Origin of the sequence: Aromatoleum sp., assembly GCF_032027225.1 — a bacterium.
Classification (GTDB): domain Bacteria; phylum Pseudomonadota; class Gammaproteobacteria; order Burkholderiales; family Rhodocyclaceae; genus Aromatoleum.
Genome location: NZ_JAVSMM010000020.1, coordinates 1 through 56355 on the forward strand (window position 1 = coordinate 1; position 56355 = coordinate 56355).

General features: G+C 68.0%; 52 protein-coding genes (1 of these 52 only partly in view). 12 read left to right on the forward strand and 40 right to left on the reverse strand.

Annotated features, from left to right (window positions below; translation table 11 throughout):
- Nucleotides 1–118 precede the first annotated feature (118 nt).
- Complete coding sequence (locus ROZ37_RS18220) at nt 119–331, forward strand: cupin domain-containing protein (protein WP_312661614.1); 213 nt, start codon at nt 119–121, stop codon at nt 329–331.
- A gap of 312 nt (nt 332–643) precedes the next feature.
- On the opposite strand, the gene glmS is transcribed toward ROZ37_RS18220, so the two are convergent.
- Both glmS and glmU read right to left on the reverse strand, forming a co-directional pair.
- A complete protein-coding gene (glmS, locus tag ROZ37_RS18225; RefSeq protein WP_312661476.1) occupies nt 644–2470 on the reverse strand; it encodes a glutamine--fructose-6-phosphate transaminase (isomerizing) in 1827 nt (608 codons plus the stop codon).
- 15 nt (nt 2471–2485) lie between these two features.
- Entirely contained in the window at nt 2486–3841 is a 1356-nt protein-coding gene (glmU, locus tag ROZ37_RS18230) for a bifunctional UDP-N-acetylglucosamine diphosphorylase/glucosamine-1-phosphate N-acetyltransferase GlmU (protein ID WP_312661478.1), read from the reverse strand.
- A 193-nt stretch (nt 3842–4034) separates the two neighbouring features.
- On the opposite strand from glmU, the gene ROZ37_RS18235 reads away from it, so the two are divergent.
- Nucleotides 4035–5447, forward strand: a complete 1413-nt coding sequence (locus ROZ37_RS18235; protein ID WP_312661480.1) for a bifunctional enoyl-CoA hydratase/phosphate acetyltransferase — start codon at nt 4035–4037, stop codon at nt 5445–5447.
- Nucleotides 5444–6628 carry an acetate/propionate family kinase gene (locus ROZ37_RS18240; RefSeq protein WP_312661482.1) on the forward strand — a complete coding sequence of 395 codons (1185 nt, stop codon included), beginning with the start codon at nt 5444–5446 and terminating at the stop codon, nt 6626–6628. The genes ROZ37_RS18235 and ROZ37_RS18240 overlap by 4 nt, the downstream gene beginning before the upstream one ends.
- An 83-nt stretch (nt 6629–6711) precedes the next feature.
- Here ROZ37_RS18240 and ROZ37_RS18245 read toward each other — a convergent pair whose 3' ends face one another.
- The 10 genes from ROZ37_RS18245 to ROZ37_RS18290 form a co-directional block, all read right to left on the reverse strand.
- Entirely contained in the window at nt 6712–8175 is a 1464-nt protein-coding gene (locus ROZ37_RS18245; RefSeq protein WP_312661484.1) for a glutamate synthase subunit beta, read from the reverse strand.
- A gap of 2 nt (nt 8176–8177) precedes the next feature.
- Nucleotides 8178–12851 carry a glutamate synthase large subunit gene (gltB, locus tag ROZ37_RS18250; protein WP_312661486.1) on the reverse strand — a complete coding sequence of 1558 codons (4674 nt, stop codon included), beginning with the start codon at nt 12849–12851 and terminating at the stop codon, nt 8178–8180.
- A gap of 249 nt (nt 12852–13100) precedes the next feature.
- Nucleotides 13101–14225 (reverse strand): deoxyguanosinetriphosphate triphosphohydrolase, encoded by a 1125-nt coding sequence (locus ROZ37_RS18255; protein ID WP_312661488.1) that lies wholly within the window; start codon nt 14223–14225, stop codon nt 13101–13103.
- On the reverse strand, nt 14222–15304 hold the full coding sequence (aroB, locus tag ROZ37_RS18260) for a 3-dehydroquinate synthase (RefSeq protein WP_312661489.1): 1083 nt from the start codon (nt 15302–15304) through the stop codon (nt 14222–14224). The genes ROZ37_RS18255 and aroB overlap by 4 nt, the downstream gene beginning before the upstream one ends.
- Nucleotides 15276–15821, reverse strand: coding sequence for a shikimate kinase (locus tag ROZ37_RS18265; RefSeq protein ID WP_312661491.1), 546 nt, complete (start codon nt 15819–15821; stop codon nt 15276–15278). Before ROZ37_RS18265 ends, aroB begins: the two co-directional genes overlap by 29 nt.
- A 54-nt stretch (nt 15822–15875) precedes the next feature.
- Nucleotides 15876–18014 (reverse strand): type IV pilus secretin PilQ, encoded by a 2139-nt coding sequence (gene pilQ, locus ROZ37_RS18270; RefSeq protein WP_312661492.1) that lies wholly within the window; start codon nt 18012–18014, stop codon nt 15876–15878.
- The gene (locus tag ROZ37_RS18275; protein WP_312661494.1) at nt 18011–18523 is read right to left on the reverse strand and encodes a pilus assembly protein PilP; all 513 of its coding nucleotides are present in this window, start codon (nt 18521–18523) and stop codon (nt 18011–18013) included. The genes pilQ and ROZ37_RS18275 overlap by 4 nt, the downstream gene beginning before the upstream one ends.
- An 8-nt stretch (nt 18524–18531) precedes the next feature.
- The gene (locus tag ROZ37_RS18280; protein ID WP_312661496.1) at nt 18532–19203 is read right to left on the reverse strand and encodes a type 4a pilus biogenesis protein PilO; all 672 of its coding nucleotides are present in this window, start codon (nt 19201–19203) and stop codon (nt 18532–18534) included.
- Nucleotides 19200–19772, reverse strand: coding sequence for a PilN domain-containing protein (locus ROZ37_RS18285; RefSeq protein ID WP_312661499.1), 573 nt, complete (start codon nt 19770–19772; stop codon nt 19200–19202). The genes ROZ37_RS18280 and ROZ37_RS18285 overlap by 4 nt, the downstream gene beginning before the upstream one ends.
- Nucleotides 19769–20845 (reverse strand): pilus assembly protein PilM, encoded by a 1077-nt coding sequence (locus ROZ37_RS18290; protein ID WP_312661502.1) that lies wholly within the window; start codon nt 20843–20845, stop codon nt 19769–19771. The genes ROZ37_RS18285 and ROZ37_RS18290 overlap by 4 nt, the downstream gene beginning before the upstream one ends.
- 176 nt (nt 20846–21021) lie before the next feature.
- Between ROZ37_RS18290 and ROZ37_RS18295 the strand changes: the two genes are divergently transcribed.
- Nucleotides 21022–23394 (forward strand): penicillin-binding protein 1A, encoded by a 2373-nt coding sequence (locus ROZ37_RS18295; protein WP_312661504.1) that lies wholly within the window; start codon nt 21022–21024, stop codon nt 23392–23394.
- 16 nt (nt 23395–23410) lie between these two features.
- On the opposite strand, the gene cyaY is transcribed toward ROZ37_RS18295, so the two are convergent.
- Nucleotides 23411–23734 carry an iron donor protein CyaY gene (cyaY, locus tag ROZ37_RS18300; RefSeq protein WP_312661506.1) on the reverse strand — a complete coding sequence of 108 codons (324 nt, stop codon included), beginning with the start codon at nt 23732–23734 and terminating at the stop codon, nt 23411–23413.
- 46 nt (nt 23735–23780) lie between these two features.
- Between cyaY and lptM the strand changes: the two genes are divergently transcribed.
- Nucleotides 23781–23951: an LPS translocon maturation chaperone LptM gene (gene lptM / locus ROZ37_RS18305; protein ID WP_312661615.1), complete on the forward strand. Its 171-nt coding sequence runs from the start codon at nt 23781–23783 to the stop codon at nt 23949–23951.
- Nucleotides 23948–25210, forward strand: coding sequence for a diaminopimelate decarboxylase (lysA, locus tag ROZ37_RS18310; RefSeq protein WP_312661507.1), 1263 nt, complete (start codon nt 23948–23950; stop codon nt 25208–25210). Before lptM ends, lysA begins: the two co-directional genes overlap by 4 nt.
- Here lysA and ROZ37_RS18315 read toward each other — a convergent pair.
- The 5 genes from ROZ37_RS18315 to rfbB all read right to left on the reverse strand — a co-directional run bounded on the left by ROZ37_RS18315 (nt 25183) and on the right by rfbB (nt 28997).
- Nucleotides 25183–25539, reverse strand: a complete 357-nt coding sequence (locus tag ROZ37_RS18315; protein WP_312661508.1) for a hypothetical protein — start codon at nt 25537–25539, stop codon at nt 25183–25185. The two genes, lysA and ROZ37_RS18315, sit on opposite strands and share 28 nt — an antisense overlap.
- A gap of 68 nt (nt 25540–25607) precedes the next feature.
- On the reverse strand, nt 25608–26504 hold the full coding sequence (gene rfbD, locus ROZ37_RS18320; RefSeq protein WP_312661509.1) for a dTDP-4-dehydrorhamnose reductase: 897 nt from the start codon (nt 26502–26504) through the stop codon (nt 25608–25610).
- Nucleotides 26501–27046 (reverse strand): dTDP-4-dehydrorhamnose 3,5-epimerase, encoded by a 546-nt coding sequence (gene rfbC / locus ROZ37_RS18325; protein ID WP_312661510.1) that lies wholly within the window; start codon nt 27044–27046, stop codon nt 26501–26503. The genes rfbD and rfbC overlap by 4 nt, the downstream gene beginning before the upstream one ends.
- A complete protein-coding gene (gene rfbA / locus ROZ37_RS18330; protein WP_312661511.1) occupies nt 27046–27927 on the reverse strand; it encodes a glucose-1-phosphate thymidylyltransferase RfbA in 882 nt (293 codons plus the stop codon). Before rfbA ends, rfbC begins: the two co-directional genes overlap by 1 nt.
- Entirely contained in the window at nt 27924–28997 is a 1074-nt protein-coding gene (gene rfbB, locus ROZ37_RS18335; RefSeq protein ID WP_312661513.1) for a dTDP-glucose 4,6-dehydratase, read from the reverse strand. The genes rfbA and rfbB overlap by 4 nt, the downstream gene beginning before the upstream one ends.
- A gap of 139 nt (nt 28998–29136) precedes the next feature.
- Between rfbB and dacB the strand changes: the two genes are divergently transcribed.
- Nucleotides 29137–30774 (forward strand): D-alanyl-D-alanine carboxypeptidase/D-alanyl-D-alanine-endopeptidase, encoded by a 1638-nt coding sequence (dacB, locus tag ROZ37_RS18340; protein ID WP_409449974.1) that lies wholly within the window; start codon nt 29137–29139, stop codon nt 30772–30774.
- Between the two features lie 145 nt (nt 30775–30919).
- Here the strand turns inward: dacB and ROZ37_RS18345 are convergent, their stop codons facing one another.
- The 9 genes from ROZ37_RS18345 to ROZ37_RS18385 all read right to left on the reverse strand — a co-directional run bounded on the left by ROZ37_RS18345 (nt 30920) and on the right by ROZ37_RS18385 (nt 38769).
- A complete protein-coding gene (locus tag ROZ37_RS18345; protein ID WP_312661516.1) occupies nt 30920–31345 on the reverse strand; it encodes a hypothetical protein in 426 nt (141 codons plus the stop codon).
- 62 nt (nt 31346–31407) lie between these two features.
- Nucleotides 31408–32898: a 4-hydroxy-3-polyprenylbenzoate decarboxylase gene (gene ubiD / locus ROZ37_RS18350; RefSeq protein ID WP_312661518.1), complete on the reverse strand. Its 1491-nt coding sequence runs from the start codon at nt 32896–32898 to the stop codon at nt 31408–31410.
- Between the two features lie 43 nt (nt 32899–32941).
- Nucleotides 32942–33331: a YkvA family protein gene (locus ROZ37_RS18355; RefSeq protein WP_312661520.1), complete on the reverse strand. Its 390-nt coding sequence runs from the start codon at nt 33329–33331 to the stop codon at nt 32942–32944.
- Nucleotides 33331–34146 (reverse strand): orotidine-5'-phosphate decarboxylase, encoded by an 816-nt coding sequence (gene pyrF, locus ROZ37_RS18360; RefSeq protein WP_312661522.1) that lies wholly within the window; start codon nt 34144–34146, stop codon nt 33331–33333. The genes ROZ37_RS18355 and pyrF overlap by 1 nt, the downstream gene beginning before the upstream one ends.
- 339 nt (nt 34147–34485) lie before the next feature.
- Nucleotides 34486–34734 (reverse strand): hypothetical protein, encoded by a 249-nt coding sequence (locus tag ROZ37_RS18365; RefSeq protein WP_312661523.1) that lies wholly within the window; start codon nt 34732–34734, stop codon nt 34486–34488.
- A gap of 71 nt (nt 34735–34805) precedes the next feature.
- On the reverse strand, nt 34806–35690 hold the full coding sequence (gene ubiA / locus ROZ37_RS18370; RefSeq protein ID WP_312661524.1) for a 4-hydroxybenzoate octaprenyltransferase: 885 nt from the start codon (nt 35688–35690) through the stop codon (nt 34806–34808).
- On the reverse strand, nt 35687–36238 hold the full coding sequence (locus tag ROZ37_RS18375) for a chorismate lyase (protein WP_312661525.1): 552 nt from the start codon (nt 36236–36238) through the stop codon (nt 35687–35689). The genes ubiA and ROZ37_RS18375 overlap by 4 nt, the downstream gene beginning before the upstream one ends.
- A gap of 72 nt (nt 36239–36310) precedes the next feature.
- Nucleotides 36311–38377 carry an ATP-dependent DNA helicase RecG gene (recG, locus tag ROZ37_RS18380; RefSeq protein WP_409449976.1) on the reverse strand — a complete coding sequence of 689 codons (2067 nt, stop codon included), beginning with the start codon at nt 38375–38377 and terminating at the stop codon, nt 36311–36313.
- Between the two features lie 11 nt (nt 38378–38388).
- On the reverse strand, nt 38389–38769 hold the full coding sequence (locus ROZ37_RS18385) for a RidA family protein (RefSeq protein ID WP_312661528.1): 381 nt from the start codon (nt 38767–38769) through the stop codon (nt 38389–38391).
- Nucleotides 38770–38848: 79 nt separating this feature from the next.
- Between ROZ37_RS18385 and ROZ37_RS18390 the strand changes: the two genes are divergently transcribed.
- Complete coding sequence (locus ROZ37_RS18390; RefSeq protein WP_312661529.1) at nt 38849–39196, forward strand: tetratricopeptide repeat protein; 348 nt, start codon at nt 38849–38851, stop codon at nt 39194–39196.
- Nucleotides 39197–39217: 21 nt separating this feature from the next.
- Here the strand turns inward: ROZ37_RS18390 and fliW are convergent, their stop codons facing one another.
- The 4 genes from fliW to ROZ37_RS18410 are packed head-to-tail and all read right to left on the reverse strand — an operon-like array spanning nt 39218 to nt 41680.
- Nucleotides 39218–39658, reverse strand: coding sequence for a flagellar assembly protein FliW (fliW, locus tag ROZ37_RS18395; protein ID WP_312661530.1), 441 nt, complete (start codon nt 39656–39658; stop codon nt 39218–39220).
- Between the two features lie 52 nt (nt 39659–39710).
- Nucleotides 39711–40709, reverse strand: a complete 999-nt coding sequence (locus tag ROZ37_RS18400; protein WP_312661531.1) for an SPOR domain-containing protein — start codon at nt 40707–40709, stop codon at nt 39711–39713.
- A complete protein-coding gene (locus ROZ37_RS18405; protein ID WP_312661532.1) occupies nt 40706–41251 on the reverse strand; it encodes a DUF2802 domain-containing protein in 546 nt (181 codons plus the stop codon). Before ROZ37_RS18405 ends, ROZ37_RS18400 begins: the two co-directional genes overlap by 4 nt.
- Before the next feature lie 3 nt (nt 41252–41254).
- Entirely contained in the window at nt 41255–41680 is a 426-nt protein-coding gene (locus ROZ37_RS18410; RefSeq protein WP_312661533.1) for a hypothetical protein, read from the reverse strand.
- Between the two features lie 6 nt (nt 41681–41686).
- Here ROZ37_RS18410 and ROZ37_RS18415 point away from each other — a divergent pair, with 6 nt between their 5' ends.
- The 3 genes from ROZ37_RS18415 to ROZ37_RS18425 all read left to right on the forward strand — a co-directional run bounded on the left by ROZ37_RS18415 (nt 41687) and on the right by ROZ37_RS18425 (nt 43764).
- Nucleotides 41687–42460 (forward strand): YdcF family protein, encoded by a 774-nt coding sequence (locus tag ROZ37_RS18415; RefSeq protein ID WP_312661535.1) that lies wholly within the window; start codon nt 41687–41689, stop codon nt 42458–42460.
- Nucleotides 42461–42696: 236 nt separating this feature from the next.
- On the forward strand, nt 42697–42921 hold the full coding sequence (locus ROZ37_RS18420; RefSeq protein ID WP_312661537.1) for a hypothetical protein: 225 nt from the start codon (nt 42697–42699) through the stop codon (nt 42919–42921).
- Nucleotides 42922–43122: 201 nt separating this feature from the next.
- Nucleotides 43123–43764, forward strand: coding sequence for a malonic semialdehyde reductase (locus tag ROZ37_RS18425; protein WP_312661539.1), 642 nt, complete (start codon nt 43123–43125; stop codon nt 43762–43764).
- An 84-nt stretch (nt 43765–43848) separates the two neighbouring features.
- On the opposite strand, the gene wrbA is transcribed toward ROZ37_RS18425, so the two are convergent.
- Nucleotides 43849–44472, reverse strand: coding sequence for an NAD(P)H:quinone oxidoreductase (wrbA, locus tag ROZ37_RS18430; protein ID WP_312661541.1), 624 nt, complete (start codon nt 44470–44472; stop codon nt 43849–43851).
- 365 nt (nt 44473–44837) lie between these two features.
- On the opposite strand from wrbA, the gene ROZ37_RS18435 reads away from it, so the two are divergent.
- Entirely contained in the window at nt 44838–45767 is a 930-nt protein-coding gene (locus tag ROZ37_RS18435) for a pirin family protein (protein WP_312661542.1), read from the forward strand.
- A 43-nt stretch (nt 45768–45810) separates the two neighbouring features.
- Here ROZ37_RS18435 and ROZ37_RS18440 read toward each other — a convergent pair whose 3' ends face one another.
- From ROZ37_RS18440 to ROZ37_RS18475, 8 genes are all read right to left on the reverse strand, one after another.
- The gene (locus ROZ37_RS18440) at nt 45811–46611 is read right to left on the reverse strand and encodes an enoyl-CoA hydratase (protein ID WP_312661544.1); all 801 of its coding nucleotides are present in this window, start codon (nt 46609–46611) and stop codon (nt 45811–45813) included.
- A 93-nt stretch (nt 46612–46704) separates the two neighbouring features.
- Entirely contained in the window at nt 46705–47904 is a 1200-nt protein-coding gene (locus ROZ37_RS18445; RefSeq protein ID WP_312661546.1) for an acetyl-CoA C-acyltransferase, read from the reverse strand.
- A 221-nt stretch (nt 47905–48125) separates the two neighbouring features.
- Nucleotides 48126–50528 (reverse strand): 3-hydroxyacyl-CoA dehydrogenase/enoyl-CoA hydratase family protein, encoded by a 2403-nt coding sequence (locus ROZ37_RS18450; protein ID WP_312661548.1) that lies wholly within the window; start codon nt 50526–50528, stop codon nt 48126–48128.
- A 352-nt stretch (nt 50529–50880) separates the two neighbouring features.
- The gene (locus ROZ37_RS18455) at nt 50881–52170 is read right to left on the reverse strand and encodes an outer membrane protein transport protein (RefSeq protein ID WP_312661550.1); all 1290 of its coding nucleotides are present in this window, start codon (nt 52168–52170) and stop codon (nt 50881–50883) included.
- Between the two features lie 114 nt (nt 52171–52284).
- A complete protein-coding gene (locus ROZ37_RS18460; RefSeq protein ID WP_312661552.1) occupies nt 52285–52692 on the reverse strand; it encodes an acyl-CoA thioesterase in 408 nt (135 codons plus the stop codon).
- A gap of 20 nt (nt 52693–52712) precedes the next feature.
- Nucleotides 52713–54725 carry a 3-hydroxyacyl-CoA dehydrogenase NAD-binding domain-containing protein gene (locus tag ROZ37_RS18465; RefSeq protein WP_312661554.1) on the reverse strand — a complete coding sequence of 671 codons (2013 nt, stop codon included), beginning with the start codon at nt 54723–54725 and terminating at the stop codon, nt 52713–52715.
- Nucleotides 54725–56005 (reverse strand): acetyl-CoA C-acetyltransferase, encoded by a 1281-nt coding sequence (locus ROZ37_RS18470; RefSeq protein WP_312661556.1) that lies wholly within the window; start codon nt 56003–56005, stop codon nt 54725–54727. The genes ROZ37_RS18465 and ROZ37_RS18470 overlap by 1 nt, the downstream gene beginning before the upstream one ends.
- 14 nt (nt 56006–56019) lie before the next feature.
- Nucleotides 56020–56355, reverse strand: the final stretch of a protein-coding gene (locus tag ROZ37_RS18475) for an acyl-CoA dehydrogenase (protein WP_312661558.1). The gene runs 2151 nt beyond the window's last position; 336 of the gene's 2487 nt are visible here — the last part of the coding sequence; its start codon lies off the right edge, out of view; its stop codon occupies nt 56020–56022.

Here is a 56355-nt window from a genome sequence, read left to right on the forward strand (position 1 = left end):
TATTGACGTAACTGAACAGAGCGTTCTGTTTGTGGTCGGTGCCACGCATCGAGATTATTGATTTGTTGATTCGAATGGAATTATATCAGCCCTGAAATACCCGCCAATACTAGGATTTATCGTAAATCAACACCCTGTTAGTGAACATACGGCGCCGTTCGATGCACTCATTATCGGCATTGAAGGCCACGCGGAGATTCCCGTTGGCGGCGTCGCTCATTCGGTAGGCGAAGGCGACGCACTGCTCATACCCGCTGGCGTGCCTCACGCCGTTCATCCGATCGACAGGTTCAAGATGTTGTTAATCATGATTCGCGGCGAATCAGAATAGGGCTGGTGAATTGCCCCGACGCTACGAAAAGCGACCGCTTGTCACGGCAACCGGTCCTTGAAGCATTGATGGAAAGGATGACAGCGACAGGTCGGATGCGGAAGTATCGGAAATCGGATAGCCGCCGCTCGATCTCCCGATCGCAATCCTAGGGAAACAACTGCTCCTGAGCCCTGAAACGGAAAACGCCCGGTAACCTCGGGCGTTTTTTCATTTCCTCGCTCCGGGCGCTACCGATAACGCGAGAGACAGCAGTTATTTCTGCTGAAAACTTTCATATCCAACCAACCAAGCAACGACTCTGCGCGCCGCCTACTCCACCGTCACCGATTTCGCCAAATTCCTCGGCTTGTCCACATCCGTTCCCTTCACCAGCGCCGCGTGATACGACAGCAACTGCAGCGACACCACGTGCAGCACCGGCGACAGCATGCCGTAGTGCTCGGGCATCGGGAGGATATGGACGCCTTCGGACTCGGCGATTTCGCTGCCGGCGTCGGCGAAGACGTAGAGTTCGCCGCCGCGGGCGCGGACTTCCTGCAGGTTGGACTTCAGCTTTTCGAGCAGTTCGTCGGCGGGGGCGATCGCGATGACGGGCATGTCCTTGTCGACGAGCGCGAGCGGGCCGTGCTTGAGCTCGCCGGCGGCGTAGGCTTCGGCGTGGATGTAGGAGATTTCCTTGAGCTTCAGCGCGCCTTCCATCGCGATCGGCCAATGGCGGCCGCGGCCGAGGAAGAGGGCGTGGTGCTTGCCGGCGAAGCGTTGCGCCCAGCGTTCGATTTCGGGTTCGAGTTCGAGGACTTTCTGTACTGCGACCGGGAGGTGGCGCAGCGCGCCGAGGTGGCGGGCTTCGTCGGCTTCGGACAAGCGGCCGGCGAGGCGCGCGAGCGCGAGGGTCAGCAACGCGAGCGCAGCGAGTTGCGTCGTGAAGGCTTTCGTCGAGGCGACGCCGATTTCGGGGCCGGCGCGCGTGATGAAGCGCAAGCAGGCTTCGCGGACGATCGCCGATTCCGGCACGTTGCAGATCGCGAGCGTGCGCGTCATGCCGAGGCTCTTCGCGTGCTTCAGCGCGGCGAGCGTGTCGGCGGTTTCGCCGGACTGCGAGATCACGACGACGAGCGTGTCGGGATCGGGCACGGATTCGCGGTAGCGGTATTCGCTGGCGATCTCGACGCTGCACGGCACTTTCGCGACCGATTCGAGCCAGTAGCGGGCGACGAGGCCGGCGTGATAGCTCGTGCCGCAGGCGAGCACGAGCACGCGCCGCACGCCGCCGAGCACGTCGGCCGCCTGGCTCCCGAAAAGTTGCGGACTCACGGTGCCGCCGCCGCCGATGATTTCGAGCGTGTTCGCGAGCGCCTGCGGCTGCTCGAAGATCTCCTTCTGCATGTAGTGGCGGTACTGGCCGAGCTCGACCGCGTCGGCGGACAGGCTCGACAGGTGCACTTCGCGCTCGACCGCGGCGCCGTCGGGCCGCACGATGCGGTAGCCGCCGACGCGCAATTCGGCGAGGTCACCGTCTTCGAGATACACGACCTTGCGCGTGACCTGCAGCAGCGCCGCGGTGTCGGACGCCGCGTACATGCCGTTGTCGGCGATGCCGAGCAGGAGCGGCGAGCCGCGCCGCGCCACGACCGCGCGCTCGGGCTCGGCTTCGGCGATCACGCCGATCGCGTAGGCGCCGACGAGCTCGTTCGTCGCCAGACGCACCGCCTCGAAGAGGTCGGGCTGCGTGCGCAGCTTGTAGTGGATCAGATGCGCGATCGCCTCGGTGTCGGTCTCGGATTCGAAGCGGTAGCCTTCGGCCTGCAGCTTGTCCTTGATCGCCTCGAAATTCTCGATGATGCCGTTATGGACGACCGCGAGCCCGCCGGAGATGTGCGGATGCGCGTTGCGCTCGGACGGGACGCCGTGTGTCGCCCAGCGCGTGTGCGCGATGCCCATGTTGGCGCGAAGCTCCTTCGCGTCGGCGAGCGCCGCGAGTTCGGCGACGCGGCCGGTCGAGCGCAGACGCTTCAGCCCGTCGGCGAGCACGGCGAGGCCGGCCGAATCGTAGCCGCGGTACTCGAGCTTGCGCAGCCCTTCGAGGAGGACGGGCACGACGTTGTCGGTCGCAATCGCTGTGACGATGCCGCACATGGTTCTTCTCCTGGCTTATTTTTTGACCGGCCGCTTCCAGCCGGGAATGCTGATCTGTCTGGCGCGCGACACCGTGAGCTCGCCGGCGGGCGCGTCCTTCGTCAGCGTCGTGCCGGCGCCGAGCGTCGCCCCGCGGCCGATGCGCACCGGCGCGACGAGCTGCGAGTCGGAGCCGATGAAGACGTCGTCCTCGATCGTCGTGCGGTATTTGTTCGCGCCGTCGTAGTTGCAGGTGATCGTGCCCGCGCCGACATTGACGCGCGCGCCGATGTCGGCGTCGCCGATGTACGCGAGATGGTTCGCCTTCGAGCCGTCGGCGATCGCGCTGTTCTTGACCTCGACGAAGTTGCCCAGATGCACGCCGTCGCCGAGCGTCGTCCCGGGGCGCGTGCGCGCGTACGGCCCGATCACGCAGTCGCGGCCGGTCGTCGTGTCCTCGACATGCGAGAACGGCGCGAGCCGCGTGCCCGCACCGAGGCGCGCATTGCGCACGACGCAGTTCGCGCCGATGCGCACGTCGTCGGCGATCTCGACACGGCCTTCGAAGACGCAATTCACGTCGATCTCGACGTCGCGCCCGCAGACGATCTCGCCGCGCACGTCGATCCGCGCCGGGTCGAGCAGCGTGACACCTTCGTCCATCAGCCGCGCGGCGATGTTGCGCTGGTGGATGCGTTCGAGTTCGGCGAGCTGCGGCTTGCTGTTGACGCCGAGCGTCTCCCACACCGCGTCGGGCGCGACGGTGACGATGTCGATGCCCTCGCCGACCGCCATGCCGATGATGTCGGTCAGGTAGTACTCGCGCTGCGCGTTGTCGTTGCCGAGCCGGCCGAGCCAGTCACGCAGCCGCGCGATCGGCGCGACGAGGATGCCGGTATTGACTTCGCGCACGCGGCGCTCGTCGGCGCTCGCGTCCTTCTCCTCGACGATGCGCACGACCTTGCCGGCGGCATCGCGCAGGATGCGGCCGTAGCCGGTCGGGTCGGGAAGTTCGACGGTCAGCAGCGCGAGCCGCCCGCTCCCTGCCGCGTCGCGCAGACGGCGCAGCGTCGGCGCGCCGATCAGCGGCACGTCGCCGTACAACACCAGCGCCATGCCGTCCTCGCCGAGATGGGGCAGCGCCTGCTGCACCGCGTGACCGGTGCCGAGCTGCGGCTCCTGCAGCGCCCACGCGACCTCCGCATGCTGCAAGCGCGCACGGACTGCGTCTCCGCCGTGGCCATAGACGACGCAGGTCCGGTCGGCGTCCAACGTTTGCGCTGCAGCAATCACGTGTTCGAGCATCGGCCGACCGGCGATCGGCTGCAGGACCTTGGGCAGCACCGAGCGCATCCGCTTGCCTTGACCGGCCGCGAGGATCACAACTTGCATGGGCGTTCCGTCTGGGGAAAAACGGCGCCGATTCTATCATGCAGCCCGGTATCGCCCCGGGTTCGACATGGTAACGCTACACTGCTCAGCGAATCATGTCGCACTGCAACAATAAAGTTGACCCAAATCGTGCAACGGCAATGAGGCGATGGCTAGAATTCGCGCGTCGCTTCAAAACACAGGGCAGGACACAATGACGCAAGCCGTATCCCAATTCATTCAGAACCGCGTCTTCGACGAAATCCAGGTGGGCGACCGTGCCGAACTCGTGCGCACGCTGCGTCCCGACGACATCCACCTTTTCGCGGTGATGTCCGGCGACGTCAACCCGACGCACGTCGACGCCGAGTTTGCCCGCTCGAGCCAGTTCCGTGAAGTCGTCGGCCACAGCATGTGGGGCAGCACGCTGATTTCGACCGTGCTCGGCACCGAATTTCCCGGGCCCGGCACGGTGTACGTGTCGCAGAGCCTGAACTTCTGGCGCCCGATCACGATCGGCGACACGCTGACGATCGGCGTCACCTGCCGCGAGAAATACGAACACAACCACCACATCGTGTTCGACTGCGTGGCCGTGAATCAGGATGGATTGAAGATCATCGACGGCAGGGCCGAAGTCCAGGCGCCGACCGAGAAGATCAAGCGCGCGCGCATCAACCTGCCGGAAGTGACGATCTCCGACCGCGAGCTGCGCTACGGCCACCTGCTGTCGATCACCTCCGGCAAGTCGCCGATCCCGATGGCGGTCGCGCACCCGTGCGACCCGGAGTCGCTGCGCGGACCGGTGCAGGCCGCGCGGGCGGGCCTCATCGACCCGGTCCTGGTCGGCCCGGAAGCCAGGATCCGCGCCCTCGCCGAACAGGAAGGGCTCGACATCAAGGGCTTCCGCATCGTCGACGTGCCCCATAGCCACGCAGCGGCCGAAACCGCCGTAGCGCTTGCGCGCGACGGCGTGGTCGAGGCGCTGATGAAGGGCTCGCTGCACACCGACGAGCTGATGAGCGCGGTGATCTCGAAGACGGGAGGGCTGCGCACGGCGCGCCGCGTGAGCCACGTCTTCATGGCCGACGTGCCGACCTACCCGCACCCGCTGATGATCACCGACGCGGCGATCAACATCGAGCCGACGCTCGAGGACAAGGTCGACATCATCCAGAATGCGATCGACCTCGCGCACGTGCTGGGTCTGGCCGAGCCGAAGGTCGCGATCCTGTCGGCGGTCGAGACCGTGACGTCGAAAATCCGCTCGACGATCGACGCCGCGGCGCTGTGCAAGATGGCCGACCGCGGGCAGATCACCGGCGGGCTGCTCGACGGGCCGCTCGCCTTCGACAACGCGATCTCGCTCGTCGCCGCGAAGACCAAGGGCATCCGCTCGCTCGTCGCCGGCAACGCCGACATCCTTGTCGTGCCCGACCTCGAGTCCGGCAACATGGTCGCGAAGCAGCTCGAATACCTCGCGAACGCGCTGATGGCCGGCGTCGTGCTCGGCGCGCGCGTGCCGATCGTGCTGACGAGCCGCGCGGATACGGCCGAAACCCGCACCGCGTCATGCGCGATCGCGCAGCTGATGGCGCACAAGAAGCGAGAGGCGCTGCTGGCATGAAAGCGGTTCTCGTCATCAACGCGGGGTCGAGCAGCCTGAAGTTCGCACTGTTCCCGACCGAGCCGGAGCTCGCGTCGAGCCCGGCACTGTCGGGGCAGATCGAAGGCATCGGCGCGACGCCCGAACTGTCCGCGAAGGATGCGCGCGGACAGCGCTTCCACGAGCCGGTCGATGCCAGCGGAAGCCTCGACGAACAACACCGCAGCGCGCTGAGCCATCTCTTCGGCTGGCTCGCCGCGCACAACCCGACGCTCGACATCGTCGCGGCCGGCCACCGCATCGTGCATGGCGGCGAGTTGCACAGCGCGCCGTTGCAGCTCAACGAATCCGTGCTGCGCGACCTCGACCGCTTCGTGCCGCTCGCGCCGCTGCATCAGCCGCACAACCTGCGCGCGGTCCGCGCGGTCGCTGCGCTGTTGCCGGAGATCCCGCAGGTCGGCTGCTTCGACACCGCGTTCCATCGCACGCAGCCGGCGCTCGCGCAGGCGTTCGCGCTGCCGCGCTCGATCACCGCCGAAGGCGTCAAGCGCTACGGCTTCCACGGACTGTCGTACGACTACGTCGCGCGCCAGTTGCCGGAGGTCGTCGGCGAACGCGCGCGCGGCGGCGTCCTGATCGCGCACCTCGGCAACGGCGCGTCGATGTGCGCGCTTCGGGAGGGCCGCAGCGTCGCGTCGACGATGGGCTTCACCGCGGTCGACGGCCTGATGATGGGCACCCGCACCGGCAGCCTCGACCCCGGCGTGCTGCTGTACCTGATGGAGCAGAAAGGCATGGACGCGAAGGCGCTGACGCGGCTGCTGTACAAGGAGTCGGGGCTGCTCGGGGTGTCGGGCATCAGCCAGGACATGCGCACGCTGCTCGCGTCCGACGCGCCGGCGGCGAAGGAAGCGGTCGATCTCTTCTGCTACCGCATCGCGCGCGAAATCGGCTCGCTCGCTGCAGCAGCGGGCGGGCTCGACGCGCTCGTCTTCACCGGCGGCATCGGCGAACACGCGGCGCCGGTGCGCGAACAGGTCGCGAAGCTGTCGGCGTGGCTCGGCGTGAAGATCGACGCGGAAGCGAACGCGTGCGACGCGTTACGCATCGACGCGCCGGACAGCCGCGTCGCGGTCGCGATCGTGCCGACGAACGAGGAAGGCATGATCGCGCGCTACACGGCCGAGGTGCTCGCGCTGTAACCCGAGGACGCGAGCAAAGCAAAAGGCGGCCGAGGCCGCCTTTTTTTATTCACCGGCTCGCCCCGTGAGGGCGACTCGCGGGATCAGCGCGGCAGGAGGGTCTCGCCCATCAGGAACTGGTCGACCTCACGGGCGCATTGACGCCCCTCGCGAATCGCCCACACGACCAGCGATTGGCCGCGCCGCACGTCACCGGCGGCGAAGACCTTCGGCGAAGTCGTCGCATAACAGCCGGCACCGTCGGTCGTCGCCATCGCGTTGCCGCGGCCGTCCCTCTCGACGCCGAACGCTTCGAGCAGGCTCCCCACCGGGTTCGTGAAGCCCATCGCGAAGAACACGAGGTCGGCCTTGACGTCGAACTCGGAGCCCGGCACTTCGGACATCTTGCCGTCCTGCCATTCGAGCCGGACCGCCTTGAGGCCCTCGACCTTGCCGTCGGCGCCATAGAAGGACTTCGTGGCGACCGCGAAATCGCGCTCGCAGCCTTCCTCGTGCGACGACGACGTGCGGAACTTGATCGGCCAGTACGGCCACGTCAGCGGCTTGTTCTCCTGCTCGGGCGGCATCGGCATCAGCTCGAACTGGGTCACGCTCGCCGCGCCGTGGCGGTTCGACGTGCCGACGCAGTCGGAACCGGTGTCGCCGCCGCCGATGACGACGACGTGCTTGCCTTCGGCCGAGATCGGATTCGGCGCGTCGCCGGCGACGGCCTTGTTCTGCGGGATCAGGAATTCGAGCGCGAAATGCACGCCGGCGAGCTCGCGCCCCGGCACCGCTAGGTCGCGCGGGACTTCGGAACCGGCGGCGAGGATCACCGCGTCGAACTCCTTCTTCAGCGTCTCGGCGTCGATCACTTCCTTGGCGTCGTTCGTGATGCCTGCGGGGACGTCCGCCGAGCCGACGACGACGCCGGTGCGGAAGGTCACGCCTTCGGCCTGCATCTGCTCGACGCGGCGGTCGATCAGCCCCTTCTCCATCTTGAAGTCGGGGATGCCGTAGCGCAGCAGGCCGCCGATGCGGTCGTTCTTCTCGAACACGGTGACGTCATGGCCGGCGCGCGCGAGCTGCTGCGCGGCGGCGAGACCGGCGGGGCCGGAGCCGACGACGGCGACCGTCTTGCCGGTCTTCGCCTGCGGCGGCCGCGGCGCGACCCATCCCTCTTCCCAGGCCTTGTCGATGATCGCGTGCTCGATCGACTTGATGCCGACCGGGTCCGCATTGATGTTCAGCGTGCACGCGGCCTCGCACGGCGCCGGGCAGATGCGACCGGTGAACTCCGGGAAGTTGTTCGTCTGATGCAGAACCTCGATCGCCTGGCGCCACTGGTTGCGATAAACGAGATCATTCCAGTCGGGGATGATGTTGTTCACCGGGCAACCGCTGTTGCAGAACGGAATGCCGCAGTCCATGCAGCGCGCGCCCTGCACCGCCGCCTGCTCGTCGGTCAGGCGCATGACGAATTCCTTGTACTTTGTCACGCGCTCGGCAACGGGCTCGTAGGCCTCGGAAAGACGCTGATATTCCAGAAATCCCGTGGGCTTGCCCATTTTTACGCGGCCTCCAGTTGCTTCTGCTTCAGCGCGGCCATCTCGGCCAGCGCCCGACGATATTCATGTGGCATCACCTTGACGAACTTGCAGCGCCACGCCGACCAGTTTCCGAGGATCTCGCGCGCGTGCTCGCTGCCGGTGTAGCGCGCGTGGCGCTCGATCAGCCCCTTCAGGATCAGCTCGTCGCCCATTTCGAGATGGTTGATGTCGACGCGGCCGTGCGATTCGAGGTCGTCGCCCGACTCCGAACCCTTGCGCGCCTCGATCTCTTCCGGCACCGGTTCGAGCGCGACCTGTGCCATGTTGCAGCGCTTGCCGAACGTGCCGTCCTCGTCGAGCACGTACGCGACGCCTCCGGACATGCCCGCTGCGAAGTTGCGGCCGGTCGGGCCGAGCACGACGACGGTGCCGCCGGTCATGTATTCGCAGCCGTGGTCGCCGACCCCCTCGACGACCGCGGTCGCGCCCGAGTTGCGCACCGCGAAGCGCTCGCCCGCGACGCCGCAGAAGTACGCCTCGCCTTCGATCGCGCCGTACAGAACGGTGTTGCCGATGATGATGTTCTCGGTGGAGAGGCCGCGGAACGACGCCTGCGGCCGCACCACGACGCGACCGCCGGACAGACCCTTGCCGACGTAGTCGTTGCCTTCGCCGACGAGTTCGAGCGTGACGCCGCGTGCGAGGAAGGCCGCGAAGCTCTGGCCTGCCGTGCCGCTCAGCGTGACGTGCAGCGTGTCGTCCGGCAGGCCGGCGTGACCGTACTTCGCGGCGACGCGGCCCGACAGCATCGCGCCGACCGTGCGGTTGATGTTCCTCACCGGCAGGTCGATGCGCACCGCTTCGCCGCGCTCGAGCGCCGGCTTCGCGAGTTCGACGAGCTGGTTGTCGAGCGCCTTCTCGAGGCCGTGATCCTGCGTCTCGATCTGACGCAGCGAGACGGTGTCCGGCACCGTCGGCCGGTAGAAGATGCGGCTGTAATCGAGGCCGCAGGCCTTCCAGTGCTCGAGGCCCTTCTTCATGTCGAGCAGATCCGCGCGGCCGATCAGGTCGTCGAACTTGCGAATGCCGAGCTGTGCCATCAGTTCGCGCACTTCCTCGGCGACGAAGAAGAAGTAATTGACCACGTGCTCGGGCTGGCCGGTGAAGCGCTTCCTGAGCTCCGGATCCTGCGTCGCGACGCCGACCGGGCAGGTGTTCAGGTGGCACTTCCGCATCATGATGCAGCCTTCGACGACGAGCGGCGCGGTCGCGAAGCCGAACTCGTCGGCGCCGAGCAGCGCACCGATGATGACGTCGCGGCCGGTCTTCATCTGGCCGTCGACCTGCACGCGGATGCGGCTGCGCAGGCGGTTGAGCACGAGCGTCTGCTGCGTCTCGGCGAGGCCCAGTTCCCACGGGCTGCCCGCGTGCTTGATCGAGCTCCACGGGGAGGCGCCCGTGCCGCCGTCGTGGCCGGCAATCACGACATGGTCGGCCTTCGCCTTCGCGACGCCGGCGGCGACGGTGCCGACGCCGATCTCGGACACGAGCTTCACGGAGATCGACGCCGAGGGGTTCGCGTTCTTGAGGTCGTGGATCAGCTGCGCGAGATCTTCGATCGAGTAGATGTCATGGTGCGGCGGCGGCGAGATCAGGCCGACGCCCGGCACCGAATGGCGCAGGAAGCCGATGTACTCGCTGACCTTGTGGCCCGGCAGTTGGCCGCCTTCGCCGGGCTTCGCCCCTTGCGCCATCTTGATCTGGATCTGGTCGGCGTTGACGAGGTACTCGGCGGTGACGCCGAAGCGGCCCGACGCGACCTGCTTGATGGCCGAGCGCAGGCTGTCGCCAGCCTTCAGTTCGAGGTCGCGCGCGATGCGGCCTTCGCCGATGATCTGCGACATCCGCAGCGCCTGCGTGACCGGCTTGAAGCGCATCGGATCCTCGCCGCCCTCGCCGGTGTTCGACTTGCCGCCGATGCGGTTCATCGCCACCGCGAGCGTCGCGTGCGCCTCGGTCGAGATCGAACCGAGCGACATCGCGCCGGTCGCGAAGCGCTTGACGATCTCCTTCGCCGGCTCGACTTCGTCGAGCGGGACCGGAGCGCCCGCCGGCTTGATCTCGAACAGGCCGCGCAGCGTCATGTGACGCTTGCTCTGGTCGTTGATCAGCTTCGCGTATTCCTTGTACGTGTCGGCCTTGCCGGAGCGGGTCGCGTGCTGGAGTTTCGCGATCGCGTCGGGCGTCCACATGTGCTCGTCGCCGCGCACGCGGAACGCGTAGTCGCCGCCCGTTTCGAGCATTTCGGCGAGCACCGGGTCGTTGCCGAACGCCTTCCGGTGCAGGCGCAGCGCCTCTTCCATGACTTCGAACACGCCGATGCCTTCGACCTGGCTCGTCGTGCCGGTAAAGTACTTGTCGCACAGCGCCTGCTTCAGGCCGACCGCCTCGAAGATCTGCGCGCCGGTGTACGACATGTAGGTCGAGATGCCCATCTTCGACATGACCTTCATCAGGCCCTTGCCGATCGCCTTGACGAAGTGCTTGATCGCCTTGTCGCCGGCCTCCGCGTCGCCCGCGATCTGCAGCAGCGTCTCCATCGCGAGGTAGGGATGGACCGCCTCTGCGCCGTATCCGGCGAGCACCGCGAAATGATGGACTTCGCGGGCGGAGCCCGTCTCGACGACGAGGCCGGCGCGCGTGCGCAGCCCCTTCGACACCAGGTGCTGGTGAATCGCGGAGGTCGCGAGCAGCGCCGGGATCGCAACGTGGGCGACATCGACCTTGCGGTCGGAAACGATCAGGATGTTGAAGCCCTTGAGGACCGCGTCCTCGGCTTCGGCGCACAGCGTCGCGAGCCGCGCCTCGACGCCGTCCTTGCCCCACGCGAGCGGGTAGCAGAGGTCGAGTTCGGTCGAGCGGAAGCGGCTGTCTGCGTACGCGGCAATGTTGCGAATCTTCGCCATGTCCGCGAAGTCGAGCACCGGCTGCGTGACCTCGAGACGGTACGGCGGGTTGATCTCGTTGATCTGCAGCAGGTTCGGCTTCGGCCCGATGAAGGACACGAGCGACATCACGAGCTGCTCGCGGATCGGGTCGATCGGCGGGTTCGTGACCTGCGCGAAGAGCTGGCGGAAGTAGTTGTAGAGCGGCTTTTCCTTCGCCGACAGCACCGCGAGCGGCGAGTCGTTGCCCATCGAGCCGGTCGCCTCCTCGCCGGACTTGCCCATCGGCTCGAGGATGAACTTGATGTCCTCCTGCGTGTAGCCGAAGGCCTGCTGACGATCGAGCACCGAGGCGGCACACTCGGGCGCGCCCGCGTCGGCCGGCGGCGCGAGTTCGTCGAACTTGATGTTGATGCGACGGATCCACTCGCGGTACGGCTTCGCAGTCGCGAGCGACTCCTTCAGCTCGCGGTCGTCGATGATGCGCCCTTGTTCGAGGTCGATCATGAACATCTTGCCCGGCTGCAGGCGCCACTTCTTGACTATCTTGCTGTCGGGAATCGGCAGCACGCCCGACTCGGACGCCATCACGACGAAGTCGTCGTCGGTGACGAGGTAGCGCGCCGGGCGCAGGCCGTTGCGGTCGAGGGTCGCGCCGATCTGGCGGCCGTCGGTGAAGGCAACCGCGGCCGGGCCGTCCCACGGCTCCATCATCGCCGCGTGGTATTCGTAGAACGCGCGCCGCCGCTCGTCCATCAGCGTGTGCGATTCCCAGGCTTCGGGGATCATCATCATCATCGCGTGGGCGAGCGAGTAGCCGCTCATCACGAGCAGTTCGAGCGCGTTGTCGAACGACGCCGAATCCGACTGACCGGGATAGATCAGCGGCCAGATCTTTTCGAGGTCGGCGCCGAGCAGCGGCGACGAGACGCCCTTCTCGCGCGCGCGCATCCAGTTGTAATTGCCGCGCAGCGTGTTGATCTCGCCGTTGTGCGCGATGAAGCGGAACGGGTGCGCGAGGTCCCACTTCGGGAAGGTGTTCGTCGAGAAACGCTGGTGCACGAGCGCGAGCGCGGACACGGTCCGCTCGTCGGCGAGGTCGCAGTAGTATTCGCCGACCTGGGTCGCGAGCAGCAGGCCCTTGTAATTCACGGTGCGCGCCGACATCGACACCATGTAGAACTCTTTGCCGTGCTTGAGATTCAGGTCGTTGATCGCGTTCGCCGCGCGCCGGCGGATGACGAAGAGCTTGCGCTCGAGCGCATCGGTGACCATGATCTCCGGCCCGCGGCCGATGAACACCTGACGCATGACCGGCTCCTTGGCCTTCACCGTCGGCGACATCGGCATCTCGCGATTGACCGGCACGTCGCGCCAGCCGAGCACGACCTGGCCTTCGGCCCGCACCGCGCGCCCGATCTCTTCTTCGCACGCGAGCCGCGAGGCCTGCTCCTTCGGCAGGAACACCATGCCGACACCGTATTCGCCGGACGGCGGCAGCGTGACACCCTGCTTCGCCATTTCTTCGCGGTACAGCGTGTCGGGGATCTGGATCAGGATGCCCGCACCGTCGCCCTGCAGAACGTCCGCGCCGACTGCCCCTCGGTGATCGAGATTCTTGAGGATCTCGAGCCCCTGACTAATGATTTCGTGGCTCTTGGCGCCCTTGATGTGAGCAATGAAACCCACGCCACAGGCATCATGTTCATTGGCCGGGTCGTACAGACCCTGCTTTTGGGGGAGATCCATCACGTTCTTCCTCGACACAGCACGTTTACCGGAAAAACCCGGCGCAAATCGGAGCGATCCGCGCCGCATGCAAAAAACGCACCAAAGTAGTGCGGACATCAAAAAAGCCGGGGTGCACTCGCACACCGGCTCTTCTCAGCCAGTGTGCACGCACACGGCCGCTACGTACCCTTCAGGCGGGCTAAAGAATATACATTCGTGAAACTCTCGTTTCAAGAATTTTTTGCATTGCGGTAAGACTATGATGATTCAATGAATTTCGCCCACTGCGAAGAGCCGGCGGTGCTCCTTCATCGCGTATCGATCCGTCATCCCGGCGATGTAGTCGGCGATCGCGCGGGGCTTGTCTGCCTGCGCGCGCACCTGATATTGCGGCGGCAGGAGGCGAGCGTCGCCCATGAACGCGTCGAAGAGATCCTTGATGATCCGGCGCGCCTTGTCGGTCATGCGCAGGACCTGATAGTGCTGGTAGAGCTCGTCGCGCAGGAAGAGCTTCAGCTCCTTCAGCCGCGGCTGCAGTTCTTCCGAGTACGCGACCAGCGGCGGCGCCCGATGCACGTCGGCGAGGCAGCCGACACCGGCGGCCGCGATGTTCGCCTGCGTCCTCGCGATGAGGTCGAGCGCCATCGTGTTGATCATACGGCGGATCGTTTCGTGGATCAGGCGACGGCCGCCGAGGCCGGGCCAGACGGTCTCGACCTCGCGGCGGCAGTCTGCGAAGATCGCGACCGACTCGAGCTGTTCGAGTGAAATCAGCCCCGAGCGCAGCCCGTCGTCGACATCATGGTTGTTGTACGCGATCTCGTCGGCGAGGTTCGTCAACTGCGCTTCGAGCGAGGGCTGCAGGCCGTCGAGGAAGCGCCGGCCGAGCTCGCCGAGCTGTTCGGCGCGGGTTCGCGAGCAATGTTTCAGGATGCCTTCGCGCGTCTCGTACGTGAGATTCAGGCCATCGAACGCGGCGTAATGCTCTTCAAGCACGTCGACGGTCCGCAAGGACTGCAGGTTGTGCTCGAAGCCGCCGTGCGCCTTCATGCACGCATTGAGCGCGTCCTGCCCGGCGTGGCCGAACGGCGTGTGACCGAGGTCGTGCGCGAGCGCGATCGCCTCGGCGAGATCCTCGTTCAGCCCGAGCGTGCGCGCTACGCTGCGGCTGATCTGGGCGACCTCGATGCTGTGTGTCAGGCGGGTACGGAAGAGATCGCCTTCGTGATTGACGAACACCTGCGTCTTGTATTCGAGGCGGCGAAACGCGGTGCAATGGACGATGCGATCGCGATCCCGCTGGAATTCGCTGCGGATGCCCGCCGACGGCTCGGGATGCTCGCGCCCGCGCGAATTCGACTCGGTGACGGCGAAGGCGGCAAGCGGGCTCATCGGCAGCGGGCTTCGATCGCGGCGGCGATGAGATCCGGCGCCGCTTCGCCGTGGATCACGGCCTTGCCTATCGCGCGCAGCAGGATCAATCGCAGGCGCCCGGCCTCGACCTTCTTGTCGCTCGCCATCAGGTCCAGGTAGCGTTCGACGGGCAAGCGGGGCCCGAAAACGGGAAGCCCCGCGCGCAGGTGCAGCGCCTCGATGCGGGCGACGTCCGCGGCATCGATCCAGCCGAGACCACGCGAGAGTTCGGCGGCCATCATCGTCCCGGCGGCGACCGCCTCGCCGTGCAGCCAGTTGCCGTAGCCCATGCCAGTTTCGATCGCATGGCCGAAGGTGTGACCGAGGTTCAGCAGCGCGCGCTCGCCCTGCTCGGTCTCGTCCGCGGCCACGACCTCGGCCTTGTTCGCGCACGAACGCTCGACCGCAAACGCCAGCGCCTCGGGGTCGCGCTCGAGCAGGCGCTCGATGTTCGCTTCCAGCCACTCGAACAGATCGAAATCGCGGATCAGCCCGTACTTGATCACTTCGGCGAGCCCGGCGCGAAGTTCCCGATCCGGCAGGGTATCGAGCGTGCCAATGTCGGCCAGCACCAGGCGCGGCTGGTAGAACGCTCCGATCATGTTCTTGCCGAGCGGGTGATTGATCGCGGTCTTGCCGCCGACCGACGAATCGACCTGCGACAGCAGCGTCGTCGGCACCTGGATGAAGGGCATCCCGCGCTGGTACGTCGCCGCAGCGAAACCCGACATGTCGCCGACGACACCGCCCCCGAGCGCGATCAGCGTCGTCGAGCGCTCGCAGCGCTCGACGAGCAGCGCGTCGAAGACGAGATTGAGTGTCTGCCAGTCCTTGTGCGACTCGCCGTCGGGAAGCTCGACGGCATGCACGGCGATGTCGGCCCGCTGCAGCGTCGCGCGCAGCCGGTCGAGGTACAGCGGCCCGACGACGTCGTTCGTCACGATGGCGACGCGCGGCGTCTTCAGAAACGGGCGGATCAGCGCCGGGTCGTCGAGCAGCCCGCGCCCGATCCGGATCGGGTAGGACCTATCACCCAGGGCGACATTCAGTGTTCGCATCTTTCTTCCTGAAGTCCTCGATCGCTTTCTCGATCTGCCGCACCATCCCGCCCGCGTTGCCGCGCCCGCCGTCGATGATGATGTCGGCGACCTCGCGGTAAAGCGGGTCGCGCTCGCGGTACAGGCTTTCGATCCGCTCGCGCGGATTAGGCACCTGGAGCAACGGGCGGTTGCGGTCGTGCCGCGTGCGCTCCCAGAGGACCGTGGTCGGTACGTTCAGATAGACGACGATCCCGCGTGACGTCAGAAGCGCGCGGTTCGCCGGCGCCAGCACGACGCCTCCGCCGGTGGCGAGCACGAGACCCGACTCGCGGGTCAGTTCGTCGAGAAGCTGGCTTTCCCGCCGGCGAAATCCGACCTCGCCCTCGATTTCGAAAATCGTCGGCACCTTTACGCCGGTGCGCGCTTCCATTTCGTGATCGCAGTCGACGAAGCGCATCTGGTGCCGCTTCGCATACTCCCGCCCCACCGTGGTCTTTCCGGCACCCATCATGCCAACGAGAACGACTAACACCAACGCAACATCCGAAGTTTGAGTTTCCAGACGTGCCGGCGAGCGGCCGGTGACGCCTTAACGGAGCGTTAGTGTATCCGTGACGATCCTCGGGGTGATGAAAATCAGCAGTTCGGAGCGATTGGCGATCTTCTGCGTATTGCGGAACAACGCGCCGACGTACGGAATGTCGCCGAGCACGGGCACCTTCGAGACGTTGCTCGTTTCCTCTTCCTCGTAGATGCCGCCGATGATGACGGTCCCGCCGTTTTCCACGAGCACTTCGCTCTTGATGTTCTTGGTGTCGATCGCCGGAACCGGGATGCCGGCGAGGTTCCGCGGCTGATCCTTGTTGACCAGCACCTGCAACTGGATCCGGCCGTCGGGAGTGATCTGCGGCTTGACCTTCAGCGACAGGACTGCCTTCTTGAACGACACGCTCGTCGCGCCGGAACTCGATGCCTCCTGATACGGGATCTCGGTACCCTGCTCGATCGACGCTTCGACCTGGTTCGCCGTGAGCACGCGCGGACTCGACACGACCCGCCCGCGCGCGTCGGATTCGAGCGCGGACAGTTCGAGGTTGAGGAAGCGCGTCGCCGCGTTGTTGAACAGGATCAGCGAGAACGTCGAGGGGGTGCCGGCTGCCGGTTGTGCAGGAAGATTGACGTTGGTGAAGTCATTGAGCGTCGGCACCGGGTCGACGATCTGCCCCGAATGGAAGGTCGTGTCGTTCAGGCTCGCACCCGGAAGGACCTTCTTGCCGCCGATCTTCCACGCCTCGTTGCCATGGAAGCCGAGCCTCACGCCGAGATCGCGCGCGAAATCCTTGTTCGCCTCGACGATCCGCGCCTCGATCATCACTTGGCGCGGCGGCACGTCGATTTCCTTGATCAGGCGGCGCAGTTCATTCAGGCGCGACGGAACGTCGGTGACGAAGATCTTGTTGCTGCGATCGTCGGACACGACGCTGCCGCGCTTCGACAGCACCGTCTGGTCCTTGCTCTTCAGGAAGTCGAAGATCTCCTTCGCCCTGTGGTAATTGATCTGGAAACCCTCGGTCTGCAGCGGCTCCAGATCCGCAATCTGCGCCTGCGCTTCCAGCTGCAGCTTTTCACGCGTCGCCAACTCCTCGCTGGGTGCGATCCAGATCACGTTGCCGGTCTTGCGCATGTCCAGGCCCTTCGCCTGGAGAATGATGTCGAGCGCCTGATCCCACGGCACATCCTTGAGGCGCAGCGTGAGACTCCCCTGGACCGAGTCGCTGGTGATGATGTTGAAGTTCGTGAAATCGGCGATCACCTGCAGCACCGAACGGACGTCGACGTTCTGGAAGTTCAGCGACAGCTTTTCACCGCCGTACTGGCCGCGGGCGCCCTGCACGAGCTTGTTCGGATCTTCGACGACGCGCCGCACTTCGAGCACGAACTGGTTGTCGCTCTGATACGCGTTGTGCTCCCACTGACCCGTCGGCGCGACCGTCAGCCGCGCGTTCTTGCCTTGGGGCTGTGCCGTGATCGACGTCACCGGCGTCGCGAAATCGGTGACGTCCGAGCGGCGGCGCAAGTGCTCAGGGATCGAGGTATCGAGGAACTCGACGACGAGGTTGCCGCCCTGCCGCCGGATGTCGATGCCGGTGTTGGGATTGGACAACTGCACCACCACGCGCGCCTCGCCGTCCTTGCCGCGACGGAAAGTCACGTCACGGATGCTCTTTCCTTCGCCCGCGGCGTCCTGCGCCTTCGGCGCGGCGAAGTTCGCCATCGCCTCCGACACCGACGTCGAAGCGACCGCGTCGCGATCGACGGGCGACAGCGCGATGATGACTTCCCGTCCGTCGACCCGCGCATCGAACGGCGTGACGCGGGACAGATTGAGCACGAGCCGTGTACGGTCGCCGACCTGCACGATGTTCGCGCTGCGCAGATCCCCTTGGCCGATGTCCTGCTGCGCGCGGCCGAGACCGTTGGTGGTACCGTGAAAATCGAAGGCGAGCCGCGGCGGATTGGCAACGCTGAAGCTCGGCGGCGGGCTCGCCAGCGGTTCCTTCAGCGTCAGCTTCACGTAGACGCTGCCGCCCTGCTGCGAAACGTCCATCGCGGTGATGCTGTTGGTCACGGCTCCCGCAGGCGCGGTCGACTGCGCGAGCGCTGCCGGGATCGACAGCACCAGCGCGACCAGCGTGCAGAACAGCGACATGAAACGCTTGTACATCATCGTGTTGCCTCCTGGCGCTCCTGCAACAGCAACTTGCTGGTGCGTTCCACCCAGTCGCCATTCAAGTCTTCGACGAGTTCTTTCACCGTGACTTCGGTTTCAGTGATGTTGGTGACCAGTCCGAAATTCTGGCCGACGTAATTTCCCACCCTGACCTGGTAGAGGCTCTTGTCCGCCTTGACCAGGGCATGTTCCTTGGCGCTCTGCTTCATCACCCCGACCAGCGCGAGCGACTCGAGCGGAAAGGCTTCGAGCGGTTCGCGCGCACGGCCGAGATCCGGCCCGTTGCCGGCGCGGGCTTTCGTCTCCGGCTCGATGCGCGCGGAGGCGAAAGGCGCGGCGTCGCCGGCGGTGTATTCGACGACCGGGAAAGGCTGCACGTCGGGAAGCGGCTTGACCGATCCCTTCATGCCTTTCTCCTGTTCCGCCATCCAGCCCTGGATGTCCTCCTGATCGGTCGAACACGCGGCGAGCGCGACCGCGGATGCGAGAATCAGAAGGCGCTTCATAGGACTCCTCACTTGGCCCCCTTCTTCTTCTGCTCCGCCTTGGACTGCTGGCGCTGCCGGGCGAGTTCTTCCTCATCGAGGTAGCGGTACGTCGTCGCCTTCGCGTCGAGCTTGAGCACTCCGTCCTTCTGCCCTTCGAGCGCGATGTTGTTGAGCGTCACGATGCGGGGCATCGCCGCGACGTCCTCGGCGAAGGCGCCGAGGTCGGCATACGCGCCGACGATTCGCACGTCGATCGGCATTTCCGCGTAGAAGTCCTTGACGACATCCGCACCCGGCTTGAACAGCTCGAACTGCAGACCGCGCCCGAGACCGGCCTGGTTGATGTCCGAGAGCAGCGAGTCCATTTCGGCACGGTTCGGCAGCTGCTTCAGCAGCGCGCCGAACTGCCGGTCCGTCTCCTCGAGCTGGAGCTTGTAGGCATCGAGATTGACCGCGAGCTTCTTCTTCGACAGCCAGTCCTGGCGCAGCTGGACTTCCTCCGCCTCCCGCTGTTCGAGCAGCGCGGACTGGTCCTGCCAGTCAAACCACCACGCCGCCGCCACCGTCGCGATGAGCAGCGCGATGAAAACGGCGATCCGCGGCGCCAGCGGCCACGCGCCGGGATCGTTCGGGTCGAGATCCTTGAAGTCCTGCGACAGGCGCTCGAAATCGATCTTGCGGAGCTCGTCGAGCGTCACGGTTTCGCCCCCTGCCCTTCCTGAGTCGCCGGATTCGCAATCCCGACGTTCAGCGCGAATTCGCTCACGCGGCGGTTGTTCAGGTTCGCGGTCTTCACTTCGATCAGGTTCGGCTGCTCGAAGAACGGCGATTCATCGAGGTTGCGCATCAGGTGGGAGACGCGCGAGTTCGACTGGGCATATCCCGCGAGCGCGATCTTCGCGCCCGTCTGCTTGATCGATTTCAGGAACACGCCCTCGGGCAGGCGCGTGCCGAGTTCGTTCAGCAGACGAACCGACTGGGCGCGCGCCGTCTGCAGCGACTCGATGACCTGCTTGCGCGCGACAAGCGCGTCGATCTGCTCGCGCAGGCGCTTGATCTCCGCAATCTCGCCGTCCAGCTTGCGAATCTCGGTCGTGAAGAGTTCGTTGCGCCGCTCCTGGCGCTCGACATAGCCCGCCATCACGGTATGCACGAGCACGCCGATGGCGAGACCCGCGAGAACCATGAGACCGGAAATGACGTAAAACTGCTGCCGCCGCTCCCGGCGCTTCAATTCCCGGTGGGGCAGCAGGTTGATTCGAATCATGGGTCGAATCTCCGAAGCGCCAGACCGCATGCGACCATCAGCGAAGGCGCATCAGCAAGCAGATTCTTCGGCCGGACGCGCGACGAGTTGAGCATTCCGGCAAACGGGTTGGCGATCATGGTCGCGACTTGCGTCCTGCCACCGACGACGTCGGCGAGGCCGGGCATGATTGCGCAACCTCCTGCCAGAACGATGTGGTCGACCTGGTTGTATTGCGTCGACGTGAAGAAAAACTGGAGCGCGCGCGAGACTTCGAGCGCGAGGTTGTCCATGAACGGGCGCATCAGGTCGCGCGCGTACTCCTCGGGCAGCCCGCCGGCGCGCTTCGCCGCCTCGGCCTCCTCGATGCTCATGCCGTACTGGCGGGCGATGTCCTGCGTCAGCTGGTTGCCGCCGAACGCCTGCTCGCGCGCATAGACCTGCTGGCCGTTCCGCAGCACCGAGACGTTCATCACATTCGCACCGATGTCGATGACCGCGACGATCTTGTTCTCGCTCCCGCCCGGCAACTGCTGACCGACGAGCTCGAACGCGGCTTCCCCGGCGAACGAATCGACGTCCATCACGACCGCTTTCAGACCCGCGGCCTCGACCACGGCGACGCGGTCCTCGACCTTCTCCTTGCGCGAGGCCGCAATCAGCACTTCGACTTCGTCGGGACTGCCGGGCGACGGGCCGACGGTCTGGAAATCGAGATTGACCTCGTCGAGCGCGAACGGGATGTACTGGTTCGCTTCGGACTCGACCTGCAGCTCCATCTCCTGGTCCCGCAAGCCGGCGGGGAGGATCATCTTCTTCGTGATGACCGCCGACGCCGGCAGCGCAACCGCGACCTGGCGAATGCCGGTGCCCATGCGCCGGAGCACCCGGCGGATCGAGTCGCTGACGGCTTCGATGCTGTTGATGTTGCCGTCGACGACGGCATCGCGCGGGAGCGGCTCGATCGCGTAGCGCTCGATCCGATACCCCTCCTTTCCGCCTCCGGACAGCTCGACCATCTTCACGGATGACGACGAAATGTCGAGCCCGGCCAGCTGGCGCGCCTTCGGACGGAACAGAGAGAAGTCGATCACAAAGAAAAGCCCTTGAATCTCTTGGCGTTACGCCAGTCGGGAGACAGGCGTTGCGGATGCTAGCAACAAGCGCGAAGGGTGTAAATAGATGTAACGTTTCCGCCTTTTGTCGCGAAGATGGAGGGGACCCCCGGGCGCCCGTATAATCGGGTCCCCTACCCTGTTCTGGACCTTGAATGCGCTGGGTTTTCTACCCTCTCGCCGCCCTGATCGTCGCGGTCATCCTCGGCGTCGCGACGCTCGGAGCAATGTCGGCGCTTGCGTGGCCGAACCTCCCGTCTCTCGAAGCCCTGACCGACTACCGGCCGAAAATTCCGCTGCGAGTATACACAGCCGATGGGCATCTTCTCGGCGAGTTCGGCGAGGAACGGCGAGCGGTCGTGCGGATCGACGAGGTCCCGGTCGAACTGAAGCAGGCGATCCTCGCCGCAGAAGACGAACGCTTCTACGAGCACCCCGGCATCGACGTGATCGGTATCGGGCGGGCGGCGCTCGCGAACGTCGTGTCGGGCGCGCGCGGCCAGGGCGCGTCGACGATCACGATGCAGGTCGCGCGCAACTTCTTTCTGTCGCGCGAGAAGACGTACAACCGCAAGCTCTACGAGATCCTGCTCGCGCTGAAGATCGAGCGCAGCCTGACGAAGGACCAGATCCTCGAGCTCTACGTCAATCAGATCTACCTCGGCCAGCGCGCCTACGGCTTTTCGACCGCGGCACGCACCTATTTCGGCAAGTCGCTGCAGGAACTGACCCTTCCCGAATCGGCGATGCTCGCCGGCCTGCCGAAGGCGCCGTCGGCGTACAACCCGATCGCGAACCTGCGGCGCGCGACGCTGCGGCAGCAGTACGTGCTGCGCCGGATGCTCGAAGCCGGCTTCATCGACCAGCAGACGCACGACGCCGCGGTGAATCAGGAGGTGGAGCTCGCGCGGGGCGGCGCGGCGAAAAACGAGCTGCGCGGCGACTACGTCGCCGAGATGGCGCGCCAGATCGCGGTCGAGCAGTTCGGCGAGGAGGCCTACGAGGCCGGCATCCGGATCGTCACGACGGTGACGCGCGACGACCAGCTCGCGGCGTACCGGGCGGTGCGCCAGGGCGTTCTCGATTACGACCGCCGCCGCGGCTACCGCGGGCCCGAAGGATTCATCGACGTCGAACGCGTCGCGAACGACGACGAGGAACGGCTCGACGAACTGCTCGCCGACGTTCAGGACCACGACGACCTCCTCGGCGCGCTCGTGCTTAACGCATCGCCGAAGCAGGTCACGGTCTATCGCCACGGCGAAACGATCAAGATCAGCGGCAACGGCCTGAAGTTCGCGGCGCCGATGCTCAACGACAGGGCGCCGCAGACGCGGCGGATCCGGCGCGGCGCGATCGTGCGCATCCGCGACCTCGGGGAAAAGGGGTGGGAAATCCTTCAGCTGCCGGAAGTCGAGGCTTCGCTGGTCTCGCTCGACGCGAATACCGGTGCAGTCCGCGCGCTGATCGGCGGCTTCGATTTCAACCGCAACAAGTTCAACCACGTCACGCAGGCCGTGCGTCAGCCCGGCTCGAGCTTCAAGCCTTTCATCTATTCGGCGGCGCTCGAGCGCGGGTTTTCGCCCGGCAGCATCGAAGAAGACGCGCCGCTGTTCTTCCCGGCGGGCATCACCGGCAGCAAGGACTGGGAGCCCAAGAACTACGACGGCAAGTACGACGGCCTGATGACGCTGCGCGACGGGCTCGTGCGCTCGAAGAACATGGTATCGATCCGCCTGCTGCAGGCGATCACGCCCGAGTACGCGCAGGACTACATCGCGCGCTTCGGCTTCGAGCCGGCGCAGCATCCGCCCTATCTGACGATGGCGCTCGGCGCGGGCTCGGTGACGCCGTGGCAGATGGCCTCCGCGTACGCGGTGTTCGCGAACGGCGGCTACCGGGTCGATCCCTACGTCGTGAAGGAGATCATCGACGGCCGGGGCAACGTCGTCGCGAAGGTCGACCCGCCGATCGCCGGCGAGAGCGCGCCGCGCGTGATCGATCCGCGCAACGCGTGGCTGATGGACTCGATGATGCGGGACGTCGTGCGCCGCGGCACCGCGACGCGCGCGCTGGTCCTCAAGCGCGGCGACCTGGCGGGCAAGACCGGGACGACGAACGACTACGTCGACGCGTGGTTCACCGGCTACAACCCCGACCTCGTCGCGGTGAGCTGGATCGGCTACGACCAGCCACGCAACCTCGGGCGCGGCGAGACCGGCAGCGCGGCGGCGCTGCCGATGTGGGTCAACTACATGCGGGCCGCGCTGAAGGACATGCCCGAAAAGGCGCAGCCCCGTCCTGACGGACTGCTCGAGGTACAGTTCGACGGCGCGCGCGCGGAGTACGCCTATCGCGAGAACGCCGCGTCGCTGGCGCAGCAGATGCCAACGGTCGGCAACGAGTTCGCGCCGGCCGGCGAAGCCCCCGAGGAAGCGATTCCGCTGCCGGTGCAGCCATCGATTCCGACCGTCGTCGCGAATCCGGCGCCCGTCGTCGAGCGCACGCCGGTGCCGGTGAAGCGCTGATCGCCCGGGCGGCGGGTCAGCCCGCCGTCAGGGTCACGCTCGTCCCGGACTGCTCGCCGACGAGTTCCGACAGAAGCGCGTAGAGCTCGGTGCCGTCACGCGTCGCGACCCAGCGGCCGCCTTCGGGCCGGAAATGAAAGCCGCCGGATTTCGCCGCGACCCAGATCTCGCGCGCGGCCGAATGGCGGTTGATGATCATCTTGGTGCCGTTCTCGAACTCGATTTCGAGCACGCCGCCCGGCTTCGGCTCGATGTCGATATCGGCGCCGCAATCTTCGAGTGCCGCCTCGATGCGTTCGAGTTCCGCTTCGGCGAGCGCGTTGAACTCCGACTCTTCCATGCTCCCTCCTTCTGTTAGGATTCCCGCTTTTCCGATCGACGACACCATGCGAGCGACTTTCTCCGCGGCCCTGCTCGGCGGCGCGCTGTTACTGTCCGGTTGCGGCATCAAGGGTCCGCTGTACATGCCGCAGATTCCCGCCGCACCGGCGAAGCCCGCTCCGTCGTCCGGCGCCGATCATAGCAAAGCCCCCTCCGCTCCAGCCGATTCCCGATGAACCCGCAATTACCGATCTCCACGCTGCACTCCGGCCCCGACGGGCTGCAACTTGAAGGCGTCGCGCTCGCCGCGATCGCGGCGCAGTACGGCACCCCGACCTACGTTTATTCGCGCCAGGCGCTGACGCAGGCCTTCGACGCCTACCGCGACGCGCTGTCCGGACGTCGTTCGCTCGTCTGCTACGCGGTCAAAGCCAATTCCAATCTCGGCGTGCTGTCGGCGTTCGCGAAGCTCGGCGCCGGCTTCGACATCGTCTCGGGCGGCGAGCTGGCGCGCGTCCTGGCGGCCGGCGGGGATCCCGGTAAGGTCGTATTCTCGGGCGTCGGCAAGAGCGAAGCGGAAATGCGCCAGGCGCTCGGCGCGGGCATCCGCTGCTTCAACGTCGAATCCGAACCCGAAATCGACCGGCTGAACGCGGTCGCCGGCGCCTGCGGCAAGGTCGCGCCGATCGCACTGCGGGTAAATCCGGACGTCGATCCGAAAACGCATCCGTACATCTCCACCGGCCTGCGGAACAACAAGTTCGGCGTCGCGTTCGACGCCGCGCTCGCGCTGTACCGTCACGCCGCGAAGCTGCCGCACCTGCGCGTGTCCGGCATCGCCTGCCACATCGGCTCGCAGCTGCTCGATCCGGCACCGATCGCCGAGGCGGCCGAAAAAGTCCTCGGCCTCGTCGACCGGCTCGCGGCCGAAGGCATCCATCTCGACCATATCGATCTCGGCGGCGGCCTCGGCATCCGCTACCGCGACGAAATTCCGCCGTCGGTCGCCGACTACCTCGCGCCGCTGCTGCGCCTCTTCGACGGACGCGACGAAGAGCTCTGCTTCGAACCCGGGCGGTCGCTGATCGGCAACGCCGGTTTGCTGCTCGCGCGCGTCGAATACCTGAAGCCCGGCGCGGAGAAGAGTTTCGCGATCGTCGATGCGGCGATGAACGACCTCGCGCGGCCGGCGCTCTACGATGCATACCACGAAGTGGTCGCGGTCACCCCGCGGGACGTGCCGCTGCACAACTACGAAATCGTAGGACCGATCTGCGAAAGCGGCGACTTCCTCGCACACGACCGCGACCTCGCCGTCGCGCCGGGCGACCTCGTCGCGCTGCTGTCGGCGGGCGCGTATGGCATGGCGATGAGCTCGAACTACAACACGCGTCCGCGCGCGGCCGAGGTGATCGTCGACGGCGCGACGGTCCATCTCGTGCGCGAGCGCGAGACCGTCGAATCCCTTTACGCGCTGGAGTCGCCGCTGCGCTGATCCCGGCCCGCGTCGGCTTCCTCGATCAGCGCGCTGCCGAACGCCTTCCACGCCGGTCCGCCGTGCGTGTGAAGGCCGGTTTCGGCGCTTTCCTGCATCGTGCGCAGCATCAGCACAGCGAACGCGAACAGTTCGCCGCGCGCTTTCAGTTGCGGATCGGGGTCGCGCAACAGCGCGCGCGTATGCTCGGCGCCGCCGTCGAGCGCCTCGCGCGCAAGCCGGCGCAGCGCGGCCCTGTCCGACCAATCCAGCCCGAGCAGGATGCCCCGCTTCAGGATCTCGCGCTCCACTTCGATCGCGTCGCGCGCGAAATGCTCGAAGCCGCTCATCGGCCCATGCTCGTCATCGCGCGTTCGATCGTGGGCACACGCTTTGGCCCGGGCTCAGTGCCCCAGCCTCATCGCTCGAAGATCTCGTCGAGGCAGCGGCCGAGCGCGTCCTCCCAGCGCGGCATCACGACGCCGAAGCGCGCCTGCAGCCGGCCCGGCAAAAGGCAGGAGTTCGCCGGTCGCGCCGCGGGCGTCGGGTAATCGGCCGACGGAATCGGCTCGACGGTCCGGACTTTCACGCCTCCGTCCGGCAGTCGTGCGCGCGCGGTGGCGAAGATCGCCTCGGCAAAGCCGTGCCAGCTCGTCGCGCCGCGGGACGCGAGGTTGAAGACGCCGGACGCGAACTCGGCTCGTTGCCGTTCGGACTGCGCCTGCGCGACGATCAACGCGGTCGCATCGGCGATGTTGCGCGCCCACGTCGGCGCCCCGACCTGATCCGCGACGACCCGCAGCGTCTCGCGTTCAGCACCGAGGCGCAACATCGTGCGGACGAAGTTGCCCCCGCGCGCCGCGAACACCCAGGTCGTGCGCAGGATAAGGTGATCGCAGCCGCTCGCGCGGATCACGGTTTCCCCGGCGAGCTTGCTGCGCCCGTAGGCGTTCAGCGGTGCGACCGGGTCGTCCTCGTCGTACGGCGACGCGTTCGTGCCATCGAACACGTAGTCGGTCGAGTAATGGACGAGCAACGCGCCCGCGGCTTTCGCGGCACGCGCGAGTTCGCCCGGCGCGGTGCCGTTCACCGTCGTCGCGAGCGCCTCCTCGCTTTCGGCGCGGTCGACCGCGGTGTAGGCCGCGGCATTGACGATGACGTCCGGCGCGAGGTCCGCGACGAGCTGCGCCAGCATTTCGGGGCGCGACAGGTCGCAACGGCTGCGATCGAGCGCGATGACGTCGCCGAGCGGCATCAGGGCACGCGCGAGTTCCCAGCCGACCTGGCCGTTCGCGCCGGTGACGAGCAACTTCACGCGAACACCTCGCAATCGGCGAGCGCCTTGCCGTCGCGGTCCTTCGCCGACAGCACCGGTTCGGCGTCGAGCGGCCAGTCGATGCCGACCGCGGGATCGTCCCATTTCAGGCAGCGCTCGTGTTCCGGCGCGTAGTAGTCGGTGGTCTTGTAGAGAAAATCCGCCGATTCCGTCAGCACGACGAAGCCGTGCGCGAAGCCCGGCGGCACCCAGAATTGGCGATGGTTGTCCTCGGACAGCTCGACGCCGGCCCAGCGGCCGAAGGTCGGCGACGCGCGGCGCAGATCGACGGCGACGTCGAACACCGCGCCGCGCACGACACGAACGAGCTTTCCCTGCGGCTGGCGGATCTGGTAGTGCAGTCCGCGCAGAACGCCGCGCGCCGAGCGCGAGTGGTTGTCCTGCACGAAGGTCTCCTCGAGCCCGGTCGCGTCGCGGAAGGCGCGTGCGTTGAAGCTCTCGAAGAAGAAGCCGCGCGCGTCGCCGAAGACTTTCGGTTCGATGACGAGCACGTCCGGAATCGCGGTCGGAGTCGCTTTCATCAGAACACCCGTTCTTCGAGAAGGCGCTGCAGGTACTGGCCGTAAGCGTTCTTCGCAAGCGGGCGCGCGAGCTCGGCGAGCTGCGCGTCGTCGATCCAGCCGGCACGCCAAGCGATTTCCTCGGGACACGCGACTTTCAGCCCTTGCCGCTTCTCGATCGTCTGGATGAACAGGCTCGCGTCGAGCAGGCTCTCGTGCGTGCCGGTGTCGAGCCAGGCATGACCGCGGCCCATGACCTGCACATCGAGCTGGCCGGCGTCGAGATAGTCGCGATTGACGTCGGTGATCTCGAGCTCGCCGCGCGGGCTGGGCTTCAGCCCACGCGCGATGTCGACGACGCGCCAATCGTAGAAATACAGGCCCGTCACCGCGTAGCGGCTCTTCGGCTTCGCGGGTTTTTCCTCGAGGCTCACCGCGCGCCCCTTCGCGTCGAACTCGACGACGCCGTAACGCTCCGGGTCCTGCACCGGATACGCGAACACGGTGGCGCCGCGCTCGCACTCGCGCGCAGCGCGCAGGTCGTCGGCGAACTCGTGGCCGTAGAAAAGGTTGTCGCCGAGCACCAGCGCCGACGGGCCGCCGGCGATGAAGTCCTCGCCGATCAGGAAGGCTTGCGCGAGACCGTCCGGGCTCGGCTGCACCGCGTACTGCAGGTTCAGCCCCCAGCGGCGGCCATCGCCGAGCAGCTGCTCGAAGCGCGGCGTGTCCTGCGGCGTCGAGATGATCAGGATGTCGCGGATGCCGGCGAGCATCAGCGTCGTCAGCGGGTAGTAGATCATCGGTTTGTCATAGACCGGCAAGAGCTGCTTCGACACCGCGAGCGTCGCCGGATGCAGTCGGGTGCCGGATCCGCCGGCGAGGATGATGCCCTTGCGCTTCATGTCGAGCTCCCTTCGCGTTGCCCGTAGTTGCGGTCGACCCACGCGCGGTACTCGCCGCTCTGCACGTGCGCGACCCAGTCCTGGTTTTCGAGGTACCACGCGACCGTCTTGCGGATGCCGGTCTCGAACGTCTCCGCGGGACGCCAGCCGAGCTCGCGCTCGATCTTGCGCGCGTCGATCGCGTAGCGGCGATCGTGGCCGGGACGGTCGGCGACGTAGGTGACGAGGCGCCCGTGCGGGCCGGCCGGATCGGGCCGCAGCTCGTCGAGCAGCGCGCAGATCGTCTGCACGATCTCGATGTTCGGCTTCTCGTTCCAGCCGCCGACGTTGTAGGTCTCGCCGACACGCCCGCGCACGAGCACTTCGCGGATCGCCGCGCAGTGGTCGCCGACGTACAGCCAGTCGCGCACGTTGCGGCCGTCGCCATAGATCGGCAGCGGCCGGCCGGCGAGCGCGTTCGCGATCATCAGCGGGATCAGCTTCTCGGGGAACTGGTACGGACCGTAGTTGTTCGAGCAGTTCGTCGTCAGCACCGGCAGCCCGTAGGTGTGATGCCACGCGCGGACGAGGTGGTCGGACGCGGCCTTGCTCGCGGAGTACGGGCTGTTCGGCTCGTAGGCCTTCGTCTCGGTGAAGGCCGGGTCGTTCGGGCCGAGCGAGCCGTACACCTCGTCGGTCGATACGTGCAGGAAGCGGAACGCGGCTTTCGCGTCGCCGTCGAGCGCCGACCAGTACGCGCGCGCCGCTTCGAGCAGCGTGAACGTGCCTTCGACGTTGGTGCGGACGAAGTCGCCGGGGCCGTGGATCGAGCGATCGACGTGGCTTTCGGCAGCAAAATGCACGACTGCGCGCGGCCGGTGCTCGACGAACAGGCGGTCGACGAGCGCGCGGTCGCAGATGTCGCCGTGGACGAAGACGTGGCGTGCATCGTTCGCGAGCGATGAGAGGTTTTCGCGGTTCCCGGCGTAGGTCAGCGCGTCGAGGTTGACGAGCGGCTCGCCGGTTTCGCGCACCCAGTCGAGCACGAAGTTGGCGCCGATGAAGCCGGCGCCGCCGGTGACGAGGATCATGATCGGTCCTTTGGACGGAAATCCGGTTATGCGTCGTAGAATCGGCGCTTTGCCGGCCTTGGAAAGGGGCGAATTGTAGCGCGTCCGGATGACGGAACGCTTCGCGCCGCTGCCGCCGCTTTTGTTTCCCGGGATCTCCATGACCTTCACCCGCGCGTTGCGCCCCGCTCTCCTTTTGATGCTTTTCGCATGGATCGCCGGCCTCCAGGCCGCCGAGCTGCCCGCGACGGTGCGCGATGCGCTCGACGCCGCGGCGATCCCCGGAACGAACGTCGCGGTCTGGGTGCAGCCGGTCGACGGCGGCGCGCCGCAGCTCGCCGCAAATCCCGACCGCTCGATGAATCCTGCGTCGGTGATGAAGCTCGTCACCGCGTTCGCCGCGCTCGAACACTTCGGTCCGGCACACACCTGGACGACGCGCGTGACGACGAACGGCCGGGTGCGCGGCGGCGTGCTCGACGGCGACCTCTTCATTGTCGGCGGCGGCGACCCGATGCTCACCGACGAGCGGATGTGGAAGCTGCTGCGTCGCGTGCGCGCGCTCGGCATCGACATCGTTCGCGGCGACATCGTGCTCGACGGCTCCGCATTGCGGCTGCCGCCGCACGACCCGCAGGCGTTCGACGGGCGTGGCCTGCGGCCGTACAACAGCGCGGCGCACGGGCTGCTGCTGCATTTCAACACGCTGCAGCTCACGCTGCTGCCGGCGGCCAACGCCGGCGAGCCGGTGACGGTCGCCGCAAATCCCCCGCTGCAGGGGCTCGAGATCGACAACCGCATCGCTACCGCCGACGGCGACTGCGGCGTGTGGTACGCGAACCTGGATGCACGGCTGGAAGCGGGCGCGGCGGGAGAGCGCGTCGTGCTCCTCGGCAGTCTGCCGGCCCGCTGCGGCCGGCGGGATTGGGGCGTGTCGCCGCTCGCGCCCGAGCGCTTCGCGGTCGCCGCCGTCGCGGGGCTGTGGGCCGAAACCGGCGGCAAGGTCGAAGGCATCGTGCGGCCGGGCTCGGCGCCCACGGACGCGTCGCCGCTGCTCGAAGAGACGTCGCCACCGCTCGCCGACGTGCTGCGCGAAATGAACAAATGGTCGAGCAACGTGATCGCGCGCCAACTGCTCGCGTCGCTCGGCGCCGGACCGGAAGCTGCGACGAGCGTGGCGGACGGGGGCGACACCGGAACCGCGCACGCACTCGCAGGCGGTGAGCCTAAATCGACCGCCGAAGCTGGAGCGGATGAGCCGGCGGGCGCCGCGACGACGTCGGGGTCCGCCGCTCCGGTGGAGACCTTCGGGATCCGCGCCGACGCCGCGACGGTCGAAACGCATCCGATCGACATGGTCGCGGCCGGCGCCGACGCCGCGCACGCGCAGCTCGCCGCGGCGGGCATCGACACGAGCGGGCTCGTGATCGCCAACGGCTCCGGCTTGTCCCGGATCGAAAGCGTCACCGCGCGCACGCTCGGAGAAATGCTGCTCGCGGCGTGGCGGCGCCCGTACATGCCGGAATTCGTCGCGTCGCTGCCGATCGTCGGCGTGGACGGCACGCTGCGCGACCGCCTCGCCGCCAGCCCGGCAAGCGGACATGCACACCTGAAGACTGGCTACATCAACGGCGTGCGCGCGATCGCCGGCTACGTGCTCGACCGCAACGGCCGCCGCCACGTCGTCGCGATGCTCGTCAATGACCCGCGTGCGGTCGACAGCCGGCCGGCACTGGACGCGCTGATCGAATGGGTATGGCAGGGCGAAGCCGACGCCGACCCCGCGTCATCGAAGTAACCTGATGCGCGCGCAAATCAACAGTGGCCGCGCCGCGCTGGCGAGAATCGCAACGGCGGGACCGGTTTTGCGACGAGCCTGACAAAGGGCGGTCGCAGGGCTTCGACAGCTCGACCCGAACGGCGGCTGCGTGCCGAGTCGAGAATCAGTCTTCCCGCGGTATCGGCATCGTTTGCCGCTGCAGCAGATTCCACCAGCCGCGCGCGACGCGGTAGACGATCCAGAGCCCGGCGCCGGCGATCAGCACGAGCGCGAACGGGATGCCGATCAGGGTCAGCGCGAGCATCACCGACGCGACGATCCACAGCAGCGCGAACCAGAACGTGCGAATCTGCCAGCGGAAGTGGCTGTCGAGCCAGGTGCCGCGCACCGCGGAGCGCTTCCAGTAGTTCAGGATCACCGCGACGATCGACGGCACGCTCGCGACGAAGCTGCCGATGATGGTCGCCGAACCGGCGATGCCGCTGAGGACCGCGAACGCGTGCAGACCGTAGATCAGGTGCGTCAGCGTCACGAGATTGCCGAGATCGCGGGTCGCGAGCGGCGTCCCGTCGGGGGCATACGAAGGCATTCGGTTCTCCTTGCGGTTGAAGGCTTCCTGCATCGACTCCTGGTGCGCCGGCTCGTTCGCCGCTACAACCCGAGGTCGCTCCACATCGCGTCGACACGCGCCTTGACATTGTCATCCATGACGATCGGCCGGCCCCATTCCCGCGTCGTCTCGCCCGGCCATTTGTTCGTCGCGTCGAGCCCCATCTTGCTGCCGAGGCTCGCGACCGGGCTTGCGAAGTCGAGATAGTCGATCGGCGTGTTGTCGACCATCACCGTGTCGCGCGTCGCGTCGACGCGGGTCGTCAGCGCCCAGATCACTTCCTTCCAGTCGCGGATCGCGACGTCATCATCGACGACGATGATGAACTTTGTGTACATGAACTGCCGCAGAAAGCTCCAGATGCCGAACATCACGCGTTTCGCGTGGCCGGGGTACTGCTTCCGGATGCTGACGACGGCGAGGCGATACGAGCAGCCTTCGGGCGGCAGGTAGAAATCGACGATCTCGGGAAACTGCTTCTGCAAGAGCGGCACGAACACTTCGTTCAGCGCGAGGCCGAGCATCGCCGGCTCGTCGGGCGGCTTGCCGGTGTAGGTCGAGTGATAGATCGGGTCGCGGCGCATCGTGATGCGCTCGATCGTGAATACCGGAAAATCCGAGACTTCGTTGTAGTAGCCAGTGTGGTCGCCGTAGGGCCCTTCGGGCGCGGTGTCGTTGGGGTGGATGACGCCTTCGAGCACGATCTCGCTGGAGGCCGGCACCTGAAGATTCGAGCCGAGACACTGCACGACCTCGGTCTTCGCGCCGCGCAGGAGGCCCGCGAACTGGTATTCCGAGAGCGAGTCGGGCACCGGCGTCACCGCGCCGAGGATCGTCGCCGGATCGCAGCCGAGCACGACCGCGACCCGGAAGGGCTCGCCCGGATGCGCGAGCTGGTGCTCGCGGAAATCGAGCGCGCCGCCGCGATGCGCGAGCCAGCGCATGATCACGCGGTTCGGTCCCAGCACCTGCTGGCGGTAGATGCCGAGGTTCTGGCGCTTCTTGCCCGGACCGCGCGTGACGACGAGGCCCCAGGTGATCAGCGGCGCGACGTCGCCGGGCCAGCAGTGCTGGATCGGCAGCTTCGCGAGGTCGACGTCGGCCCCTTCCCAGACGATCTCCTGGCACGGCGCGGAGCGCTGCACCGCCGGCGTCATGTTCAGCACCTGGCGGAACACGGGCAGTTTCTCCCACGCGTCCTTGAGCCCTTTCGGCGGCTCGGGCTCCTTCAGGAACGCGAGGAGCTTGCCGACTTCGCGCAGCGGCGTCTGCCAGTCGCCGTCCGGCAATTCCTCGCCCATGCCGAGCGCGACGCGCTGCGGCGTGCCGAAGAGGTTCGCGAGCACCGGGATCGCCTGCGGCACCCCGCGCGTCGTCGGCCGTTCGAAGAGCAGCGCCGGGCCGCCGGCGCGCAGCACGCGGTCGGCGATCTCGGTCATCTCGAGGTGGGTGTCGACCGGAATGGCGATGCGCTTCAGCTCGCCGCGCTGCTCGAGCTGGGCGATGAAGTCGCGGAGGTCCTGGTATTTCATCGGAAGGTCGTCTTTGAAGAATTCAGTTTGTCGCGAGTCGCCGTCAGCGGCCGGCGATTTCGAACGCCCATTTCGCGAGCACGAGCGCGGCGAGCAGCCAGATCACGACGATGACCGCGGCCGCCGTGCGGCTCACCGGCCGTTCCGTCGCGAGCGCCGCCTGGCTCCGCGCGGACTCGATCACTTCCGGCGGCGTCAGCCGCACGACGAGCGCGATGCCGAGCGGCACGATCAGGAGATCGTCGAGGTAGCCGATCACGGGGATGAAGTCGGGAATCAGGTCGATCGGGCTCAGCGCGTACGCGGCGACGCAGAGCGCGAGCACGCGCACCGCGAGCGGCGTGCGCGGGTCGCGTGCGGCGAAATAGACGGTCAGCGTGTGCGTCTTCAGCGATTTCGCCCAGCGCTTCAGACTGGCGCCGCCCACTGCCATCAGCGGTACCGGTTGATCGTGTCGCGGGTGTCGAGCGCGGCGCGGCGCGCGGCGTCGGCGTAGTCTTCCCCGCCTCCAGCGTAGAGGATCGCGCGCGACGAGCTGATCATCAGCCCCGTGCCGTCGGCGCTGCGGCCGGCGCCGACCGTCGCGGCAACGTCGCCGCCCTGTGCGCCGATGCCCGGCACCAGCAGCGGCAGCTCGCCGACGAGCTCACGCACGCGCGCAATCTCGTTCGGGAAGGTCGCGCCGACGACGAGGCCGCAGTTGCCGCTCGCGTTCCACTCGTCGGCGACGAGGCGCGCGACGCGCTCGAACAGCCGCTCGCCGCCGCCGACGTCGAGGAACTGCAGGTCGCTGCCGCCCGGGTTCGACGTGCGGCACAGCAGGATCACGCCCTTGTCGGGATATTCGAAATACGGCTCGACCGAATCGCGGCCCATGTAAGGGCTCACCGTGATCGCGTCGGCGCGGTAGCGTTCGAACGCCTCGACCGCGTACTGTCCGGCGGTGCTGCCGATATCCCCGCGCTTCGCGTCGAGCACGACCGGGACGCCCGGGTGGCGTTCGTGGAGATGCGCGATCAGCGCTTCGAGCTGGTCCTCGGCGCGGTGCGCGGCGAAATACGCGATCTGCGGCTTGAAGCAGCAGACGAGGTCGGCGGTCGCGTCGACGATCCCCTTGCAGAATTCGAGGATCGCATCGGGCCGATGTGCGAGGTGGGCGGGAAACCGTGCGGGGTCGGGATCGAGGCCGACGCAGAGCAGGCTGTCATTGCGCTGCCACGCGGCACGGAGGGCGGTCATGAAATGCATCGGGGCGTCCGGAATTGGTCCGGGGCGAATGATAAGCCGCAAAGCGGCGCCCGGCATTCGCGGCTTGCAAAAGCGCCCGCGTCTGCCATGACTGCCCGTACGCTGCGCGGCGACCGACCGTCCATCGGTTGCGTTGAGCGGTAAGGAAGGACTGAGTGAAGTGATTTCCGGCAGCAACGGCTTACGGAAGCGTGCCCGTCGGCCTACGCTTCGCTCACGCCGCCCCTCCCGATCGATCCGTCGGCCTCACGCACGCGGATCGCACCGAGCCGGCCTTGTCCGACATTGACGCCGTCCGCAAGCCCCCGCGCCCGAGGCTCCGGGCGGAGGGCGAACGGTTCAGCTTTCGATCTTGAGGATCTTCTTCGCCTTCTCGAGCGTATCGAGCGATTCCTGGTGCTTGCCGGCGGTGTGCAGCGATTCGCCTTCGGCGCGCAGTTTCTTCACCTCGGTCATCTGCTCGGCGCTGAGCTGCGGATTCTTCGCCAGCGCCTCGTCGATCTTCTTCATCTCGGCCGGACAGTGGAACGCGAGCGCTGCGCCGGAAAACGCCATCGCGAACAGGCCCGCAGCCAGGCTCTTCTTCATCTCTGTCTCCTTGGGGTGCGCGGCGAACCGCCGCTGAATCGACCGACGAATCGCGGTCGGTTCAGCCTAGCTCACGCGGCCGGAAACGCAACGTAGTCGGTGACGAGCGCGGCGAACAGCGCGAAACCGACCCAGTTGTTGTGCAGGAAGGCCTTGAAGCACGGCGCGCGCTCGCGGCCGCGGATCAGCAGGTAGTGGTAGACGGCGATGCCGGCGGCGACCGCGATGCCGGCGAAGAAGAAAGCCCCGCGCCCGGATTCGACGCCGACGAGCGCGATCAGGCCGAACGTCGCGGCGTAGCACAGCATCACCGCGGCGACGTCGAAGCGGCCGAACGTGATCGCCGACGTCTTGATGCCGATCTTGAGGTCGTCGGGCCGGTCGACCATCGCGTACTCGGTGTCGTACGCGATCGCCCAGAACACGTTCGCGAGCAGCAGCAGCCACGCGGCCGTCGGCACTTCGCCCTGCACCGCCGCGAAGCCCATCGGGATGCCAAAGCCGAACGCGATGCCGAGGTAGGCCTGCGGAATCGCGAAGAAGCGCTTCATGAACGGATAGCTCGCGGCGAGGAACAGCGCCGGCACCGACAGCCAGATCACGAGCGGGTCGAGCGGCAGGATCAGCAGGAACGACACCGCGGCGAGGCCCGACGCGAGCATCAGCGCCTCGCGCACGCTGACCGCGCGGGTCACCAGCGGCCGCTGCTTGGTCCGCTCGACGTGACCGTCGAAATCGCGGTCGGCGTAGTCGTTGATTACGCACCCGGCCGAGCGCATCAGCACCGTACCGAGCACGAAGATCACGAGAACGTCGAGCGGCGGGATGCCGTCGGCCGCGAGCCACAGCGCCCACAGCGTCGGCCACAGCAGCAGCAGGATGCCGATCGGCTTGTCGAGCCGCATCAGGCGCAGATACAGCGGCAGGCGGTTCGACAGGGCGACGGAGGTATTCATGTCGGCAACTCCAGGATCGTGGGCAGGAACAGCTCGCTGACGAGCAAGGCTCGGCCGCGCAGCCCGAAAAGCGAACGGCGTGCCCACACAGCGCGGGGCAGGCGGGGCGAGACGGCGAGCGCCCGATGATAGCGCGCATCGCGGCGATCGAGGCGCGCGCACGCGAGCGCGCCGCGGCGGATCGCCGGGTCGGCGAACAGCGCCGCGCCGAGCGGCCGCGCGCCGAGGCCGTGAAAGAGGTTCCACGCGCCGCGGACGTTGCGCCGAGGCAGGATGCTGCGCGCGTACACGACCGGGACGCCGTCGGCGACGAGCAGCACTTCGCGCAGCCACGCGAGTTCGCCCGCGCGCAAACCGAGCAGCGCCGCTTCGTCCGCGTGCGGCACCGCGAGGCTCTGTTCGAGGACGACGAGCGAGAACGCCGCGCAGCGCTGCCGGATGCGCGCGGTCAGCGAGCCGGGATCGGTCAGCCAGGGACGGAGTCGTTGCGGGACGCTGGCGCGCGGCGGGCGCGACAGCCAGATTTCGCGGTGAGGTCGGGTGCGCATCGTTGCTCTTTGGGGACGGCGCGCATGATACCGGGGCGGCGCGCCTCGTCCCAAACCGGAACTGCCGACGCGCTACGCCCGCAGCAGCCCTTCGCGCCCGCCAAGCCAGCGTTCCATCAGCCGGTCGGCGGCTGCCGGCGCGTCCTTCAGCATCCGTTCGGCGAGCGCCCGCGCCGGTTCGAGGAGATCCGCGTCGCGCTCGAGGTCGGCGTAGCGCAGCAGCGGGACGCCGCTCTGGCGCGCGCCGACGAACTCGCCGGGCCCGCGGATGCGCAGGTCCTCGCGGGCGATCGCGAAGCCGTCCGTGTGCTCGAAGATCACCTTGAGTCGCGCGCGGCCGTTCTCCGACAGCGGTTTCGCATAGAGCAGCACGCACACCGACTCCGCGGTGCCGCGCCCGACGCGGCCGCGGAGCTGGTGCAGTTGCGCGAGGCCGAAGCGCTCGGCGTGCTCGATGACCATCAGGCTCGCGTTCGGCACGTCGACGCCGACCTCGATCACCGTCGTCGCGACCAGCACATGCAATTCACCGGCGGCGAACGCGGCCATCGTCGCCGATTTCTCGTCGGCCTTCAGGCGCCCGTGGACGAGGCCGACTTTCAAACCGGGGAGCGCGGCCGACAGCGTCTCGAACGTGTCGATCGCGGTCTGCAACTGCAGCGCCTCGGACTCCTCGATCAGCGGACACACCCAATACGCCTGACTGCCAGCGGCGCACGCATCGCGCACCCGCGCGACGACCTCGTCGCGGCGCGCGTCGGTCACGAGCTTCGTGAGGATCGGCGTGCGTCCCGGCGGCAGTTCGTCGAGCACGGTGACGTCGAGGTCGGCGTAGTAGCTCATCGCGAGCGTGCGCGGGATCGGCGTCGCGGACATCATCAGCATGTGCGGATGCAGTCCGGCCGCGCCCTTCTCGCGCAGCGCGAGCCGCTGGCGCACGCCGAAGCGGTGCTGCTCGTCGACGATCGCGAGGCCGAGCCGCGGGAATGCGACCGGGTCCTCGATCAGCGCGTGCGTGCCGACCGCGAGCAGCACGTCGCCGCTCGCGAGTCGCGCGAGCTCCGCCTCGCGCTCGCGCTTCTTGCGACTGCCCGACAGCCACGCGATGTCCACGCCGAGCGGATCCAGCCACGCGGCGAGCTTCTTCCAATGCTGTTCCGCGAGGATCTCGGTCGGTGCCATCAGCACCGCCTGCATCCCGTTCTCGGCAGCCTGCAGCATCGCGAGCGCGGCGACGACGGTCTTGCCGCTGCCGACATCGCCCTGCAGCAGCCGCTGCATCGGGTGCGGCGACGCGAGGTCGGCCGCGATCTCGCCGACGGCGCGCGTCTGGGCGCCAGTCAACGCGAACGGCAATTGCGCGAACAGTGCATCGGTGAGGCGCCCGGTTCGGCGCAAGGTCGGCGCGCGTCGCGTGCGTCGGGCGTTGTAGGCGCGCCGCAGCGACAGCTGCTGGACGAGCAGCTCCTCGAATTTCATCCGCCGCCACGCCGGATGCTCGCGGTCTTCGAGCAACGTCGCGTCGGCGTCGGGCGGGGGATGGTGCAAGGCCGACAGCGCGTCGGCAAAACCCGGCAGCCCGAGTTCGGCGAGCAGATCACCGGGGAGGAACTCGTCGAGCGGCGCGGTCGCGAGCGCGCGGCCGACGAGCTTTCTCAGCGCCGACTGCGCGAGGCCGGCGGTCGTCGGGTAGATCGGCGTCAGCCCGTCCGGCAGCGGCTCGCCTTCGGCGACGACATTCACGCGCGGATGGACCATCTCGTCGCCGAAGAAGCCGCCGCGCACCGCGCCGAAGAGGCGCACGCGCCGGCCGATCTCGAGCTGTTTCTGCTGCGACGGGTAGAAATTGAGCCAGCGCGCGACGAGCGTGCCCGACGCATCGCGGATGCGCGCGACGAGCTGGCGGCGCGGGCGCAGCGTGACTTCGCACGACTCGACGACGCCTTCGATCTGGGCCTCGGCGCCGTTGCGCGCGGCCGCGATCGGCGTCAGCCGCGTCTCGTCTTCGTAGCGCAGCGGCAGGTGCAGGACGAGGTCCTGCGGCCGGTGGATGTCGAGCTTCGCGAGCCGCGCCGCGAGCTGCGGGCCGACGCCTGGCCAGCCGGCCGCGGGCGGTCGACCCTTATGCGCAGGAGGCAGGTTTTCGTGCTTCAGCCGAGCACCAGGATCGCGTCGGCTTCGACGAGCGCCCCCTTCGGCAGCTCCTTGACGCCGACCGCGGCGCGCGCCGGGTACGGCTCGGGGAAATAGCGCGCCATGATCTCGTTGACCTTGGCGAAGTTCGACAGGTCGGTCAGGAAGATCGACAGCCGCACCGCGTCGGTCAGCGCGCCGCCGGCCGCCTCGGCAACCGCCTTCAGGTTTTCGAACACGCGCACGGTCTGCGCCTCGAAGCCTTCGGCCATCTGCAGCGTGACCGGGTCGAGTCCGATCTGACCCGAGCAATACACGGTGTTGCCGGTCTTCACGGCCTGCGAATACGTGCCGATGGCGGCAGGGGCGTTCGGGGTCGATACGATGCTGCGGCTCATTGTCGTCTCCTTGATCCGATGGCGGCGGGCGCCGGAAAATGAAGGCCGATTGTAAAGCACCCCGGGCGGAGGCCACATCATGAGCACCCCTATGATCGCGAACCTCGAAAAACTCCTCGGCGGCCCGCGCGACGGCGCGCTGCTGCGCTTCTCGCTCGGCAACGCGTGGCTGGCGGCCGATCCCGACAAGGCCGCCGGGTATTACCGCGACGCGGTCACCCGCGACCCGGTGTACTCGGCGGCATGGAAGGGACTCGGCAAGGCGCTCGCGGCGGCCGGCCGCCCGGCCGAAGCGGTCGAAGCCTACCGCGAAGGCATCGCCGTCGCCGAGCGGCACGGCAACATCCAGGCCGCGAAGGAGATGAAGGTTTTCCTGCGCCGCGCGGAGAAATCGCTCGCCGCGCCGGACGGCGACGCACCCGCGTGAAGCGGGGACGTGTGCGGCGGGTCAGCGCGCCGCGCGCAGCGTGATGTCGCAGCCGAGCTTGTTGATGACCTTCTGCAGCCCGCGCCGCGCGGCGACGTTGATGACGAGCGGCGCCATAAAGTTCGCCCGCAGGCCCGCGGTTTCGGGCGAATTGTGGGTTTCTTCCTTGTGCACGATGATCGCGACGAGCGCGTCGGCCGGCGTCGACAGCTGCAGGATCGCGGCTTCGTCGTCGTCGAGTTCGAACTCGTAGTTCACGCCGAGGTGCTCGGGGCCGGTCACCGAGAACGCGACCGACGGGTCGTCCGCGCTCTGCAGCAGGAACACCGTCGGCGCCTTCCCTTCCTCGTGCACCAACGCGAAGCGCTTGCACTGCTCGAAGCCGGGCAGCCCGGCCGGGAAATCGATGACCTTGTCTTCCGACACCTCGACGATGCCGAACATCGGGCTTTCAATCTTCATGGAACGCTCCTTGGATGAATGGGGTTGCACGGCCAGGGCGCGACGCCCGCCGTCACGGCTTGCGCGGCGGCACGACGATGCCTTCGAGCTTGCGTTCGCCGCGCAGCCGCTCCGCCGCGGCCTTCGCCGCCTGCCGGTCCGGAAACGGCCCGAGCACGACGCGGCTCTGCAGGTGCGCGGGATAGCCCTGGGCGGCGAGTTCGCGACTCAGGATCGCGGCGTTGTCCGGATCGCCGAAGACGCCGAGCTGCACGATGTAGCCTTGCGCGAGCGCGCGAGCGGAGGCGGCAGCTGCTGGCCCCGCAGTGGACGCCGCCGGCACTATCACGCCTTGCGCTGCTTCGGTCGCCGCCGCAGGCTGCGCTGTTCCGGATGCCGTGATCCCGACCCGCGGGGATTCACTTTGTGAGATTGCGGCGGGCGATGCGGCGGCCTGCGGCGTAACGGCTTGGAGCACGCCCTCGGGCACAGCGCCGGGCAGGTTCGAGGTTCGCGGAGCATCGGCTTGCCCAGGTTCCGGCTGCGCCGCGAGGTCATTCGAGGCCGCCTCCCCCTCCGGTTCGGGCGCGACCGCTACCGATGGCGGGCCGTCCGCTCCGCCGTCGACTGAAGCACTCGCCACGGCCGCAGGGGCGCTCGCCGTTGCGGTCGACTCGTCCGCGGCGCTGGATTCCGCCGCGACCTCTGCAATGCTCGTCCCCGGCACGAGCGCTGCGGCCGGCGCGGGCGAATTCTCTTCGCTGACGATCAGCCCGAGACCGAGCAACACGATCGCGGCACCGGCGAGCGCCGCGCGGCGCAGCAGCACCTTGCGCGATGCCGCGTGCGCTGTCGTCACGGTGCGCGCCCACAGCTTCGTCCCGGGGAGAAGCTCCTGCTCCGATCCCTTGCCGCGACGCGCGCTCGGCGCCGCTGCCCCATCCTGCGAGCCACCCGCGTCGGCGGACGGCTGCGGGGCAGCGGGCGCGGGACGAAGCGCATCGGCATCCGCGTCCTCGCCGACCTCGGCAACGCTCGCATAGAGGCTCGACACCCGATTCGCGCCAGTCATCGCCGCTCTCCTGCGTCACCCGCGTCGCGCTGCGCAAGCGCGCGCACCAGCGCCGCTTCGGCAACCGTGATGCCGCAGCGCGCGGCGATCGTTTCGACGTCGAGGCCGCGCCGCGCGAACACGAGCGCCTCGTCGTACTCCGGCGACGCGCGCTTCAACCCCGCACCCGTCTCGACCTGTTCCTGATGCGAGCGCAGGCGCGCGGCGAGTTCGGCGATTTCCTTGCGCTGTTCGCCGAGCTCCGCGCGCAGCTGGGCGACGTCGCGGCGCAATTGCTGGGTTTCGAGTTCGAGCTGGAAGCCGTCGCCCGACGTCTGATCCGCGACAGGCGCGAACGCAGACGACGCGGCCGCAGCCTCGTCGGCTTCCGCGTGCGCCGCTGCCCCGGCGCGCGCCGATCGTCCCGCCCTGCCTGCCGCTTTCGTCGGCGCTGGCGGCTTCGCCGGTTCCGCGGCGCCCATCTTCAGCACGCGGTACAGCTGCACCGCGACGTAGACCGCCAGCAGCGCGATCGCCAGCCACAGGATTTCACGCACGCCCATCGGTCAGCCCGTCACGATCGTCAACGCCCGGTCCGGGTGCCGGACGCGGTCGCCGAGCATCCCGGTGCCGATCGGCCACCGCAGCCCGGCGCGCGGCCCTTCCCCGCAGGACTGCTTCGTCATCGACGCCAGCTGGATCGCGAGAGCCCGCGCGCTCCGCCCGTTCATCGGGCGCCCGGTCGCCCGCAGCACGCCGGAGCGCTCCTCCGGGCCGCCGGGCAAAGCGAACCCGTGCGACGTCGCAAGCGAGATCGGCAGCGCGCGCGCGCCGGTCACACGCTCGGATTGCCAGCCGGCGGGCCGGCACGGCGCTTCGATGCCATCGCAAGGGTCGGACATGACGGGGAAACGGGCGGCGCGAAAAGCCGCGGCGATTGGAATGTCGCGGATAATACTGGCCCCCTCTTCATGCGACAAACGCCGCGACAAACGCCGATGCCGCCCGATCTCGCGCCGCTGCTGTTCTGGCTGAAAAAGCTCGTCTCCGCACTCGTGCAGCCGCCGCTTGCGCCGCTGCTGCTGATCGCGCTCGGCCTTGTCCTCGCATCGCGGCGGCGGCGCGCGGGACTCGCGCTCGCGTGGATCGGGCTCGCGGCGGCGCTGTTCCTCGTGTGGCCGGCGAGCGTCGGCTGGATGCTCGCCGGACTCGAAACCGATCCGCCGCTCGCCGCGACCGCGGCCCGCGGCGCCGACGCCATCGTCATCGTCGGCGCCGGCAAGCGTCGCTTCGCGCCCGAGTTCGGCGGTGAGACGGTGAACCGGCTCGCGCTCGAACGCCTGCGCTACGGCGCGCGGCTCGCGCGCGACACCGGGCTACCGGTGCTCGTCAGCGGCGGCGCACCGACCGGGCAACTGCCCGAGGCCGAGCTGATGAAGCACACGCTCGAGACCGACTTCGGCGTGCCGGTGCGCTGGGCCGAGACCGCTTCGCTCGACACGCGGCAGAACGCCGAATTCTCCGCGCCGATGCTGAAGGCCGCGGGCGTGCGGCGAATCCTGCTCGTCACGCACGCGGCGCATATGCCGCGCACGCGCGCCGAATTCGAGGCGCAGGGCTTCGACGTCGTCGCGGCGCCCACCGCTTGGCTCGGCACGCTCGACACCAGCGATCAAGTGCTGACCGCGCTGCCGAGCGCCTCGTCGGCCTATGCCGGCTGGTACGCGGTGCACGAGTGGCTCGGACTGCTAGCCGCGCGGCTGACGCGCTGAGCGACGACCCCGAGGCCGCCGGCTGCCGGCGCACGCGGCGACGACGTCTATGATCAGGTGGAGGTCGGCTTCGCCACCGCCGGCCGAGACGCCGGGTGCGCCGGCACGCGCGTTCCGACCGGAGCGGCACCGACGCCGCCTTCGGACAACGTTCGCCGTACGCGCCGGGCATCCTGAAATGCTGTGACGCGGCGGCTTGCGGAAAGGCCTTCGGCCGCGCGGGACGGGGACAGGCGATGTCGCTCCGGGTCGAGTGCCATGCGGGACATCGCGGCGAGCAGGAACCGCGGGTGTTCCACTTCGCCGCGCGTCGCATCGAGGTGATGCTCGTCGCGGACCACTGGCTGGATCCGCAATACCGCTACTTCAAGGTCCAGGCTTACGACGGCACCGTGTATGTGCTGCGCCACGACGAATTGTCGGGACGCTGGGAGATGAAATGGTTCGACGCGTCGAGGTGATCGTCGGCGCAAAGCCCCTGCGCCGCGCCCGGCCGAGAGGCGGGTGTTTCACAGCGCAGGCGGCGTCTATGATCATCTCAAGGCCGGCGACGAACGCCGGCCGGAGGACGAGCGCACCGCGGTCCGCTTCGCGCCGCCGGACGCCGGCGACGACGCGCGGACGAAGCTTGCGCGCGGGACAACCGACCATAGGAGAAAACAATGAGCCGCGCACTGGACGAAGAAGGACGCAACCTGCTGTTCCGCGAAGCACGCACGCATAACGTGTGGCTCGACAGGCCGGTCAGCGACGAGACGCTGTTCGAGCTGTACGACCTGATGAAATGGGGCCCGACGAGCGCGAACTGCTGCCCGGCGCGCATCCTGTTCCTGCGCACGCCGGAGGCGAAGAATCGCCTCATCCCGGCCCTCGCCCCGGGCAACGTCGAGAAGACGCTGCATGCGCCGGTGACCGCGATCATCGGCTACGACGGGAAGTTCTACGAACTGCTGCCGAAGCTCTTCCCCCACGCCGACGCACGCTCGTGGTTCGTCGACACGCCGGAACTCGCCGAAATGACCGCGAAGCGCAACAGCTCCTTGCAGGGCGCCTACTTCATCATGGCCGCGCGTGCGGTCGGGCTCGACTGCGGGCCGATGTCGGGCTTCGACCAGACAAAGGTCGACCACGAATTCTTCCCGGCGCCCAAACACACGATCGAAGGCGACGAGTTCAACCAGGAGTACTTCCCGGACAGCCACGTGAAGACGAACTTCCTGTGCAACCTCGGTTACGGGGATCCGACGAAGCTCTTCCCGCGCAGCCCGCGGCTCGACTTCGACGAGGCGTGCAAGCTGCTCTGAGGACCGCACCGACGGCGAGGGGCACCGATCGGGCCCTCGCCGGCCGGGGCGTCCGGCATTTTCTCGGAGCGACCGGGAAACCCGTCAGCCCTGCCGTCCGCGCACCAGCGCGGTCGCGATCTCGGCGACGTGCCGACCCTGGAACTTCGCCATCCCGAGTTCGAGCTCGCTCGGCATGCGGCTGCCGTCACCGCCGGCGATCGTCGCCGCGCCGTACGGCGAGCCGCCGAGGATCTGGTCCATCTGCATCTGGCGCGCCTCGCTGTACGGCATACCGACGAGGACCATGCCCTGGTGCAGCAGCGTGATGTGCGTCGACAGCACCGTACTCTCCTGCCCGCCGTGCTGCGTCGCGGTGCTCGTGAACACGCTGCCGACCTTGCCGATCAGGCTGCCTTTCAGCCACAGCCCACCCGTCTGGTCGAGGAAGTTGCGCATCTGCGCGCACATGTTGCCGAAGCGCGTCGGCGTGCCGAAGATGATCGCGTCCGCATCCGGCAGCTGTTCGACCTTCGCGATCGGCACGTGCGCGAACGCCTGCTGCGCCGCCTTCGCGCCAGACTTCTCGAGCGCCTCTTCGGGCACGAGCTCCGGCACGCGGAACACGCTGACCTCGGCGCCCGCGACGCTGCGCGCGCCCTCGGCGACCGCCTCGGCCATGCGATGGATATGGCCGTACATGCTGTAGAAGATCACCTGCAGCTTCATGTCGTCGTCCTCCTCGATGAGCGTTGGAATCGGCGTCCCGCCGATAGGCCAGCCTAGTCGACGGGCTGCCCCCCTTCAAACGACGCAACACGCAGCAACTCGCCGAAGATCGCCGGCGTAAGCGTCCGCGCTGGGCTTCGATAACGATCCTCGGCACGACGGCAATCGTCCGTTCCGGCCTGTCCTTCGGCGTCGCCCGCGACGACTTGCCGACGCGAGGAGGCACATTTTCGATGTCGCGCAGCGAACTATTGCGATGGATTCCCGGACGAATGGCAGGAGCGCGCGCTGCGGCCCCGCGTCGGCCCCCGAGCCCACGCGCGACTTCTGCCGCACTTCCCCAGCCGAATTTTTCGGGAGCATCGATGAGCGAGAACACGCAGTCGGCCATGCCGGATCAGGGCGCAATCGAGACGACGGTCGTCCCGCGGGCGAGCGACCTCGGCGGCGGCTTCAAGGTGATGCGAGCGCTACCCGCCGCGCAGCGACGCATGGTCGGGCCGTTCGTGTTCCTCGACCAGATGGGCCCGGTGCAGCTCGGCGCCGGCGACGGGCTCGACGTGCGGCCGCACCCGCACATCGGGCTCGCAACGGTGACCTATCTCTTCGACGGCGAAATCCTCCACCGCGACAGCCTCGGCAGCGTGCAGCCGATCCGCGCGGGCGAGCTGAACTGGATGCACGCGGGCAAAGGCATCGCGCATTCCGAGCGGACGCCGCCCGCGCTGCGGCCGGCCGGTCCGCACGTCGCCGGCCTGCAGGCGTGGGTCGGCTTGCCGACGCGCGACGAGGAGAGCGAGCCGGCGTTCATCCACCATGGCGCGGAGGAGCTGCCGGTCATCGACGAAGCCGGCATCGGCATCCGCGTGATCGCCGGCAGCGCATTCGGCGCACAGTCGCCGGTCGCGACGCGCTCGCCGCTGTTCTACGCCGACGTCACCCTCATCCCACCGGCGTCCCTGCAGGTGCCGACGGAGCACGAGGAGCGCGCGGCGTATCTCGTCAGCGGCTCGATCGAGATCGACGGCGTCGCCCACCCGGCCGGCCGCCTGCTCGTATTCCGCCGCGGCGCGGACGTCGTCATCACCGCGACGACCGCAACGCGGCTGATGCTGCTCGGCGGCGAACCGCTCGACGGCCCGCGGCACGTGTGGTGGAACTTCGTGTCGAGCTCGCGCGAACGGATCGAGCAGGCGAAAGCCGACTGGCAGGCCGGACGCTTCGCGCCGGTGCCCGGGGAGACCGAGTTCATTCCGCTGCCGGAAAACCGCCCGCCGCCGGTTCAGTATCCCTAAGCCGCGCGGTCACGGCGCAAGCGCGGAAGAGCTCGCAATTCCGTCAGGCGCCGCGGAAGCCCGGCTTGCGCTTTTCGAGGAACGCATTGATGCCCTCGACGAAGTCGTCGGTCGCGCTGCAGCGCGCGAACGCTTCGGCCTCGCTCTGCAGCTGCGACTCGATGCGGACGTCGAACGACGACGCGAGCAGCCGCTTGATTTCACCGTACGCGTGGCGCGGCCCGGCCTGCAGGCGCGCGACGAGCCGGTCGGTCTCGGCGTCGAGCTCACCGGCGGGCAGCACGCGGTTGATGAGCCCGAGCCGCAGCGCCTCGGCGGCGTCGAAGCGCTCGGCGAGCAGCAGCAGCTCCATCGCCTTGCGGTGGCCGACCGCGCGCGGCAGGAAGAACGACATGCCGCCGTCGGCGGGCAGGCCGATCGACGAATACGCGGTCGTGAACTTCGCGTTGTCCGCCGCGAGCGCGAGGTCGCAACCGAGCATCAGCGACAGCCCGAAGCCCGCGCACGCACCGCGCACTTTGGCGACGACCGGCTGCGGCAGCGACTGCAGGATCTCCACCGAAGCATTGACGCGCTCCTCGATCAGCGCGCGGAAGGTCACGAGCCGCGCCTGCGGCGTGAGGTGGAACTGCGTCGCGAAATCCTTCAGATCGCCGCCGGCCATGAAATGCTCGCCGGCGCCGGTGAGGACGACGATTTCGACCCCGTCGCGCTCGCGCAAGGCACGCACGGTCTCGAGCAGGTCTTCCATCATCTCGATCGAGAACGCATTGAGCTGCGCCGGGCGGTTCAGCGTCACGGTCGCGACGCCGTTCGAGACTTCGAGCAGTACGGTGTTGGCCATCGGGGCGGGTCTCCGGTGGGGCGGCCGCGCGAGAGCGCGAACGCGGATCAGTGGGCGATGCGGACGGGGTAAGCAAAAAACGGAGCCGAGAGCTTACACCCGCTCGAACAGCCCGGCCGCGCCCATGCCGGTACCGACGCACATCGTCACCATCGCGTAGCGCAAGCGCGGATCGCGCTGCATCGCGCTGACGATCGTCGCCGTCCGGATCGCGCCGGTCGCGCCCAGCGGATGGCCGAGCGCGATCGCGCCGCCGAACGGATTGACCTTCGCCGGATCGAGCCCGAGCTCGCGCATCACCGCGAGCGCCTGCGCGGCGAACGCCTCGTTCAACTCGATCCAGCCGACGTCGCCGAGCGCGACGCCGCCCGCCTTCAGCGCACGCGGAATCGCCTCGATCGGGCCGATGCCCATCAACTGCGGCGGCACGCCGGCGACCGAGTAGCTGACGAAGCGCGCAAGCGGCGTCGCACCCGAGCGCTTCACCGCCGCCTCGCTCATCAGCAGCACCGCGCCGGCGCCGTCGGACATCTGCGAGCTGTTGCCAGCCGTTACCGTGCCGCGCGCGGCGAACACGGGTTTGAGCTTCGCGAGCGCTTCGAGCGTCGCGTCGCGCCGCGGCCCTTCGTCGGTGTCGCAGACGCGCTCGACGACGCGGACCGTGCCGCCGTCGCCGGGCAGATGCGTGCGCACCGTGTAGGGCGTGATCTCGGCGCGGAAATGGCCGGCGGCGATCGCCGCGCTCGCGCGCTGGTTCGAAGCGAGCGCGAACGCGTCCTGGTCCTCGCGGCTCACCTTCCACTGCTGCGCGACCTTCTCGGCGGTCAGGCCCATGCCGAACGCGATGCCGACCTTGTCGCGGTCGGCGAAGATCGCCGGGTTCAGGCTGACCTTGTTTCCCATGATCTGCGGCATCACGCTCATCGACTCGGTGCCGGCCGCGATCACGACGTCGGCTTCGCCGAGCCGGATCCGCGCCGCGGCATCCGCGACTGCCTGCAGCCCGGACGCGCAGAAACGGTTGATGGTGATCCCCGGCACGGAGTCCGGCAGCCCGGCCAGCAGCAGCCCGATGCGCGCGACGTTCATCCCCTGCTCGGCTTCCGGCATCGCGCAGCCGACGATCACGTCCGCGATCTCGCCGTGGTCGAGTCCCGGCACTTTCGCGACGACCGCCGACAGCACGTGCGCGAGCAGATCGTCCGGTCTCACCTGCCCGAACATGCCGTTGCGCTTGCCGACCGGCGCGCGCGTCGCCGCGACGATATAGGCGTCCTGGATCTGTCTCGTCATTTCAAGTCTCCTCGTTGTTCTGCGCGCCCCGATGTCGGGCATCGCGTCGCTCACCCGACCTGCGGCTGCTTCGTCGTTCCAGAGTCCCCGGTCGTATCAAGCCGGGCCTGGCGCGAAAGCGTAGGGCGGATGAGCTGCAGGCGTTATCCGCCACATGGCTGCGCGCGGCGGCCGCCATGTGGCGGGATGCACTTCGGTTTTCCGCCCTACGGTTCGTCACCTCAATTGCGCAGCGGCTTGCCGGTTTCGAGCAGGTGCGCGATGCGCTGCTGCGTCTTGTCGGTCTTCAGCAGCTCGACGAAGAGCGCGCGCTCGACGTCGAGGATCCACTGTTCCGGCACCCGGGTGTTCGTTTCAACTTCGCCACCGCACAGCGCGGTCGCGGCAGCCTTCGCGACCTTGTAATCGTGCTCGGAGATGAAACCGCCTTCGGCCATGTTCACGAGCATCAGCTCGCAGGTCGCGATGCCGTTGCGCCCGGCGACCGTCACCGCGCGCTCGACGAGCGGCGGGCGCCAGCCGGCTTCGGCGATCGCCCGGGCGCGACGGAGCGCGACGTAGAGGATCTCGTGCGCATGGAACACGACGTCGTCGGATGGCTGCGCGAAGCCGAGCTGGACCGCTTCGAGCGCGCTCTTCGCGACGGTCGCCATCGCGATCGTCTGAAAGCCCTGCTGGATGAACGGGAACACGTCGTGCCCGGCCGCGCGCTGCGCGAGGCGGTGCGCCTGCAGCGCGAACGCCTTGCTGCCGCCGCCGGCGGGGATCAGGCCGACGCCGGCTTCGACGAGGCCGACGTAGCTCTCGAGCGCCATCACGCGATGCGCGGCGTGCATCGCGAATTCGCAGCCGCCGCCGAGCGCCAGCCCCTGCACCGCGGCGACGACCGGCACCTGTGCGTGGCGGATCGCCATCGACACCTGCTGGAACTTCGCGACCTTGCCGTCGAGCAGCGCGAACTGCCCGGCCTTGCACGCTTCGGCGACCTGCTGCAGGTTCGCGCCGACCGCGAACGGCGCTTCGTGCCACAGCACGAGGCCGTCGAGGTCGCGCTCGGCGCGCGCGATCGCCTCACCCATGCCGTCGATGACTTCGTCGCCGATTGCGTGCAGCTTGGCCTTGAACGACAGGATGCCGATGCGCGGATCGACGTCGGGCCGCGTCCACAGCCGCACGCCGTCCCCGCCGCCGTTCTCGCCGCCGTTCTCCCACAGCGTCTCGCCGCGGTCGGCCGGCGCTTCGCCGAGCAGCGCATCGGGATAGAGCTGACGCCGGTAGACCGACAGCGCCGAACGCGGCTTCAGCGTGTTCTCGGCGACCGAATACGAGCCGCCCGCCTCATGCACCGCGCCGCGCAGGAACACCCACGCCGGCAGCGGCGCTTTCGACATCGCGCGGCCGGCGTCGATGTCCATCTGGATCGCCTTCGCGACGTCGGCCCAGCCGGCCGCCTGCCAGGTTTCGAACGGGCCGCGCGTCCAGCCGAAGCCCCAGCGCATCGCCAGATCGAGGTCGCGCGCGTTGTCGGCGACGTCCTCGAGATGCACCGCGCAGTAATGGAAGAGGTCGCGGAAGATCGCCCACAGGAACTGCGCCTCCGGCTGCCCGCTCGCGCCGAGCCATGCGAACTTCTCCGCGGTGTTCTTCGTCTGCAGCACCGCGGCGACTTCGGACACGACGTCGCCGGCGCTCGGCCGGTAGTCGCCCTTCTTCGGGTCGAGCACGAGGATCTGCTTGCCTTCCTTGCGGTAGATGCCGGCGCGCGTCTTCTGCCCGAGCGCGCCTTTAGCGATCAGCCCCTGCAGCCAGTCGGGCTGTCTGAAGTAGCCGTGCCACGGGTCGTCGGGCAGCGTCGCGCCCATCGTATCGATGACGTGCGCGAGCGTATCGAGGCCGACGACGTCGGCGGTGCGGTAGGTCGCGCTCTTCGGCCGGCCGATCAGCGGGCCGGTCAGCGCGTCGACTTCGTCGAAGCCGAGCCCGAGCCGCGCCGTGTGGTGCATCACCGCGAGGATCGAGAACACGCCGATGCGGTTCGCGACGAAGTTCGGCGTGTCCTTCGCGCGCACGATCGACTTGCCGAGCCGCGTCACGAGCCAGGTTTCGAGCGCGTCGAGCATCGCCGGGTCGGTCGCCGGCGCCGCGATCAGCTCGACCAGCGCCATGTAGCGCGGCGGGTTGAAGAAATGCACGCCGCAAAAGCGCGGCCGCAGCGGTTCGGGCAGCGCGTCGGCGAGCGCGGCGACCGACAGCCCCGAGGTGTTCGACGCGACGATCGCGTCCGGCCGCAGGTAGGGCGCGATTTTCGCGTACAGGTCGCGCTTCCACTCGATCTTCTCGGCGATCGCCTCGATGACGAGGTCGCAGTCGCGCAGCTGTTCGAGATCGGCGTCGTAGTTCGCCGCGTGGATGTGCGCGGCGCGGTCCTTGGTCGCGAGCGGCGCGGGGTCGAGCTTCGCGAGGCCGGCGATCGCGCGCTCGACCATCGCATTCGGCTTGCCATCCTTCGCCGGCAGATCGAACAGCACGACCGGCACGTCGGCGTTCGCGCAATGCGCGGCGATCTGCGCGCCCATAACGCCGGCGCCGAGGACCGCGACCTTGCGGATGTTCAGCTTGCTCATTCGGGTTCTCCTCCTGCGGGATTCACGCGCCGCCGGCCGGCGCTCGACGTCGATCCCGTTATCGTTGTGTTGAACCGGCAATCAAAACAACCGTTCGCGCCACCTGCCGCAATGGTTCGCGGTGAACCGGTCGAAATCGTTCGCCCCGAACCGGTCTCGCAACCGTTCGCGCCGAGCCGACGACCACTGTTCGCGCTGAGCTTGTCGGCGGGCGGGATCGGGCCTCGACGAGCCTGTCCCGGCAAGCTTGCAGGTCCTCGCCCGCACCCTCCCGGGATGGCCCGCATCAATAGCGGGACGAGCCGCGACGCGCCGCGCACCCCGCACCGCGCACCGCGCGGCGAGCGCAAGATCAGAACGCCATCGAGTACTGCGCGCCGAGGAGCCAGACGTTCGAATCGTATTTGCCGGTGACGCGGCCGCGGTTTTGCAGCGGGTTCAGGCTCGACTGATTGTTGTCGATCTTCGTGTCGCGCACATAGAGGTAGGCGGCGCCGAGGTCGAGCGTCGTGGTCTTCGTCGTCTTCCACTGCCCGCCGAACGTGAACCACGTGCGATCCTGGTCGGGCAGCGCGACGAGGCGACGCTGGCGGTCCTTCACCGGCGACTGGTCGCGCGCGACGCCGAACTTCAGCTTCCACGCGTCGTTCAGCCGGTAGTTCGCGCCGAGCGCGAGGCGCCAGGTGTCCTTGAATTCGACCTTGAGCGTTTGCGCGGTGGTGCCGGCAGCCGGGCCCGAAGTACGGTCAATATCCACGAAGTCGACACTGCTCCAGCCCGTCCAGGACAGATCACCGAGCATCTCCCAGCGGTCGTCGAGCTTCTGCGCGACGCTGACGACGAAGGTGTCGGGCAGTTCGACGTCGACCTGCGCCTTGCTCGTCCCGCCGGCATTGAGCGCCGCGCTGGGCCCGCTCACCTTGACCTTACCGTCGAGTTCGTGATCAACCTTGGATCGGTACGACACGCCGACCTTCATGTTCGGCGACGGCGTGAACAGTGCGCCGATATTCCAGCCCCACGCATCCCCGTCGACGTCCAGTTTCGCCATCGATGACGAGAACGGGAGGGGCGGCCCGAAAATGCCCACGGCACGCTCGTACTCCGCCTCCATCCGCTGCCAGCTCACGCCGGCGCCGATCGACCACTTGTCGTTGACCCGGTACGCGATCGACGGGTTGATGTTGTAGGTCTTGATCTCGAACTTAATCGACTGCGCGGCGCCGACCCACGACTCGTCGTAGTCGGTGATCAGCCCGAACGGCGCGCCGAGGCCGACGCCGAGGTACAGGTCCTTGTTCAGCGCCCACGACAGGTAGGCGTTCGGGATCGCCGACCAGCCGCCGGCGTCCTTGCCGTCGCCGGTGAGCGCGCCCGCTTGGGAGCCGCGGTTCTTGAAATCGAAACTCGGCCGCACCGCCGCGACGCCGAACGACACTTCGCGCGCCTGCAGCTGCGTCATCCCGGCGGGGTTGAAGAAGATCGTGCTCGCGTTCTCGGCAACCGCCGCCGAGCCGGCGTACGCGTTACCGAGGCCGCTCGCGTTCTGTTCGAGCAACTGGAAGCCGGACGCCGATGCGCCCCCCGCTCCGATCGTCAGCAGCGCTGCCGGAATCATTCGCGCAATCATCGTTCTACGCATACTTGTCGTCTCCTCGCTAGGGTCTTGCGACCTTCGGCACTTCCGGCGCAGGATGCCGGGCGTGCCTCGGTTTCCAACATTCGGCTGCATTCCGGCCTGCGGCGCCGGAGCGGGTCACGCGTCGGGAATCGGCCGCTTGCGGCCGTTGTCGTCGAGCGCGACGTAGGTCAGTTTCGCTTCGGTCACTTTCACGACGACCGGGTTTTCCGGGTTGCGTTCGGCGTAGACCTCGACGTCGACGGTGATCGAGGTGCGGCCGACCGAGACGACCTCGGCGTAGAAGCTCACGACGTCGCCGACCGATACCGGCTGCTTGAACGTGAAGGCGTTGACGGCAACCGTCGCGATGCGTCCGCGTGTGCGTCGGTGGGCGGGGATGCCGCCGGCGATATCGACCATCGACATGATCCAGCCGCCGAACACGTCGCCGGACGGGTTGAGGTCCGCTGGCATCGGCATCACGCGCAGCGCCGGCTGCCGGTTGTCGGGGAGTTTCACCGGAAATTCGGGGTTTTCAGCCATTCTCTTGTCGTTCCAGACTTTCATCGGGCATGAACGATAGCATCCCCTACAGCGGGCGCTGCCACGACGGACGTTTCGTGCTGTGACGCGACGTAATGCAGCGGCCCTCCGGTAAAGGGCGCGAAGCCGGTGCCGAAGATCACGCCCGCATCGGCGAGGTCCGCATCGGCGACGACTCCGTCATCGACGCAGCGCCGCGCGGCCGCGAGCAGCGGCGCGACGATACGGTCCGCGAGTCCGTTGGGAATGTCGCCGACCGCGCCTTTCTGCGCCTTGCCGTCGACCCACGGGTAGTAGCCCTGCCCGGTCTTCTTGCCGAGATCGCCGCCGGCGACGAGCGCGGCGAGCCGTGGCGGCGGTTCGGCGCCCTGGCCCGCGAGCGCGCGGCCCGCCGCGAGCGCGATGTCGAGGCCGACGGTATCGACGAGCTCGACCGGCCCGATCGGCATCCCGAACGCGACGAGCGCGGCGTCGACGGTTTCCGGCGCGATCCCTTCCTCGACCGCGCGCAGCGCTTCGAGCATGTAGGGCGCGAGCACCGCATTCACGAGGAAGCCGGGCGCGCTCTTCACCGGCAGCGGCAGCTTGTCGAGCCGGCGCACGAACACCGCGGCGCGGCCGAGCAGGCGCTCGTCGGACTCCGCGCCGGCGACGACCTCGACGAGCGGCATCTTCGCGACCGGGTTGAAGAAATGGATGCCGACGAGGCGCGCGGGGGTCGACAGCGCAGTCGCGATGTCCTCGATGCGCAGGCTCGACGTGTTGGTCGCCAGCACCGCGTCGGGCTTCGCGCCCCGCTCGACGTCGGCGAACAGCGCGCGCTTCGCCTCGAGATCCTCGAAGATCGCCTCGATGACGACGTCGGCGCGCGCGAGGCCGTGGCCGTGCGGGTCGGGAATCAGCCGGTCGAGCGCGAAGCGCACCTGCCGCGCCTTCGCCGCCTTGTCGCCGCGCGCCTTGCGCTCGAAGAACTGTGCCGCGCGCGCCACCGCCGGCGCAATGCGGACGATGTCGCGGTCCTGCAGCGTCACCGTCATCCCGGTCCAGGCGCACAGCGCCGCGATGTCGCCGCCCATCACGCCGGCGCCGACGACATGCACGTGGCGCGGCGCGAAGTCGGAGGCCTCGCCAGCCGGCTTGCCGAAGCCCTTCAGGCGCTCCTGCAGGAAGAACACGCGGATCAGGTTCTGTGCGTTCGGCAAGCGGAAGATCGATTCGAGCGACGCCGGATGGTCCGCGGGGACCGCGAGCGCGTTGCCGCCGAACTTCTCCCAGATGTCGAGGATCGCGTACGGCGCCGGGTAATGTTCGCGCGGCGCCTTCGCGGCGACCTGCTTGCGCGCGCGGGCGGCGACGAGCCCCTTCAGCGGACCGTTCAGCGGCCGCAGCGCGAGTGGCGGCTTGTGGCGCGACTGGCCGGACTTCACCAGCATCCGCGCGGCGTTCTCGGCGACGCGCAGCGGCACGCATTCGTCGGCGAGGCCGAGCTGCTTCGCGCGGCGCGCATCGACACTCCTGCCGGTCAGCATCAGGTCGAGCGCGGCCGGCGCGCCGATCGTCTCCGGCAGGCGCTTCATCCCGCCCCACGCGGGGACGATGCCGAGCATCACTTCGGGCAGCGCGAGCTTCGTTGCCGGCTCGTCGACGACGACGCGGTAGCGGCACGCGAGCGCGAGTTCCAGCCCGCCGCCGATGCAGTGGCCGCGAATCAGCGCAAGCGTCGGGAACGGCAGCCGCGCGAGCCAGTTGAAAAGCTCCCAGCCGCGCCCGACGAGCTTGCGTGCGGCCTCCGCCGAGTCGATGCGCGTGAACTCCTCGATGTCGGCGCCGGCGATGAAGCCGGCGGGTTTTGCCGACGCGATCACGAGGCCTTGCGGCGGCGCTTTCTCAAGCACATCGAACGCGGCTGCGAGCTCGTCGACGACGTCGCGCGATAGCGTGTTCGTCGAGGCGTCGAGGCGGTCGAGGATCAACCACGCGACGCCATCCGCATCGCTGCGGACGAGGGTGAGATGCTGGAAATCCGCGGCCATCACGCGGCCTCCACGAGCATCGCGCCGCCCTGGCCGCCGCCGATGCAGATGCTCGCGAGGCCGCGCGCCAGCCCGTCGCGCCGCACGCGTTGCGCGAGATGGAGCACGATGCGCGCGCCGCTCGCGCCGACCGGATGGCCGAGCGCGATCGCGCCGCCGTCGGTGTTGAGCCGGTCCTCGTCGAGCCGGCCGAGCGGCGCGGCGAGGCCGAGCTCGTCGCGGCAGTAATCGGCGTCCTCCCACGCGCGCAGGCACGCGATGACCTGCGCCGCGAAGGCCTCGTTGATCTCCCACGCGTCGACGTCGTTGAGGCCGAACCCGTGCCGCGCGAGCAGCGGGGTCGCCGCATGGACCGGGCCGAGCCCCATCTGCGCCGGGTCGAGCGCGGCCCATTCGCTGTCGACGATGCGGGCGAGCGGCGCGAGCCCTCGCTGTTGCACGACCTCCTCGGAAGCGAGAATCAGCCACGCCGCGCCGTCGGTCACCTGCGAGCTGTTCCCCGCGGTGACGCGGCCGTACTTGCGGTCGAAGAACGGCTTCAGCTTCGCGAGGCCCTCGATCGACGAGTCGCGGCGCACGCCATCGTCGTGCTCGTAGACCGTGCCGTCGCGGCCGATCAGCGGCACGATCTCGTCGAGCCGGCCCGCGTCCTGCGCGGCGGCGACCCGGCGGTGGCTGCGCACCGCGTATTCGTCCATCTCGGCGCGCGAAATGCCGAAGCGGTACGCGAGGTTCTCGGCGGTCTGGCCCATCAGCTGGCCGACGACCGGGTCGGTGAGTCCCTTCATGATGCCGATCACCGGCGCGAGGTAGCCGGGCCGGAAGCGCCCCACCAGCGCGGCTTTCTGCCCGATCGACTTCGCGGCGTACCAGCCCGACAGCCAGCGCACCATCGCGTCCGAAAACAGCAGCGGCGCACGCGACAGCGCATCGACGCCGCCGGCGAGCACGAGCCCGGAGCGCCCGAGGCGGATGTTCGCGATCGCCGAATCGAGCGCCTGCATCCCGGACGCGCAGTTCCGCATCACCGTCCAGCCCGGCACCTTGTCGCCGCAGCCCATTCGCAGCGCGACGACGCGGCCGATGTTGACCTCGTCCGGCGACGGGCTCGCGCAGCCGAGGATCACTTCGTCGAGCTCGTCGGGCGCGAAGTCCTGCCGCCCGAGCAGCGCGATGCCGGCCGCGGTCGCGAGGTCGGACGCCGCGAACGGTCCGGGCGCATTGCGCGCCTTCAGGAACGGCGTGCGCGCGCCGTCGACGATATAGACGCCGGAAGCCATGCCTTGGCTGCTCCTCACGCGACCACCGTGACGGGCCGCGACTCGTTCGGGGCGACGCTGGCGAGCGCTTCGCGCAGGCCGAAGTCGTACGGGAAATCGTCGACGCGGATCACCTTGTCGCGCAGCGCGTTGCGCCGCTCGACCAGCGCGAGCTCGGCGTCGTCGATGACGCCGGCCTCGTGCGCGCGGCGCCAGATCGCGTCGACGCCGCCGGTGAGCAGCCCCGGGTCGAAGCGGCCGTCCTTCTGCGCGGCCTTCAGCTTCGCCTCGACCGGCTCGGCCTGGATCGTCGCCGCGAGCGCCGCTTCGAGCGCGCCGAGCGGCTCGTCGAGGTTCGTCGGCAAATGCAC

Excerpts from the sequence above, each read along its gene's own strand:
- rfbB (WP_312661513.1), bottom strand. The coding sequence starts at position 28,997 with ATGATCCTCGTCACCGGCGGCGCCGGCTTCATCGGCGCCAACTTCGTG.
- ROZ37_RS18375 (WP_312661525.1), bottom strand. The coding sequence starts at position 36,238 with ATGCGCACCCGACCTCACCGCGAAATCTGGCTGTCGCGCCCGCCGCGC.
- ROZ37_RS18450 (WP_312661548.1), bottom strand. The coding sequence starts at position 50,528 with ATGAGCAAGCTGAACATCCGCAAGGTCGCGGTCCTCGGCGCCGGCGTT.
- dacB (WP_409449974.1), top strand. The coding sequence starts at position 29,137 with ATGACCTTCACCCGCGCGTTGCGCCCCGCTCTCCTTTTGATGCTTTTC.
- ROZ37_RS18275 (WP_312661494.1), bottom strand. The coding sequence starts at position 18,523 with ATGAAGCGCCTTCTGATTCTCGCATCCGCGGTCGCGCTCGCCGCGTGT.
- rfbA (WP_312661511.1), bottom strand. The coding sequence starts at position 27,927 with ATGAAGCGCAAGGGCATCATCCTCGCCGGCGGATCCGGCACCCGACTG.
- ROZ37_RS18315 (WP_312661508.1), bottom strand. The coding sequence starts at position 25,539 with ATGAGCGGCTTCGAGCATTTCGCGCGCGACGCGATCGAAGTGGAGCGC.
- glmU (WP_312661478.1), bottom strand. The coding sequence starts at position 3,841 with ATGCAAGTTGTGATCCTCGCGGCCGGTCAAGGCAAGCGGATGCGCTCG.
- ROZ37_RS18445 (WP_312661546.1), bottom strand. The coding sequence starts at position 47,904 with ATGACGAGACAGATCCAGGACGCCTATATCGTCGCGGCGACGCGCGCG.
- ROZ37_RS18420 (WP_312661537.1), top strand. The coding sequence starts at position 42,697 with ATGTCGCTCCGGGTCGAGTGCCATGCGGGACATCGCGGCGAGCAGGAA.
- ROZ37_RS18465 (WP_312661554.1), bottom strand. The coding sequence starts at position 54,725 with ATGGCCGCGGATTTCCAGCATCTCACCCTCGTCCGCAGCGATGCGGAT.
- ubiD (WP_312661518.1), bottom strand. The coding sequence starts at position 32,898 with ATGAAATACCAGGACCTCCGCGACTTCATCGCCCAGCTCGAGCAGCGC.
- ROZ37_RS18295 (WP_312661504.1), top strand. The coding sequence starts at position 21,022 with ATGCGCTGGGTTTTCTACCCTCTCGCCGCCCTGATCGTCGCGGTCATC.
- ROZ37_RS18255 (WP_312661488.1), bottom strand. The coding sequence starts at position 14,225 with ATGAGCCCGCTTGCCGCCTTCGCCGTCACCGAGTCGAATTCGCGCGGG.
- ubiA (WP_312661524.1), bottom strand. The coding sequence starts at position 35,690 with ATGAATACCTCCGTCGCCCTGTCGAACCGCCTGCCGCTGTATCTGCGC.
- pyrF (WP_312661522.1), bottom strand. The coding sequence starts at position 34,146 with ATGCATTTCATGACCGCCCTCCGTGCCGCGTGGCAGCGCAATGACAGC.
- wrbA (WP_312661541.1), bottom strand. The coding sequence starts at position 44,472 with ATGAAGCTGCAGGTGATCTTCTACAGCATGTACGGCCATATCCATCGC.
- fliW (WP_312661530.1), bottom strand. The coding sequence starts at position 39,658 with ATGAAGATTGAAAGCCCGATGTTCGGCATCGTCGAGGTGTCGGAAGAC.
- rfbC (WP_312661510.1), bottom strand. The coding sequence starts at position 27,046 with ATGAAAGCGACTCCGACCGCGATTCCGGACGTGCTCGTCATCGAACCG.
- ROZ37_RS18425 (WP_312661539.1), top strand. The coding sequence starts at position 43,123 with ATGAGCCGCGCACTGGACGAAGAAGGACGCAACCTGCTGTTCCGCGAA.
- ROZ37_RS18365 (WP_312661523.1), bottom strand. The coding sequence starts at position 34,734 with ATGAAGAAGAGCCTGGCTGCGGGCCTGTTCGCGATGGCGTTTTCCGGC.
- ROZ37_RS18390 (WP_312661529.1), top strand. The coding sequence starts at position 38,849 with ATGAGCACCCCTATGATCGCGAACCTCGAAAAACTCCTCGGCGGCCCG.
- ROZ37_RS18470 (WP_312661556.1), bottom strand. The coding sequence starts at position 56,005 with ATGGCTTCCGGCGTCTATATCGTCGACGGCGCGCGCACGCCGTTCCTG.
- ROZ37_RS18235 (WP_312661480.1), top strand. The coding sequence starts at position 4,035 with ATGACGCAAGCCGTATCCCAATTCATTCAGAACCGCGTCTTCGACGAA.
- ROZ37_RS18440 (WP_312661544.1), bottom strand. The coding sequence starts at position 46,611 with ATGGCCAACACCGTACTGCTCGAAGTCTCGAACGGCGTCGCGACCGTG.
- cyaY (WP_312661506.1), bottom strand. The coding sequence starts at position 23,734 with ATGGAAGAGTCGGAGTTCAACGCGCTCGCCGAAGCGGAACTCGAACGC.
- ROZ37_RS18415 (WP_312661535.1), top strand. The coding sequence starts at position 41,687 with ATGCCGCCCGATCTCGCGCCGCTGCTGTTCTGGCTGAAAAAGCTCGTC.
- ROZ37_RS18455 (WP_312661550.1), bottom strand. The coding sequence starts at position 52,170 with ATGCGTAGAACGATGATTGCGCGAATGATTCCGGCAGCGCTGCTGACG.
- lptM (WP_312661615.1), top strand. The coding sequence starts at position 23,781 with ATGCGAGCGACTTTCTCCGCGGCCCTGCTCGGCGGCGCGCTGTTACTG.
- ROZ37_RS18405 (WP_312661532.1), bottom strand. The coding sequence starts at position 41,251 with ATGGGCGTGCGTGAAATCCTGTGGCTGGCGATCGCGCTGCTGGCGGTC.
- ROZ37_RS18345 (WP_312661516.1), bottom strand. The coding sequence starts at position 31,345 with ATGCCTTCGTATGCCCCCGACGGGACGCCGCTCGCGACCCGCGATCTC.
- ROZ37_RS18240 (WP_312661482.1), top strand. The coding sequence starts at position 5,444 with ATGAAAGCGGTTCTCGTCATCAACGCGGGGTCGAGCAGCCTGAAGTTC.
- ROZ37_RS18285 (WP_312661499.1), bottom strand. The coding sequence starts at position 19,772 with ATGATTCGAATCAACCTGCTGCCCCACCGGGAATTGAAGCGCCGGGAG.
- gltB (WP_312661486.1), bottom strand. The coding sequence starts at position 12,851 with ATGGATCTCCCCCAAAAGCAGGGTCTGTACGACCCGGCCAATGAACAT.
- glmS (WP_312661476.1), bottom strand. The coding sequence starts at position 2,470 with ATGTGCGGCATCGTCACAGCGATTGCGACCGACAACGTCGTGCCCGTC.
- ROZ37_RS18245 (WP_312661484.1), bottom strand. The coding sequence starts at position 8,175 with ATGGGCAAGCCCACGGGATTTCTGGAATATCAGCGTCTTTCCGAGGCC.
- ROZ37_RS18435 (WP_312661542.1), top strand. The coding sequence starts at position 44,838 with ATGAGCGAGAACACGCAGTCGGCCATGCCGGATCAGGGCGCAATCGAG.
- ROZ37_RS18355 (WP_312661520.1), bottom strand. The coding sequence starts at position 33,331 with ATGGCAGTGGGCGGCGCCAGTCTGAAGCGCTGGGCGAAATCGCTGAAG.
- ROZ37_RS18385 (WP_312661528.1), bottom strand. The coding sequence starts at position 38,769 with ATGAGCCGCAGCATCGTATCGACCCCGAACGCCCCTGCCGCCATCGGC.
- ROZ37_RS18400 (WP_312661531.1), bottom strand. The coding sequence starts at position 40,709 with ATGACTGGCGCGAATCGGGTGTCGAGCCTCTATGCGAGCGTTGCCGAG.
- ROZ37_RS18460 (WP_312661552.1), bottom strand. The coding sequence starts at position 52,692 with ATGGCTGAAAACCCCGAATTTCCGGTGAAACTCCCCGACAACCGGCAG.
- pilQ (WP_312661492.1), bottom strand. The coding sequence starts at position 18,014 with ATGATGTACAAGCGTTTCATGTCGCTGTTCTGCACGCTGGTCGCGCTG.
- lysA (WP_312661507.1), top strand. The coding sequence starts at position 23,948 with ATGAACCCGCAATTACCGATCTCCACGCTGCACTCCGGCCCCGACGGG.
- aroB (WP_312661489.1), bottom strand. The coding sequence starts at position 15,304 with ATGCGAACACTGAATGTCGCCCTGGGTGATAGGTCCTACCCGATCCGG.